This is a genomic window from Enterococcus sp. DIV1059_2 (assembly GCF_051713685.1).
Taxonomy (GTDB): Bacteria; Bacillota; Bacilli; order Lactobacillales; family Enterococcaceae; genus Enterococcus_D; species Enterococcus_D casseliflavus.
The window spans coordinates 632965-690635 of record NZ_JBIOQK010000001.1 but is presented as its reverse complement, the minus strand read 5'-3'; the positions used below and the strand labels follow the sequence as shown (position 1 = coordinate 690635).

At 43.7% G+C, this 57671-nt stretch carries 47 protein-coding genes, 1 rRNA gene and 1 other RNA gene (1 of these 49 running past the window's edge); 14 read left to right on the top strand and 35 right to left on the bottom strand.

Annotation, left to right across the window (positions count from 1 at the left end; all coding sequences use genetic code 11):
• From IGI72_RS03255 to IGI72_RS03245, 3 genes are all read right to left on the bottom strand, one after another.
• Positions 1–439, bottom strand: a 16S ribosomal RNA gene (locus IGI72_RS03255); it reaches 1121 nt to the left of the window's first position.
• A 565-nt stretch (positions 440–1004) separates the two neighbouring features.
• A complete protein-coding gene (locus IGI72_RS03250) occupies positions 1005–1367 on the bottom strand; it encodes a hypothetical protein (RefSeq protein WP_005227664.1) in 363 nt (120 codons plus the stop codon).
• Between the two features lie 67 nt (positions 1368–1434).
• The gene (locus tag IGI72_RS03245) at positions 1435–1815 is read right to left on the bottom strand and encodes a CvfD/Ygs/GSP13 family RNA-binding post-transcriptional regulator (RefSeq protein WP_005227662.1); all 381 of its coding nucleotides are present in this window, start codon (positions 1813–1815) and stop codon (positions 1435–1437) included.
• Positions 1816–1908: 93 nt separating this feature from the next.
• Here IGI72_RS03245 and IGI72_RS03240 point away from each other — a divergent pair, with 93 nt between their 5' ends.
• A complete protein-coding gene (locus tag IGI72_RS03240; protein ID WP_167822736.1) occupies positions 1909–3090 on the top strand; it encodes a MalY/PatB family protein in 1182 nt (393 codons plus the stop codon).
• 90 nt (positions 3091–3180) lie between these two features.
• On the opposite strand, the gene IGI72_RS03235 is transcribed toward IGI72_RS03240, so the two are convergent.
• On the bottom strand, positions 3181–3768 hold the full coding sequence (locus IGI72_RS03235; protein WP_005227659.1) for a peptidylprolyl isomerase: 588 nt from the start codon (positions 3766–3768) through the stop codon (positions 3181–3183).
• A gap of 140 nt (positions 3769–3908) precedes the next feature.
• Here IGI72_RS03235 and IGI72_RS03230 point away from each other — a divergent pair, with 140 nt between their 5' ends.
• The 5 genes from IGI72_RS03230 to IGI72_RS03210 all read left to right on the top strand — a co-directional run bounded on the left by IGI72_RS03230 (position 3909) and on the right by IGI72_RS03210 (position 7833).
• Complete coding sequence (locus tag IGI72_RS03230) at positions 3909–4886, top strand: NAD(P)/FAD-dependent oxidoreductase (RefSeq protein ID WP_010748839.1); 978 nt, start codon at positions 3909–3911, stop codon at positions 4884–4886.
• Positions 4887–4891: 5 nt separating this feature from the next.
• Positions 4892–5533 carry a bis(5'-nucleosyl)-tetraphosphatase (symmetrical) YqeK gene (gene yqeK, locus IGI72_RS03225; protein WP_271771015.1) on the top strand — a complete coding sequence of 214 codons (642 nt, stop codon included), beginning with the start codon at positions 4892–4894 and terminating at the stop codon, positions 5531–5533.
• Between the two features lie 108 nt (positions 5534–5641).
• Positions 5642–6151, top strand: a complete 510-nt coding sequence (locus IGI72_RS03220) for a phosphatidylglycerophosphatase A family protein (protein WP_005227653.1) — start codon at positions 5642–5644, stop codon at positions 6149–6151.
• Between the two features lie 96 nt (positions 6152–6247).
• Positions 6248–6940 carry a transposase gene (locus IGI72_RS03215; RefSeq protein ID WP_438753124.1) on the top strand — a complete coding sequence of 231 codons (693 nt, stop codon included), beginning with the start codon at positions 6248–6250 and terminating at the stop codon, positions 6938–6940.
• Between the two features lie 26 nt (positions 6941–6966).
• On the top strand, positions 6967–7833 hold the full coding sequence (locus IGI72_RS03210) for an IS3 family transposase (protein WP_311776546.1): 867 nt from the start codon (positions 6967–6969) through the stop codon (positions 7831–7833).
• A gap of 203 nt (positions 7834–8036) precedes the next feature.
• Here IGI72_RS03210 and IGI72_RS03205 read toward each other — a convergent pair whose 3' ends face one another.
• The 4 genes from IGI72_RS03205 to IGI72_RS03190 all read right to left on the bottom strand — a co-directional run bounded on the left by IGI72_RS03205 (position 8037) and on the right by IGI72_RS03190 (position 11537).
• Positions 8037–8675 (bottom strand): TIGR01906 family membrane protein, encoded by a 639-nt coding sequence (locus tag IGI72_RS03205; RefSeq protein WP_074934539.1) that lies wholly within the window; start codon positions 8673–8675, stop codon positions 8037–8039.
• Positions 8672–9442: a TIGR01457 family HAD-type hydrolase gene (locus IGI72_RS03200; protein ID WP_010748835.1), complete on the bottom strand. Its 771-nt coding sequence runs from the start codon at positions 9440–9442 to the stop codon at positions 8672–8674. The genes IGI72_RS03205 and IGI72_RS03200 overlap by 4 nt, the downstream gene beginning before the upstream one ends.
• Position 9443: 1 nt before the next feature.
• Positions 9444–10064 (bottom strand): YutD family protein, encoded by a 621-nt coding sequence (locus IGI72_RS03195; protein WP_005227649.1) that lies wholly within the window; start codon positions 10062–10064, stop codon positions 9444–9446.
• Between the two features lie 90 nt (positions 10065–10154).
• Positions 10155–11537 carry a bifunctional metallophosphatase/5'-nucleotidase gene (locus tag IGI72_RS03190; RefSeq protein WP_438753120.1) on the bottom strand — a complete coding sequence of 461 codons (1383 nt, stop codon included), beginning with the start codon at positions 11535–11537 and terminating at the stop codon, positions 10155–10157.
• Positions 11538–11863: 326 nt separating this feature from the next.
• On the opposite strand from IGI72_RS03190, the gene IGI72_RS03185 reads away from it, so the two are divergent.
• Positions 11864–12106, top strand: a complete 243-nt coding sequence (locus IGI72_RS03185; RefSeq protein ID WP_005227642.1) for an addiction module antitoxin — start codon at positions 11864–11866, stop codon at positions 12104–12106.
• Entirely contained in the window at positions 12103–12510 is a 408-nt protein-coding gene (locus tag IGI72_RS03180; protein WP_005227640.1) for a type II toxin-antitoxin system death-on-curing family toxin, read from the top strand. Before IGI72_RS03185 ends, IGI72_RS03180 begins: the two co-directional genes overlap by 4 nt.
• Before the next feature lie 213 nt (positions 12511–12723).
• Here the strand turns inward: IGI72_RS03180 and ffs are convergent.
• The 6 genes from ffs to IGI72_RS03150 form a co-directional block, all read right to left on the bottom strand.
• Positions 12724–12810, bottom strand: an RNA gene (ffs, locus tag IGI72_RS03175) — signal recognition particle sRNA small type.
• A gap of 29 nt (positions 12811–12839) precedes the next feature.
• Positions 12840–13346, bottom strand: coding sequence for a tRNA adenosine(34) deaminase TadA (gene tadA, locus IGI72_RS03170; protein ID WP_438753116.1), 507 nt, complete (start codon positions 13344–13346; stop codon positions 12840–12842).
• Positions 13347–13477: 131 nt separating this feature from the next.
• Positions 13478–13813: a hypothetical protein gene (locus IGI72_RS03165; RefSeq protein ID WP_005227636.1), complete on the bottom strand. Its 336-nt coding sequence runs from the start codon at positions 13811–13813 to the stop codon at positions 13478–13480.
• Positions 13814–13881: 68 nt separating this feature from the next.
• Entirely contained in the window at positions 13882–15249 is a 1368-nt protein-coding gene (locus IGI72_RS03160) for an RsmB/NOP family class I SAM-dependent RNA methyltransferase (protein WP_438753113.1), read from the bottom strand.
• A 139-nt stretch (positions 15250–15388) separates the two neighbouring features.
• Positions 15389–16138: a YczE/YyaS/YitT family protein gene (locus IGI72_RS03155; RefSeq protein ID WP_438753110.1), complete on the bottom strand. Its 750-nt coding sequence runs from the start codon at positions 16136–16138 to the stop codon at positions 15389–15391.
• 99 nt (positions 16139–16237) lie between these two features.
• Positions 16238–17041: a MerR family transcriptional regulator gene (locus tag IGI72_RS03150; protein ID WP_081357400.1), complete on the bottom strand. Its 804-nt coding sequence runs from the start codon at positions 17039–17041 to the stop codon at positions 16238–16240.
• 106 nt (positions 17042–17147) lie between these two features.
• Between IGI72_RS03150 and IGI72_RS03145 the strand changes: the two genes are divergently transcribed.
• The 3 genes from IGI72_RS03145 to IGI72_RS03135 all read left to right on the top strand — a co-directional run bounded on the left by IGI72_RS03145 (position 17148) and on the right by IGI72_RS03135 (position 22364).
• Positions 17148–18881: an ABC transporter ATP-binding protein gene (locus IGI72_RS03145; RefSeq protein WP_438753107.1), complete on the top strand. Its 1734-nt coding sequence runs from the start codon at positions 17148–17150 to the stop codon at positions 18879–18881.
• Positions 18874–20658, top strand: coding sequence for an ABC transporter ATP-binding protein (locus IGI72_RS03140; RefSeq protein WP_438753104.1), 1785 nt, complete (start codon positions 18874–18876; stop codon positions 20656–20658). Before IGI72_RS03145 ends, IGI72_RS03140 begins: the two co-directional genes overlap by 8 nt.
• Before the next feature lie 206 nt (positions 20659–20864).
• Positions 20865–22364, top strand: a complete 1500-nt coding sequence (locus IGI72_RS03135) for a helix-turn-helix domain-containing protein (RefSeq protein WP_438753101.1) — start codon at positions 20865–20867, stop codon at positions 22362–22364.
• A 73-nt stretch (positions 22365–22437) separates the two neighbouring features.
• Here IGI72_RS03135 and IGI72_RS03130 read toward each other — a convergent pair whose 3' ends face one another.
• From IGI72_RS03130 to IGI72_RS03105, 6 genes are all read right to left on the bottom strand, one after another.
• Entirely contained in the window at positions 22438–26661 is a 4224-nt protein-coding gene (locus IGI72_RS03130; protein ID WP_438753099.1) for a WxL domain-containing protein, read from the bottom strand.
• A 20-nt stretch (positions 26662–26681) separates the two neighbouring features.
• Complete coding sequence (locus IGI72_RS03125; RefSeq protein ID WP_438753096.1) at positions 26682–27731, bottom strand: WxL protein host-binding domain-containing protein; 1050 nt, start codon at positions 27729–27731, stop codon at positions 26682–26684.
• Positions 27732–27956: 225 nt separating this feature from the next.
• On the bottom strand, positions 27957–28736 hold the full coding sequence (locus IGI72_RS03120) for a WxL domain-containing protein (RefSeq protein WP_438753093.1): 780 nt from the start codon (positions 28734–28736) through the stop codon (positions 27957–27959).
• Positions 28737–28909: 173 nt separating this feature from the next.
• The gene (locus tag IGI72_RS03115; RefSeq protein ID WP_034858588.1) at positions 28910–29320 is read right to left on the bottom strand and encodes a hypothetical protein; all 411 of its coding nucleotides are present in this window, start codon (positions 29318–29320) and stop codon (positions 28910–28912) included.
• The gene (locus IGI72_RS03110) at positions 29313–30767 is read right to left on the bottom strand and encodes a helix-turn-helix domain-containing protein (protein WP_438753090.1); all 1455 of its coding nucleotides are present in this window, start codon (positions 30765–30767) and stop codon (positions 29313–29315) included. The genes IGI72_RS03115 and IGI72_RS03110 overlap by 8 nt, the downstream gene beginning before the upstream one ends.
• 397 nt (positions 30768–31164) lie before the next feature.
• Positions 31165–33714, bottom strand: a complete 2550-nt coding sequence (locus tag IGI72_RS03105; RefSeq protein ID WP_438753087.1) for a VWA domain-containing protein — start codon at positions 33712–33714, stop codon at positions 31165–31167.
• A 209-nt stretch (positions 33715–33923) separates the two neighbouring features.
• Between IGI72_RS03105 and IGI72_RS03100 the strand changes: the two genes are divergently transcribed.
• On the top strand, positions 33924–35417 hold the full coding sequence (locus IGI72_RS03100) for a helix-turn-helix domain-containing protein (protein ID WP_438753084.1): 1494 nt from the start codon (positions 33924–33926) through the stop codon (positions 35415–35417).
• 100 nt (positions 35418–35517) lie between these two features.
• Here IGI72_RS03100 and IGI72_RS03095 read toward each other — a convergent pair whose 3' ends face one another.
• Entirely contained in the window at positions 35518–36996 is a 1479-nt protein-coding gene (locus IGI72_RS03095) for a helix-turn-helix domain-containing protein (RefSeq protein ID WP_128488272.1), read from the bottom strand.
• Positions 36997–37424: 428 nt separating this feature from the next.
• Complete coding sequence (locus IGI72_RS03090; RefSeq protein WP_438753081.1) at positions 37425–38474, bottom strand: zinc-dependent alcohol dehydrogenase; 1050 nt, start codon at positions 38472–38474, stop codon at positions 37425–37427.
• A gap of 89 nt (positions 38475–38563) precedes the next feature.
• Between IGI72_RS03090 and IGI72_RS03085 the strand changes: the two genes are divergently transcribed.
• On the top strand, positions 38564–39013 hold the full coding sequence (locus IGI72_RS03085) for a MerR family transcriptional regulator (protein WP_015509014.1): 450 nt from the start codon (positions 38564–38566) through the stop codon (positions 39011–39013).
• A gap of 54 nt (positions 39014–39067) precedes the next feature.
• Here IGI72_RS03085 and IGI72_RS03080 read toward each other — a convergent pair whose 3' ends face one another.
• From IGI72_RS03080 to IGI72_RS03020, 13 genes are all read right to left on the bottom strand, one after another.
• Positions 39068–40231: a hypothetical protein gene (locus IGI72_RS03080; RefSeq protein ID WP_438753078.1), complete on the bottom strand. Its 1164-nt coding sequence runs from the start codon at positions 40229–40231 to the stop codon at positions 39068–39070.
• 47 nt (positions 40232–40278) lie between these two features.
• Positions 40279–41043 (bottom strand): hypothetical protein, encoded by a 765-nt coding sequence (locus IGI72_RS03075; protein WP_325836492.1) that lies wholly within the window; start codon positions 41041–41043, stop codon positions 40279–40281.
• Between the two features lie 74 nt (positions 41044–41117).
• Positions 41118–41597, bottom strand: coding sequence for a signal peptidase I (lepB, locus tag IGI72_RS03070; protein ID WP_015509011.1), 480 nt, complete (start codon positions 41595–41597; stop codon positions 41118–41120).
• Positions 41598–41673: 76 nt separating this feature from the next.
• A complete protein-coding gene (locus IGI72_RS03065; RefSeq protein WP_438753073.1) occupies positions 41674–43092 on the bottom strand; it encodes an HTH domain-containing protein in 1419 nt (472 codons plus the stop codon).
• Positions 43093–43211: 119 nt separating this feature from the next.
• Positions 43212–47948 carry a pectate lyase-like adhesive domain-containing protein gene (locus IGI72_RS03060; protein ID WP_438753070.1) on the bottom strand — a complete coding sequence of 1579 codons (4737 nt, stop codon included), beginning with the start codon at positions 47946–47948 and terminating at the stop codon, positions 43212–43214.
• A gap of 470 nt (positions 47949–48418) precedes the next feature.
• Positions 48419–49483: a DUF916 and DUF3324 domain-containing protein gene (locus IGI72_RS03055; RefSeq protein ID WP_218212299.1), complete on the bottom strand. Its 1065-nt coding sequence runs from the start codon at positions 49481–49483 to the stop codon at positions 48419–48421.
• Between the two features lie 93 nt (positions 49484–49576).
• Positions 49577–50500, bottom strand: coding sequence for a WxL domain-containing protein (locus IGI72_RS03050; RefSeq protein ID WP_438753067.1), 924 nt, complete (start codon positions 50498–50500; stop codon positions 49577–49579).
• A gap of 23 nt (positions 50501–50523) precedes the next feature.
• Positions 50524–51348 carry a WxL domain-containing protein gene (locus tag IGI72_RS03045; protein ID WP_438753064.1) on the bottom strand — a complete coding sequence of 275 codons (825 nt, stop codon included), beginning with the start codon at positions 51346–51348 and terminating at the stop codon, positions 50524–50526.
• 12 nt (positions 51349–51360) lie between these two features.
• The gene (locus tag IGI72_RS03040) at positions 51361–51729 is read right to left on the bottom strand and encodes an LPXTG cell wall anchor domain-containing protein (protein WP_438753061.1); all 369 of its coding nucleotides are present in this window, start codon (positions 51727–51729) and stop codon (positions 51361–51363) included.
• Positions 51730–52161: 432 nt separating this feature from the next.
• A complete protein-coding gene (locus IGI72_RS03035) occupies positions 52162–52485 on the bottom strand; it encodes an LPXTG cell wall anchor domain-containing protein (protein ID WP_438753058.1) in 324 nt (107 codons plus the stop codon).
• Positions 52486–52506: 21 nt separating this feature from the next.
• Positions 52507–53115, bottom strand: a complete 609-nt coding sequence (locus IGI72_RS03030; RefSeq protein WP_438753055.1) for a hypothetical protein — start codon at positions 53113–53115, stop codon at positions 52507–52509.
• A 22-nt stretch (positions 53116–53137) separates the two neighbouring features.
• Positions 53138–53647, bottom strand: a complete 510-nt coding sequence (locus IGI72_RS03025) for a hypothetical protein (protein ID WP_438753052.1) — start codon at positions 53645–53647, stop codon at positions 53138–53140.
• Between the two features lie 1636 nt (positions 53648–55283).
• The gene (locus tag IGI72_RS03020; RefSeq protein ID WP_142968079.1) at positions 55284–55679 is read right to left on the bottom strand and encodes a DUF7006 family protein; all 396 of its coding nucleotides are present in this window, start codon (positions 55677–55679) and stop codon (positions 55284–55286) included.
• Positions 55680–56161: 482 nt separating this feature from the next.
• Here IGI72_RS03020 and IGI72_RS03015 point away from each other — a divergent pair, with 482 nt between their 5' ends.
• On the top strand, positions 56162–57649 hold the full coding sequence (locus tag IGI72_RS03015; protein WP_438753049.1) for a helix-turn-helix domain-containing protein: 1488 nt from the start codon (positions 56162–56164) through the stop codon (positions 57647–57649).
• The last annotated feature ends 22 nt before the right edge of the window (positions 57650–57671 follow it).

The window sequence follows — 57671 nt, the reverse complement described above, 5'->3', positions numbered from 1 at the left end:
CGAAAACCTTCTTCACTCACGCGGCGTTGCTCGGTCAGACTTTCGTCCATTGCCGAAGATTCCCTACTGCTGCCTCCCGTAGGAGTCTGGGCCGTGTCTCAGTCCCAGTGTGGCCGATCACCCTCTCAGGTCGGCTATGCATCGTTGCCTTGGTGAGCCGTTACCTCACCAACTAGCTAATGCACCGCGGGTCCATCCATCAGTGACGCAAAAGCGCCTTTCAACTTTCTTCCATGCGGAAAATAGTGTTATACGGTATTAGCACCTGTTTCCAAGTGTTATCCCCTTCTGATGGGCAGGTTACCCACGTGTTACTCACCCGTTCGCCACTCTTTTTCTTTCGGTGGAGCAAGCTCCGATGAAAGAAAAAGCGTTCGACTTGCATGTATTAGGCACGCCGCCAGCGTTCGTCCTGAGCCAGGATCAAACTCTCATAATGATTTGTTTGAATGACCATACGGTCATTAAGCTCATAAAAATTAACTTTGCTAGCTATTGCTTGCATGTATTTGTTTCAATAAATTGAAACGTCCTACACATTGGTTCGTTTGCTTGCTTTGTTCAGTTTTCAAAGGTCTACCGTGCTGTGTTAGCAACTTTTATATCATATCAGAGCGACGTTTAATTGTCAACTCTTTTTTAAAAGTTTTTTTCGCTCGTTGTTTTTCAACTTCGTAGCGGCTGCCTCAGCGACTTAATCAGAATAACAAATTATTTGTTATTTGTCAACAACTTTTTTCAATTAATTTTGTTGATTTATCAACATTGATTAACTGTTTTATTATTGCGACTTCGTTATAATATCATCTGTTGCATTTTTGGTCAAGTCTTTTTTTGAAGTTTTTTCAACTGTTGTTTTGACCCGCTGGCTCAATTGCCAACGTTGACTAATTTACCATTCTTCTTGACTCAGGTCAAGGAAATATTTCATTTTATTTACAAAAAGTTTTCAATAAAAAAAGACCGTCGTAACGGTCTTCAGTCTTTTCGCTAATATTCAGGTGCTAAAAGAACGGAACGCCTTCAATCTCGTAGTCTTCAATGATCTTACGAAAGATATTGGGCTCTTCCCACGCATACCCTTCTGGCAGCTGTTGCGTTTGTCCTGCTTCTTGTGTTTCAAAAACAAATAAAGGAATGTTTTGCGTATCAATATTGCCATTTGTGAGTTCAACGAGTTCGATCGCTGTCACATCAAGGTGGATACGGTCTTTAAACAATTGTAAGATCGTAGCCAAGCCGGTTTTATCTTCAGAAAAATCCGTTGACGCTAATTCCGCAGTGCCTTCGTGTATTTGCATCAAAAATCGTTTCGAACCATTTGCTAAGTGCATCATAACTGTACCCGCTACTTTTTTGGATCCCAAAATACCCACCTCAGTTATTCATCTGTTTGTAAACTAATTTTAGCACATTTTCAGAAAATATGCACGATTATCTGCTGCTGTTTTCTTTTTCTAACATTTCTTTGGCCTCTTTCACCCACACTGGTAAAGCTTCTCCAATCGTACGAAAACCGATCCGCTTATTCTTATTTGTAAAGTAGCGTTTACGCTTAAAGGGTGGCTGAACAAAACTCGTTTCCAATGTACGGCGGGACAAACTGATCTTTTGGCTGTATTCGTCAATATCAATGATTTGTACACGGATCTTTTGCCCGATCTGTAAGACTTCATGGATATTTTTGGTAAACCCAGATTGGATCTCTGAAACATGGATCAATCCTTGTGTTTCCTTATCTAACGAAACAAATGCACCATAGGGTTGAATCCCAGTGACTGTTCCTTCTATAATGTTCCCGATTTGATAATTCATAGTCTTTCCTCTCTTTTCCACTTTCATTATACTTGAACTAGTGGTAGATTTGAAGCATCAGAAACAACGTTGCACAATATAGGAGGGAAACGCATGATCAATTTTGACAAAGTTCATCCGCGCTTAAATACCAATAGCGTCAAATGGGATACCATTGCAAAAACCTATAAGGAAGAAAACTTGTTGCCGCTTTGGGTAGCCGACATGGATTTTCTGGCACCAGAACCTGTGAAAAAAGCGTTAGAAAAAGCAGTTGCCCAAGGGATCTATGGGTACTCCACCATCCCTGATTCGCTGCTTGAATCCATCATCGATTGGCAGCAAAGACGTCATGGTTATACCATCAATAAAGAAGCGATCCTTTTTAATAGCGGTGTGGTCCCTAGTATTGCACTGGCGATCCAAAGTTATACGCAAGAAGGAGATGCCGTATTGATCCACGATCCGGTCTACCATCCCTTTGCCCATGTTGTCAAAAACAATCAGCGGACCTTAATTCAAGAACCATTATTGGAAAAAGATGGCCACTTCGTCATCGATTTTGAGGCGATGGAACAAACCATCATCGAAAAGAAGGTAAAATTGTTTCTTCTATGTAATCCTCATAATCCTGGCGGTCGCGTGTGGTCAAAAGAAGAACTGCTGACGATCGGCCGTATTTGTCAAAAGCACCAGGTGGTCGTTGTCAGTGATGAGATCCATCAAGACATCGTTTTTGCGCCAAATCACTTTGTCTCTTTCCAAACAGTCGAGCCAAGCTTTGCCGATTTTTCGATCATCTTGACCTCAGCAACCAAGACCTTTAATTTAGCTGGGATCAAAAATTCGATGGTATTCATCAAAGACAAAACCTTGCGCAGCCAATTTGCAAAAACACAAGAACGCAACGTTCAAGGGGAAATCAATACGTTTGGGTTGGTCGCTACTGAAGCAGCGTATCGTGAATCTGAAGCATGGTTAGAAGAACTTTTGTCCTATTTAGAAGCAAATCGCACCTTTGTCTGCGACTTTTTGACTGAACAACTCCCAGCAGTGACCTTTCAAAAACCCGAAGGTACTTACTTGATCTGGCTGGATTTTTCTGCCTATGGCCTAACGGACAATCAGCTGCAGCGCAAACTGATCAAAGAAGCCAATGTCGTATTGAATCAAGGAAGTATCTTTGGTCCTCGCGGCAGTCACCATATGCGGCTGAACTTTGCCTGTCCTAAAGAGCTATTAGAAAAAGCACTCAATCAAATCGCCGCCGCGTTTAAAGACCAACCGATCGGTTAACTCTTTCTTATGAAAAAAAGAACCCTAAAGCTGCCATTTCAACGACCTCCTTGAGGATGACCGTTGAAACTGCTTTTGGGTTCTTTTGTTTTATTCGCTGATTTCGATCGTTTCGATCACTACATCATGCACTGGACGATCTTGTGGTCCTCGTTGCACGCCAGCGATTTCATCAACGACTGACATTCCTTCGATCACATGACCGAAGACTGTGTGACGGAAATCTAACCAAGGAGTACCACCTGCTTGATACGCTTCGATGATTTCAGCTGGATAACCAGCACCTTCTAATTGACCTAACATGTTGCTAGGAACATTTTGATTGTTTACGATGAAAAACTGGCTGCCGTTAGTATTCGGACCAGCGTTTGCCATGGATAAAGCGCCACGAAGATTGAACAATTCTTTTGAAAATTCATCTTCAAAGCTGCCGCCATAGATGCTTTCGCCGCCCATCCCTGTACCAGTTGGATCGCCGCCTTGAATCATAAAATCAGGAATGACACGGTGGAAGATGATCCCATCGTAATACCCTTTTTTCGCTAATTCAACGAAGTTTTTCACTGTTTTTGGTGCCAATTCTGGGAACAATTGTACAACTACATCCCCACGATTGGTTTTGATGACTGCTTTATGGCCAGTTTGTTTTTCTAATGCTAACTGTGGAAATTCAGACACATTAACTCCTCCTTCTCTCTCATAAATCCATGATAGCAGAAAATTGAAAAAATGCTAGTTTGGATAATTTTTGCTATAATGAAGCTATTCGTACAATACGAACACGCTTCACCCCAACGTGGTTAGAAAAGAGGAATAACATGGATATTTTTGATATAACGATTATCGGCGCGGGACCTAGCGGGATGTTTTCTGCTTTCTATGCCGGTATGCGTAACGCCAAAACCAAGATCATCGACAGCTTGCCGCAATTAGGCGGTCAGCTTGCTACTTTATACCCAGAAAAATACATCTACGATATCCCAGGTTATCCGAAAATCAAAGCGGGCGATCTTGTCCAAAACCTGGAAAAACAGTTGACGACCTTCAATCACCAATATTGTTTAGAAGAGACCGTCTTGTCGGTCGAAAAACAAGAAGACTATATCGAAGTCACCACCGACAAAGGAATCCATTACTCGAAAGCCGTGATTTTGGCTTTAGGAAACGGCTCCTTCCAGCCACGCAAACTGACTTTGCCAGAAAGCGAGCGGTTTGAAGGATACGGCTTAGACTATTTTGTCACCGATTTGATGAAGTATGCTGGACGCAAAGTAGCGATTGCCGGTGGCGGCGATTCTGCCATCGATTGGGCATTGATGCTAGAGCCGATCGCTAGTGAAGTCTACTTGATCCATCGCCGTCCTGAATTTCGTGCCCATGAACATAGCGTCAGCAAATTACAGGCTTCTGCCGTCAACATTTTGACTCCTTATGTGATCCAAGAAATCCAAGGAGAGCAACGTTTGACTGGTGTCTCGTTGCAGCAAGTCAAGGGTGATGAAACGGTCAGCCTTTCATTGGATGCTTTGATCGTCAATTACGGTTTTTCTTCCACATTGAACATCAAGGATTGGGGCATGAAAAGCAGTCGCCAAGGAGTCTTCGTCTCTTCAGATATGAGCACGTCTGTTCCTGGAATCTATGGCTGTGGGGATGTCGTTTTATACGATGGAAAAGTCGACCTGATCGCTACTGGTTTCGGGGAAGCCCCAACTGCGGTGAACAATGCGCTCCACTACATTGATCCCAAAACGCGGACACAACCTGCCCATAGTACAAGTCTTTTCAAGGAGTAGCTGAGATGAAACAAGCTGGTCAACACCAACTTGCCTCCTATATCCTCCCTTTACAGGGGGAGACCCTCACTGAGCAAATGGTTCAGTATCTGGAAGCCTTCGATCATGCCGAAACGGCAGTCCACAATCTAACCGTTGCCCAAGAAGCCAAACGATTGGCAGAACGGTTTCAAGTCAATGCGGAGAAAGCTTACTTGGCAGGACTACTGCACGATGTCAGCGTCGTCATCCCTCATGACCAGCGAATCGCCTTGCAGATAGCAATAGGCGAACCGATCTTAGACGCGGAGCGGCAAGCACCTTTTTTGCTGCATCAGCAGCAATCCGCTTTGTTGGCAAAAACGGTTTTTCAGGTGTCTGATCCAGAAATTCTGTCCGCCATCAGCTGCCATACCACCTTAAAGGCCCATTATCGTCGTCTCGATCTACTCGTTTTTTTAGCCGACAAAATCAAATGGGATCGTAAAGATCAAGCGCCTTTCTTAATCGGCTTATTAGACCGCCTCGATGATTCCTTGGAAGCCGCCGCTGGGTATTATATGGACTGGCTTTTTGCTGGTGACTTGGTGGTCCCCCATCCTTGGGCAGTGGCAGCCAAAGCAGAACTAGCCAACACCTGTGCTTCAATGGATGTCAGAAGGGACTAAAACCCAAATGGTATGGCCTGCAACTGGAATAGGGCACTACTTATGATCGCAATCCATCAGTCGCATGTTGACTTTTGAATAAACTATTTTTACATGGAGGGGAACTATATGGTATTAGAAAGCAAAACACTTGAAGACAAAGCAAGAGAATTGTTGGCCGACCGCGGTGTCTCGCTGCAAGACATCGGTGAACTGGTGATGTTCTTGCAAAAAGACTACATTGAAGGCATCACCTTGGAGATGTGTATCGAAAGCGTCAACGCTGTCTTAAGCAAGCGGGAAGTCCACAACACGATTTTAACGGGGGTCCAATTGGATATTTTGGCAGAAGAAAATCAACTGCTGCATCCACTGCAAGAAATCGTTAAAGAAGACGAAGGGCTTTATGGGATCGATGAGATCCTCGCTCTATCCATCGTCAACGTGTACGGCTCGATCGGCTTTACTAACTATGGATACATTGATAAAGTCAAACCGGGTATTCTGAAAGAACTGAACAAGCACGACGGTCCCCGCGTTCACACCTTTTTAGATGATATCGTAGGTGCCATCGCAGCTTCTGCCGCAAGTCGCTTAGCCCATCAACACCCAAGTAAATCTCATTACATTACGCAATAAAAAAAGACCGACGATTCGCCTCCCTCAAAGGAAGGTGATATGCTCCCCCTATATAGGACACTGAAATATAAAGTGGCTTATATAGGGGGAGTTTGTATGTCTAGAGGAAAAATGAAATTAAGTTCAGAAGAACGGCTAGCTTTTGTAGAAAGAGCTTTAAAAAATGAAGCTAGCATAAACAGCCTGGCCAAAGAAGCACAAGTAAGTTTCAGTACGATAGAAAGGTGGATCACTCTTTATGAGAATGAAGGACCCACAGGTTTACTCCCTACAAAAAGGAATCAATCATACTCAACAGAGTTGAAACTGAATGCGGTCCATGATTATTTAGCTGGAACACATGGTAGCTTAAGAGCTGTCGCCAAGAAATACGGGCTTCGTAACAAAAAACAATTAGAAGACTGGTTAAAGATATATAATACTCATAGAAACTTCAAATCAGAAAGTGGTGGAAGTAGAATGAGTAAATCCAGAAAAACAACATTGAATGAACGAATTAAAATTGTGCATGACTGTATTATCAACGGTCGAGACTATGGGAAAACCGCAATTCAGTACCAAGTCTCTTACCAAAAAGTTCGGAACTGGGTGTTGAAATACGACGAGATGGGAGAAAAAGGCTTAGAAGACCGTCGAGGGCAACGAGCGGGAAGTAAACCTGCCAGAACACCCGAAGAAGAAATGCGCGATAAACTGGCTCAACAAGAACGACGGATCAAGTTGCTTGAAATGGAAAATGACCTGTTAAAAAAAGTCAGCGAGTTAGAAAGGAGGCGGGATTTGAATTAGTTCGTCATACGTTTGAATACCAATCGATCAAAGAGCTGCACGAGACAAAAAGCTATCCAATTAACACCATGTGTACCCTGCTCCATGTCACAAGATCGGCCTATTATCGTTGGTTAAAAAATCCCAAACTGCCTGAAGTGGTATTGAATGAACAGTTGGCAGACCTTGTTCGTTATATTTATGAAGCAGACAACGATAAAGGATATCGCAGAATCTGTGAAGATCTCGTGAATGATTATGGCTTTCAAGTGAATGACAAGCGTATTCTTCGAATCTGTCGCAAACTTCAAATCCAATCAACCATCAAGCATTCAGGCAATAGTATCACTAAGGCATCCAAGACTCCGTATCATATTGCGAAAAATTATTTGAATCGAAAGTTCTATGCGGATCAACCGAATCAAAAATGGCTAACAGATGTGAGTGAATTCAAGTATTATGAAGGGGCCGAAGTGAAGAAAATCTATTTGAGCGCTATTCTCGATCTCGCCGATCGTCGCATTGTTTCATTTGTCATCAGCGACAAAAATGACAATAAATTAGTCTTTGATACCTTCGATCAAGCAGTCGCCGCCGAGCCAACCGCTCATCCGCTATTTCATAGCGATCGCGGATTTCAATATACAAGTAAAGTTTTTTGCACAAAGCTAAAGAAAGCGAAAATGAAGCAGAGTATGTCTCGTGTCGCCCGTTGTACCGATAATGGTCCAATGGAAGGCTTCTGGGGAATGCTTAAGCGAGAAAAATATTATCGGCGAAAGTTTATCAGTAGAGAAAGTCTCGTTGAAATGATCGAGAAATACATGAACTATTACAACAATGGTCGCTATCAACGATGTTTGAAGAGCAAAACACCGATCCAAGTTCATCAAGAATTATTAATGGCAGCTTAATCACTCCCCCTCTTGGACAAGCGAATAGAATAAATCCGCTTAACCAAGAAGGAGGCCAGTCGAGCAAAGTTGAGGTTAAACAAAGTAAAAAACATAAAAACTGCCTACCGAATTTCGGTAGACAGTCGTCAAAATAATTTTATTCTATTTCATTGTCCACTTGACGGGGAGCCCAGCAAAGGGGATCGTTGGTCTTTTTTTCATTACGCTGTTTTTTTCAAGCCTCGTTTGCCCCACCAATAGAAGGCAAAAAAGAAGACTTCAATCAAGACGAAAAAGAGAATAAAGCAATGCATGAAAAACGTTTCTGGCAGCACGTTGATGATCGGATCGGTGGCTGGATTAAACAGCCAATCGTCGTTACTGAAGAAAATCTCATGGAACGTAACGAAAAAGCGGTCAAAGCCGACAGCCATCAAAAACCCGAAAATCAGCGGCAAAATCATCCCCCATTGAAAGGGACGAATCAAGCGCCATTGCTGTTGTTTTTGCCGTAACCGATTGACGAACCAGATACTGGGCAGCAAAGTGACGATCATCACGGCATAATTTAATAGAAACAACTGTTTCACATCGTAAAAATGCCCAGCGCCAGCTTCAGACATTGGAAAATCTGGCAAGGCGAGCGTACTTGCAAAGGGATTGTTTAGAAAATCTAACAATAAGCCATAGTTCTTCAACAACTCTTCTCTTGTTAGCGAGGTATAATCCAGCAGATTCAAGTGATCGACATCAAACCAATATAACGGTCGAAAATTGATCGTTAGGGTGATCGCTAGACTGACCAAAAACAAAAACAAGCAGACAAATCCTAAGCGTTCAAGCCACACTTGTTTTTTCATTGTTCAAAATCCCACTCATCTAAAGAATCCACCACATAGGTTGGTGCTACTGGTAATGTCGGAACTGCCGCTTTCGGGGTAAAGCCAGATAATACGAGCAAAGAATCGATCCCGTTTTGGATCCCCGAGCGAATATCGGTTTCGTAATTGTCCCCCACCATCAAGACCTCTTCTTTTGATAAGCCGATGTGTGCCACCGCTTTTTCCATAATGATGGCTTCTGGTTTGCCAATAAAGATCGGTTGCGTTTGGGTGGCAGTCTCCACCATTGCGATCAGTGAACCTGCACCAGGTAATAAACCTCTTTCCGTCGGGATATTTTTGTCTGGATTGGTCCCGATAAAGGTTGCTCCTTTTTGGATCGCTAACGTTGCTAAAACAAATTTTTCATAGGTCACGTGGTTGTCTAAGCCAACCACGACATAATCTGGGTTGGTTTCCTCCCACTCAAACCCAGCAGCTAAAATCAAATCAATCAACCCCGCTTCGCCGATCACAAATACTTTGCGGCCTTTGCCATGGTCTTTCATAAAATCGATTGTCGCCAAGCTTGCGGTATAGATCGTTTCTGGTGCCACATGGATTGAAAATTCATCCGCTAATCGCTGCGCCACGACTTCAGGACTGCGGGTCGTATTATTGGTCACAAATAAATAGGGCAGTCCTTTTTCTTGTAAGGATTCTACGAAGCGTTTCCCAGCAGGGATCGGCGCTTTTCCTAAATAAATCGTGCCGTCTAAATCAATCAAATAGCCTTTATATTTCATCTTATTCTTCCCTTTGTCGAATCGTAAACTCTTTTTTGCCTTTTTTCACCGTGGTTGTCTCGGTTTTTTTGACGTTCTTTTCTTTTGGTTTACGATTTTTGATCGTTGGTTTGCTTTTTTTCTGCGGTACGGTGTCACGCTTTTCTTCTATATGGGCGTTTTGTTGTGCGTTTTGATTTTGATTGTTTTGGGTTGGCTTTTTCTTGCGTCGGCGGGAGGTACTTTTTTCTTTTTTGCCGCCAACTCGTTGGATCACGAAATAGGCACAACCGAAGTTGCAATACTCATACAAATAGTCTTCCAACATGTCGATGCGCTGATCGGGTAATGCTTTGCGGTTATCTTTTTCAAAAAAACCTTTCAAACGCAGCTGCTCATAACCCCAATCGCCTACGATATAATCATAACGTGCCAACACTTCACTGTAACGCTCGCCAAGCTTTTCTGGATTGAAGCCTTCACGATAATCCATGACCAATTTGTATTGTCGATTGCCAATCATTAATTCTTCATCATTTAACAAAGTCACCAACTCGCCTTTTTGCGGTTGTTTCGCTGGTTCTTCAATAATTTCTTCTAGTACAGATGTCATTTCATCTGTGATCGTTTGTTTTTCGGTCATTTTTTCACCACCTGTTGTTTATTATACCTTGTTTTATTCCCCAATGATAGTCGCGGTTTTCTCGCAAAATCCAGCTGGAGGAGTGACGAACTACTGGATGGGGTATTTCTGACTCAGGTAATCACCGACCACTGTGCGAATAAAGTCTGGAAAAAGAAACTCAACGGTTCCAGCAATCTCGATCGTCGGGAAAAACGGAATAAACAAGTAGTGATCCACAAGGGTCAACGTGTAGCTTTGAGCAGGATCGACGGGCTCTTGTTTCCACAATACTTGGTGGTTTTTTTCATCAAAGCGGATGCCTTCATAAACCAGTTCACCAAAAATCTTCCCTCGAAAGCCCATTCCCATAATTGGGAAATTGCGCAAAAAGTTGCGATTTTTTTCCATTTCTAAGACCAATCGAATGACATCTGCGCCTTGCAGCGTCACCCGAATCAAATGCATCGGATGGGGTAAAATCGTGTGCAGCTGATCTTGATCGACCCGCCCTTGTGGCAAATCATCTAAGAATAGCCCCGTATTTAAGATGGCGGCATCCGTCTGTCCTTTGGCACATAATGCCAAAAGCGCCTCCCGAACCAAGGAATGTTCACTTTGCCAATCCCTCGTAAACGCTGCTGGAATTTCTGCCACCTGATTTGCCCGCAGCAAGCGATGGCCGATCGATAGATATTCGGCGATCTCTTCCTCATCTTGCGGAAAAGCCACCAACGAATCCGTCGGAATCACACGGGCGCGATGCTTGATTGGGCGGTGGTGATCATCTAAGACCACTTCGACTTCGCCAATGTTAAAACCAAACTTGCCAGCTGCCCCAATTTGAACCCCATTGATGACTTCGCCCTTTTCAAACAAATGGTGCGTGTGGGAACCTAATATAACATCTAGTTCTGGAAAGTCCCTCGCAATCTGGCGATCAGCATTGATACCTAGATGGCTCATCAAGACCAGCAGATCGACTTCGGTGCGCAAATGCTGCACCAATGAAGGCAAAATCTCCAAGGGTTCGCGAATGTCCCAGCCGTTTGGGGCATATGTCAGCGGAAACGGTGCTGTAAAAGCAATCAGGCCGATTTTGGCGCCTTGATTGCTTTCCATGATTTTGTATTCTTGTGCCCACTTCGGCGGACGTAAATCCTGTTTATCAAATAAATTGCCTAAAATGACAGGAAATTCTGCTTGGTCATATAAATGCTGCAAGACCTCTTTGGGATTGCCGACCCCTTCATTGTTCCCAATCGTCACCGCATCGTAATGTCCTTGATTCATCAAATCGACATTCGCCTTGCCGTCAGTTGCTTCTGTCAAAGGATGCCAGCGATCGACAAAGTCGCCTAAGTCGAGTGCGATCACTGTCTCTTCGGTGGTATCCGCTTCTCGTTTTCTTTGATCCAAATAACGCCGCATTTTCGGCCAATGTTCTAGGTGGGAATGCAGATCGTTCGTATGGATAATCGTAATTTTTTCCATTGTGCGCCTCTTTTCAAATACGTCGCCTGAAATCACTATCCATTTCTCTTGGCATCAAGGGTTGCCAGTAGAAAGGCGACGGAAGTCTCTACAAAATAAGCATAGCATAAAATCTCTGGGAAACCATTGGAATGCTTGGAAAAGAATGGAATAAATAGGCAGTCATTTGTCAAAAAGTACCGCCATGTTTTGCTCAATTGTTGGAATGATTTTTTCCCAAGCAAATACGATCCAAAATATATAGCACTAACATACGATCATACAATTATTGAGTAATTCTCGTTTATCGTATATACTGTATATACGATATAAGGAGGAGATGTAAAGTGAGTATTCAAGAACGAAAAATTAGAAAGAGCGGAAATTCAGTTGTTTTAACATTATCGAAAGAATTATTAGAAAAAATAGGAATTCAAGAAAATGATTACGTATTTGTTGATGAAGACAAATTAGCTGCTGCAATCACGAAAAAGTCATTACCTTCTGAGCAGGAACTCGAAATCAATCGTTTAATCGATCAATCTTTTTCTCAATATGAAGAGATGTATAAGGAGCTCGCAAATCATTGACAATCTACTTATCAGAAAAACAAATCATAAAAATGAATGTCGTGCTTATCAAAAGTCAAACACCAAATGAAGAGATCGGCTTGCGTGATCCATCTGGATTAGCCATGGCTGTAAAACAACCGCAACAAATCGTTTTTTCAAAAGAATTATATCCCTCAATGGAGGAAAAAGCTGCAATCCTTCTAATCAACTTAATCAAAAAACATCCCTTTCATAATGCCAATAAACGAACGGCTTTCATGGCAACGGATGTTTTTTTCAAGCTTAACCACTATGAAACTTTTTTCGAACAAAATCAAACGATTGCATTTCTGGTGCACATTGCGAAATATGACGAAAATAAATTTGATACTTTAAAACGATCAACCTCTGACTACCTTCGAAAATACACAAGAAAGTCGTAAAAAAGTAACTAGCTAATCAGCAATTCTTCACCTACAATCAAACAATCGTGATTCACTTTTTACTAGATTGGCTAAAAATTGATCATGAAAATTTATCAAAGAGAAGACTCAACTAAAGACTTTCAGACAATAAAAAACCCTAAGACAGTCTGTCTCAGGGTTGAATGATCATCGATTCAATTAGTACTACTGCTTTCTTCAAAAGCAGGCAGTTTTTCAATCAGACACATGGAGAATCCTGCTTAGTGCTGCTTCCTTCCGGATCTGACACGCTTCACAAGACCTCCATTGTCCTAGCCTTTCGGCAAAACTTAGTATAACGTATTTCGTTAAAGATTGCCAGCCTTTTTTTGTTTTTTCTTTTCTCGTAATGCTCGGAAAAAATCTGTTAGCAGCTGGCCGCATGCTTCTTCTAAAATGCCGCCTTCCACATAGGACCAATGGTTGAAGCGCTCATCTTCCAATAAATTCATCAATGTACCAGCAGTGCCGCCTTTGGGATCGTAGGCACCAAAATACACTTCTTCTACCCGTGCCAATAACATCGCCCCACTACACATCGGGCATGGTTCCAAGGTCACAAACAGCTGCGCTTGTTCTAAGCGCCAACTTCCGACAGTGCGACAGGCTTCTTCGATCGCAAACATCTCCGCATGCGCTGCGGCTTGCTGCTGCGTTTCTCGTAGATTGTGCCCACAACCAATGATTTTACCATCCAAGACGACGACAGCACCGATCGGTACTTCTGCCAACCCTTCTGCTTTTCGGGCTTCTTTGATTGCTTCTTCCATAAAGAAGGCTTTTTCCTCGGCAGTCAAGGTACTTGTTTTTTCCACGACTTCACTTTCACTCCTCTACCTCGCACCATTTCGTGCATTTCCTTGTTAGTATAACGAAAAACGCTTAGAAAGACGAGAAAAACTCGCAAAGACCGATGTCCCTGCGAGTTTCAAATGGAATGATTGACTTAAAAGACGGAATCAACAAAGCTCGTCAACTTGTCTTTGACATGTTCTGTCGAATCTTTGATATTGTCTCCGTAAACAGAGATTTTGTTGCGGCCTTCATTGACTTTTTTCATCACACCTAACAACGAATCCAATTCATTGTCAGACAAGCCGTCTACGACATCCAGCAATTTTTCATTGCCGTTGAATTTGTCATCGACAAATTTCTTTACTTTGTGTCGGTTGCAAGCGAAGCGTACTTTATTGAATACTTTGTCTGATACAACGACGGCAGTAGTGATCCCAGCGATCGCTGCAATGCTTAATCCAATCGTTACTTTTGATGATGTTTTCATATCGATCAGCTCCCTTATTTTGCTACTTCCATCATAGCACGAGGACTGAAATAAAAACACTATTTCGTTTAAATCGCTTTGAATCTTAATCCTTTAGGAAAGAAGTTTTTTACGGTTCCTTGGACTTGTTTTCCAAAACCGACTGGGATCTCATCGACTGTCAAAATCACCCATCCAGCATTTCCTGGCACGCTCAAGGTTTCACCTGCCACATACTGCTGCCATTGCGGCAAAGTGATCGGCACTGTCGGTGCCCCTTCTTCTGCATGGATCGCCAATGCCAACGCATAACTTGGCTCGATCCGATTCTTCTTAACGACGCCGACGTGCAAACCTGGGCGCATAAACTTGATCCCTTTTAAAGAAGACATTTCTTCAGGAACGAGCCAGAGGTTTTCTCCTAGCAGCTGTGGCGTCGCATTCAGTGCCTGTAAAAAAGGAAACTCCTTGCGAAAGGCTTGCCACAACTTTTGAGTCGCTGCATCTAATGGGCTCTTGGCTGTCGCTCCTTTGCCTTTTTTCTTCTTTTTCACTGGCGCTGCTTCTGCTTGGGAGGTCAATTTCGCAGCGAAATGACCTTCTCCTTGGTTTAAATGCGGCCATAAGCGGATGGTTTTCTCAATCCCAGGTGCAGCTCCCCACTCCCTGCGCCCATGAGATACATTGTCCAAGTCGATCGCTTCGATCGTGAAGGGATACTCCTCCATTAACCAAGCCATCATCGCTTCGTTTTCTTCTGGGGCAAAGGTGCAGGTGGAATAGATCAGCTGGCCCCCCGGTTTTAGCATCGTAACGGCTTGTGCCAAAATGTCTTTTTGTCGGATCGCACACTGATCAGGTGTTTCTGCTTGCCATTCTTCTAAGGCGACGGGATCTTTACGAAACATCCCTTCACCAGAACATGGGGCGTCCACTACGATCTTGTCAAAAAACTGAGGAAAATGGCGGCTCAATTCTTGTGGAGCCTGATTGGTGACGACTACATTCGGAAAGCCCCAACGCTCCACATTTTCTGATAGGATTTTGGCACGCTTCGGGAAAATCTCATTTGCTACAAGCAGCCCTTTTCCTTGTAATTGGCTTGCCAGCTGCGTTGTTTTGCCCCCTGGTGCCGCACATAAATCTAAGACCCGCTCCCCTGGTTGAGCGGCTGCGATCGTTGCTACGATCATCGCACTAGGTTCTTGGCTGTAGACATAGCCAGCTTGATGGAGCAGCGAACGGCCTTTGACTTCGCCAATATAAGCAGCTTCTGCATAGGGGGCGGGTACAGCGGCTGGTCCATATTTTGCCAGCATCGCTTGTGCGTGCGGCTTAGCAACATTCAAGCGAAAGCCTTTGACTGGCTGATTATCGGTCAAAGCGGTAAAAAAAGCTGGTGCTTCTTCTCCTAGCAACCGTTGGTATTTTTCAATAAATGGTGTTGGTAATTGCATACTTACCCCTCCTCGGCTTTTTTATTCTAGCGACTGAGAAGCAATTATGCAAGAATTCCTTGATCAAATGGCAAAAAAACTGCAGCTGAGTGAAGTGGGCGACTAAATCGCTTCGACTTCTCTTTGCTGCAGACCTTTTTTATTTAAAAATCGCTTTTTTGACACTGCTTTCGATGAATGGCTGAGAGACACGGTTGTCCCAGAATTTGATCAGTGGGCCCACTAAAAAGGCACTGATGAAGGTTCCGATTCCAATAGGTCCGCCTGTGAAGAGCCCAATCAAGGCAAAGGCAACGTCTTGAATCACCCGCACCACTCGATAGTTGGCTTTCGTCTGATCGACGATGGTTGGGGCGATCGCGTCATAGGGGGCGCTGCCCAAATTCGCTGACATATAAAACGACGCACCGAAGGTAAAGAAGATAATCCCGATCAACAAGAACAAGCCTTGCTGCCACCAGTTATTGGGACCGACGGATAACCAATCAAAAACGTTGGTATAAAAGTCGATGAAAAATCCTGTCAGCACCATATTGATGACCGTCCCGATACCGATATGGCGACGGCCAAAGATAAAAATCAATACTAGGACAGCGATATTGATCATCAATTGATAGACCCCAAGAGATAACCCTAGCAGCTCACCGACACCGATATTGGCAGCTGTGTATGGGTCTAGCCCTACTCCGCCGACCCGCAGCAATGCCGCCCCGAATCCTAAAATGGCGACACCAATCAACGCATAAAGCGAGCGTAATCCTGTTTCTTTTTTCATTAAAATTTCCCCTTTTTTCTCATCTGTTCTTTCAAGTATAACGAGAAAAAAGGAAAATGGGAATTTCAACGCTTCACAGGGCTCTTTGTAGGGATACCATCTGGCTTCGTCCATCTCCTTTGCTTCTATTTTGCTTCCATTGAAAAGCCCGCAACAACCATTGCGATTGCGTATCTTGATTTTCGGTTCCTACAGATACGCGTGCCTCGTCCATTACTCGGGCTTCACTGGAACCATCACTTCAAATATCTGCAATTCTTTTTGGGCGGTAAAGACTTCATCTTGCCATAACAATTCCCAAACATCGCCATCGATCTTTAAATGATTCTCTTTTAGAAAGGCTTGGATGCGATGGGTAAAAGCAGCAATTTGCTCCTCTCCCTCACTGACAAACCCAGACACATACGTGCCAGTAGGACGCGTGATGATCAGCTTTTCAGGATAGAGATGCAGCCGATCTTGGGGAATCAAGATCAGTGCCCGATAAGGCGATGCGTGAAAGGTCTGATCCTCTAATGTCGTTCCAGCACTTAAAAAGCCGATGGGGTAGCCACTGAAGGCATCTTTATAATCCACTAGCGGATAAAAACGGGCGTACACTTGATAAGCAGATTCTGGATCATCGCCAGCGATCTCTTCGGAAACGATAAACGCCTCTGCTTCGTGGTGCGCTATCGTAAAGGTCTCAAAATCGGCTTTCTGTACTTTTTCATAGCGCTGGATGTAGCGATCGAAGGTTCGTTCCAATTCTTGCAGCGCAGCGATTTTGGCACGAACTTCTCCTCGCCGTTCCACAAGTTCCTTTTGCGTGTATTCAGGATTGCGGTTTTTCAAAAATTGTCGAATATCTTGCAAGGGCATGTCTAAAGAACGCAAGAGCAAAATCACGTCTAACTCAAGGCATTGTTCAAAGCCGTAGTAGCGATAGCCGTTTTCACCAATCGAATGCGGTTTGAATAAATCGATCTGATCGTAATAAATCAATGTGCGCCGACTCACGCCAGCATAAGCGGACATCTCACTGATGGTCAATTGTTTTTTCAAAAAAATTTCACTCCTCGCTTGACTGTAACGTAACGTTACAGTTTATTCTACCATAGAACGACATTTTTGGAGGGAAATCATGAAACAATTACAGTTATTTTATAAAGAAGAACGACGCTTCTTTTTCAGTTTATTTCTTTTGATGCTGGTCCAATCCTTCGGCACACTCTTGTTGCCGTATTTTTTGGCAAAAATCATTGATGAAGGGATCTTGAAAGTCGACACGACAGCCATTTGGCACAATGGCTGGTGGATGTTTGCCATTGCCATCGGCACCGTGATCGTCTCTGTAGGCGGTAGTTATTTATCTGCCCACCTTTCAGGAAAATTCGGGCATTTTTTGCGGATGCGCCTTTTCAAAAAAACACAAGAGCTCTCTGTATCCGCCGTTGATGGCTATGGTACGCCCACTTTGCTGGCACGTACCACCAGCGACATCAACAACATCCAACAAATTTTGATGATGGCGCTGCAAATGATTTTGCCAGCCCCAATGATCGTCGCTGCTTCAATTTTTCTAACCGGCACCGTCTCTTTACGGATGATTTGGGTCCCAATCGTAGCGATCCTATGTTTTTCAATGATCGCTTATGGAGTGATTCGCAAAGCGATCCCATTATCACAAATCACGCAAAAACTAGTCGATAAAATGATGCGGATCTTACGAGAAACCTTTACTGGCGCTCGGGTGATTCGAGCATTCAACAAAGCTGCTTACGAAAAAGAACGGACAGATCAAACACTGACGGAATATGCGAAAACCATGATCCAAGTCAATCGCCTCTTTGCTGTCTTGAATCCGACCGTCAATTTAGTAATGGGACTCTCGATTTCGACTATCCTTGTCTACGGCGGCTATCAAAGTCTGCAGGGCCACCTTGCTATTGGTAGTATTACTGCCATCATCGAATACACGATCCTGAGTCTTTGGTTTTTGACTATGGCAGCGATGGTGATCGTGATGGTGCCTAAAGGCTTGACTTCCTTGCAACGGATCACAGAAGTTTTGGAAGAACCAATTGATTTGATCGACGGTGACCAAACCTTAAACAAGACTGCCGTGTCAGAAACGATCGCAGCTTTCAATCACGTGCAGTTTACGTATGAAGGCGCCGAAGAACCTGTCTTAGAAGATATCAGCTTTGAGATCCACCGAGGCAAAACGACAGCGATCGTTGGCGGAACTGGCTCTGGCAAAAGCACCATCGCCAAAGCGCTGTTGCGTTTCAAAGATGTGACTGCTGGTTCGATCACGCTTTTTGGCCGCAACATCAAAGAGATCTCACAAGCCGAATTACGGGACCAAATTAGTTATGTCCCGCAAAAAGCGCTCTTGCTTAGCGGCACGATTCAAGAAACCTTGCGTTTCGGCAATCGTCCAGCAACCCATGAGGCGATGGCAAAAGCCGCTGAAGTTGCTCAAGCCAAGTCATTTATTGAAGGCTTACATGAAGGTTATGAAAGTCCGGTTGCTCAAAAAGGCAGCAATTTCTCTGGCGGTCAAAAGCAACGACTGAGTATTGCCCGAGCGCTGACAAAGCCAGCAGAAATCTACTTCTTTGACGACAGTTTTTCTGCTTTGGATTATCAAACAGACGCCAACTTGCGGCGTGCATTGAAAGAATACACGAAAGATGCCGCCGTCATTATCGTGGCTCAGCGGGTATCGACCGTCAAAAATGCCGATCAAATCATTGTCTTGGATGACGGCAAAATGGTCGGTAAAGGAACCCACGAAGAATTATTACGCAATTGCCAAACTTATCAAGAGTTTGCCTCATCTCAAGGAATGGGAGGAATGAAGGATGAGTAAACAACCAATGGATACCCCAAAAAACATGAAACATACAAGCCGACGTTTGCTGCGTTTGCTGATGGAACAAAAAGCCCGCTTTCTACTGATTATCGCTTCCGCCTTGTTCTTTTCCTTACTAATGTCCATCGCCCCTTTGATCTTGGGGCGTGGACTGGATAATCTGATTGCCTTGTTTCAACAAAAAGGCTGGCAGATCAATGATTTTTGGCAAAGTATTTTAGGTCCAGTCGTCCTTTTAGCGGGAACGTGGCTTTTGATCAGTCTCTTTTCCTTGCTGCAAGAGTATACGATGGCCAGTGTCAGTGAAACCCTGACCTTGACTTTACGCAAACAAATCAGTGACAAATTCAATCGCCTGCCTATCAGTTTTTACGACAAACATCATACTGGCGATATTTTAAGCCGAGTGATTCTCGATTTAGATAAAGTATCTGAAGTCTTGCAAGTCGGTTTGATGCAGCTGATCACCGCAACCATCAGCATTACCTTCGGCTTGATCGCCATGCTTTATCTCAGCCCATTACTGACGATCGGCGTGGTCCTGATTTTGCTTTTGAGTGCTTTTGTGACCACCGTTCTCGCACGAAAAAACTTGAGCTACTTTACCAAAAACCAAGAAACATTAGGTGCTGTCAGCAGTCGTGCGGAAGAGTTTTATACCGCAAATCCGCTGATCAAATCCTACAACCAACAAGTTGCCGTTGAAGCGGAAATGGCGGAATTGAGCGAAGCCCAATTTAAAGCCTTTCGAAAAGCACAGTTCGTCAGTGCAGCTATCAATCCTTTCGTGCGCTTTATCAATCAAATCGGCTTTATCTTAAGCGCCGTCGTTGGTGGTCTGATGGTGTTGCAAGGGCAATTATCCATTGGTCTCGTACAAGCCTATCTGCAATACATCAACCAAGTGTCTGAACCGATCACGCAAGCCTCTTATATTATGAACACCTTGCAAAGTGCCTTAGCATCTCTCGAACGAATTTTTGAGATCCTTGATTATCCTGAAGAAGAAACTGCGACCCAACAACTGCCAGTTCCACAAACCATCAAAGGAAAAATCGATTTTCAACACGTCTCCTTTGGCTACAGCAAGGAAAAACTCTTGATGGAAAACGTCGAATTTTCCGTCAAACCAAAACAAACGGTCGCGATCGTTGGACCAACAGGTGCTGGAAAAACCACCATGATCAATCTTTTGATGCGCTTTTATCCATTGAATGGTGGGAAGATCTTGCTGGACGATCAAGACATGATGTCCTTTTCGGCACCAGCAGTACGAAAAAAATTCGGTATGGTGCTGCAAGATACGTGGCTATTCCAAGGAACCATCGCTGAAAATATCGCTTATGGCAATCCCGATGCCACTCGAGAAGACATCTTGGCTGCCGCCAAAGCCGCCCAATGCGACCACTTCGTGCGGACCCTGCCCAACGGTTACGATACCGTCATTGGTTCCGAAAGCGAACTGTCACAAGGACAACAACAATTATTGACGATCGCTCGGGCGATTTTAGCAGACCCAACGATTCTGATCCTTGATGAAGCCACCTCCAGTGTCGACACGCGGACGGAACAAATGATCCAAACGGCGATGGATCGTTTGACCCAAGGACGAACCAGCTTTATCATCGCCCATCGTCTTTCTACCATCAAAAACGCTGACTTGATCTTAGTGATGAAAGACGGCTCCGTCGTCGAAAAAGGCTCCCATATAGAATTATTGGCACAAGATTCCCTTTACGCCCAACTATATAACAGCCAGTTTGCAACAGCTTGATAAAAAAGCCGAAAGGGCCAACGATGTTTAAGACGAATCGTTGGCCCTTTCGGTTATTTGCTTTTCATCCCCAAGTAGCGTATGTGTTCCTATACAAGAAACACTTATTAGGTACCAAAAACCTTTCCCTTGCCTTGCCCGTATCCATATTCCATAATCAGACGTGAGCGATGATCCATCAAACAGACCGTATGGGAGTGTTACGAATGAAAAATTTTCAGATGACGTTTATTACTTCTACGACCACCAATCGTTGGTTGAAACTATTGAATCTTTTGGAACGGCATAAGACCCTTTCGAATCGTGAGTTGTCAAAAGCTGTCCAGAGTTCGCGGCGCACGATTATTTATGATATGGAGGGGCTACGGAGCTACTTTGGAAGTACGCTCATGATCGAATCCACGTCGAATGGCTATTCTCTTCACGAATTACTACCGAAAGAATATCTGGAACGAAAACGAGCGCTCCTTCAAAATGAACCGTTATTCGTTATTCTTGAGCATCTGTTTAAGGGAGAATATCGGACAGTCTCCGAATGGGCAGACTATTTTTATCTTTCTGAGAGTTCCCTTTTACGCTATTTGACACTTTTTGAAAAAGCCCTGAAGCCCTTTCAGTTATCTGTTGATCATAAGAATTTCCGTCTGATCGGATCAGAAGCGGATATTCGCAAATTTTTCCATGCCTTTTATTATGAGTCGGACGCTACGCCTCATACGGTACGTCCAACCATTGCTGTGCAAAACATCGTCTTAGATTTTTTTCGCAATATACGCGGCAAAACCAATAATACAGCTTCATTTTGGTATATCAGTTATTGGTTGTATATTATCCTTGAGCGTCATCAAGCGGGAGAAACTGTCGTTGTCTCCGAACAATTAAAAAAGATCGTCTTGGCAGATGAACTCTTCCAAGAAATCCAGCCCCTCAATCAACGACTCCAAACCGCTTTTTCCTTGTCTTTACCATCAGAGGAGCTGGTCTATCTTTTCGCTCTACTAGCAAGTAACCGTGGGATAAACAACTATCTCAGGGAAATATCATTTGTTAGCCGCTTTGACCATTGGCCTGAGCTAAAAGAACTGACTGCCAATTTTTGCCAGCTCCAGCAGATTTCCGATCATGATCAGTCCCGAGAGTTTGTTTTTCTCCATTCTTTCTTTATTACGGAAAAAATAAAGCAGCTGATATCCCCTACCTACAATCAAAGCATGGAAGAAATTTCCAATTACGCACAAACACAATACCCTAAAGAGTATGAGGAAAATACACGGTTTCTTCTTAGAGAGCCTCTCTTTGAAGCAACTGCTCTGCCAGCAATCAGTGCCCGCTTCACTTTGTACTTTGAAGGATTAAAAGAAAAATACTGGGGCAACCCACGCCGGATCGCCTTTCTTTTAGAAGGGGATTCGCATATTTGCCTTCACATCAATGCTTTTGCTGTAAAATATTTTGGTCGATATCATGTTTTACAATTCCCTGATTCCAGTGAGTTTTCTTTAGATTATGTGGAACGAAACAAGATTGATCTAGTCGTGACGAATTACGCAGAGTATTTGGAAGAGTATATTCTGGATGTTGAATGCCTCCTAATAAAATCGATCCCAGATGCAGATGATTGGAACAATTTCTTGAAAATCATCAACCCAAAAATCATCCATAATTTTGCGTTGCAAAACACCGAAAAAAGCTCCTTCTATAACTGAAAAGACGTGTGCGGCACTTGAACGCCGCACACGTCTTTTCCATTCGTTTCTATGGACGAGTAGTATTTGTTCTTCACTCTGGCACACTACTTAACGACCATTCAATCGTTGCACGGTACCGTCCCAACTTGGGATTTGCACCAGCAGGTACTTCTAAGGTGACACTGGTGGCTGCCGTCTCTTGATCACCAAAACGATAGACCCATGTTCCCGTACTCTGACTATCGCCAGTTAGTAGAGGCTGCGCTTCGCCTGGCGCCAAAGTTACCCTATCCTTCATCGTTGAAAGCTCTGGCATACTAGCATTGGAATTTTCTGAAGTCGTCATAAGCCGTTGATTGGCTAAGCTGATTTGAGCACCGATCAAGGACTCATTGTCTTCATTTCGAAAGCCCTGCGAATTAAGAGTCGCAGATAGACGCCAACTCGTCTCTTCTGTATCCTGACGCTGATCCGTGATCTGTACATAATTTGGACGTTCCTTAGTTTCGCTTGCCCCTTCAGCAGCAATCATTTGCTGGGGCAATGCGTGATAAGTTCCTTTGGTACTGCGGATCGGCGCTTGACCAAATCGGAACTGAGAAACAAAATCAAGACTAAGTAATCCTTGGTCTTCAGAAATGATCGGTGGATTTTCTGGGTTCACCTCTACATCCGGTTCCAATGGATCAACCGGCGGCAGTGGGCCAGTCTGGGCGATTCGCAGGGTAGTTGCAGCGGGAAACACAGCATCCCGAAAAACGAGTTCTGAAGCTGGATTCTGATTGCCCTGTTCGTCATTCGTTGACGGCGGATTGATCACTCCAGCTTCTTTTGCCGAACCAGCAGAATCTTTCAGAAAGACTTGGATCTCATCCCCTGCTTTTAACTGCCGATCACTTACATCAATCGTAAACGTTCCCTCTTCATCGATAACCACCGCCTCTATATCAAACCAGATACCATTATGGGTAGCACTTAGCTCAACCTTTGTGTCTTCCGTGTGGCCATGGATCTCGTTTGTTTCTTCAAGAAGAACGTAGGAAGCAAAAGCTGCGGGCGTTGGCGGCAAAATGGGGAAAACCTGCACAGACTCGGTCCGTATTTGATGCTGGGCACCTTCTGTCAGTTCGCCGCTGGTTAATTCGACGGCGATGACTCGGACGATGGTTCCTGCTTCCAAGGGAGCCTCAAGAGGAATCTCAAAAATTCCTCCTTGCGCCTCTTCTCCGTAGATACTGATCCCTGGTGTTTCTTCTGTATGTCCGACGGTTTTTGCAGTGACTTCTTCCTTCTGACCATCTGCTGTTTCAATTTCAACGGTCACTTTCGCTTCATCGTCCCAAGCTGGTCGAGTCCCGTCAAACCCAACAGGCAAGCTGACTCGCCCATGAATTTTTTTGTCCGCATTCGTCGGCACTCGCAACTCATCAACGATCGCCCAACGCGCATTGTTTGAACTCACGCGAGAATATGCCGTCAGTCCCTGATTGCCAAAGGTCTCCGTATTCAATATCTCGGGCTTATTCGTCAAACCCAACAGGCCAAAATCAGCTCCTGAAAAAGCAAAATCAAGGGTTGGGAAATTTAGATCGGGATCTCCTAAAAGATTTGACCCATTTTTCCAGACAGCTAAGTCACTATTCGTCGCCGTTAATGTTGAAAGATTAGAAACACTAAAGATGTTTCCTCCATCAAGCCGATCGTTACGAAAATCAAAAAAGACTGGATCATTCAAGAAGACAGATAGTTTGCCTGAACGAAACACCCCACCATCCGGGGTACTTGTCCGCCCTTCCACTTGGAAATATCCTTGTTCAACGTAAATCGTTGAATTGAAGTAGGTGTGCATGTCGATCCCCGGACCACTATCTGCTACACACATAAATTTACTATCGACACCTACGATTGAAAAATTATTCTCTGTCCCGTTATCATGGATACCTCTGGCATAAAAAATCCCTTGGTTTCCTCCAGCAACATTCCCATCATGCGCGTTGCCATTTCCTGGATTATAAAGATCAACGATGCCACCTTCAGTGATCTCAAAAGAATTTCCTCCACTAGGAATTCGGATCAAGGGTGCGCTGCCCCCTTTTTTATGAACATTTACTATTCCACCATCCGTCACATGAAACGTCACCATACCGAAGTATAAAAAGCGAATCACAGCATGGTCACCGTCAGCCTCATGACTGCTAGCTATTAGTTGTCCATTGCTTTGCACTTCAAAGGTAAAGTTGAGACTGGTGATATTGATCGCACTAGCAGTGATGCTTTCAACCTCTAAAATTGCTGATTGACTCAAAGTAAGAACGCCAGCTTCTGCCGCATTCGACGGTGTCGTTAAAACAAAAGCTGCTGCTCCTTCTGCCGCTGCAATCTCACTAAAAATCCGTACATGTGTGTCTTCGCCACTAATGGTGACGTCGGCATTTTTTCCGTTGACTCGTAAAGCATTTGCATTTTCGGCTGTCAAGCGTACTTTTGAACCGTTCTGGACCGTCAACTCAGGATTCTCTCCAGTCAGATATATGCCACGCCTTTTTTGTGTCGTTTCAATTTGCAATAAGGCAGCTTCCCCCACTATCATTCTTGGATCAGCGCCCTTCATGAGTAGTGCAATATTTTGTTCTTCAGAAGTGTCCGTCGCTACTCCTTGACTTTCTACAATGAGCGTACCTCCATCAATCAGATAAAAATTGCTGTCATCTCCTAATAGTTCGATCGCATTGGCATCTGTTGCCGTCTCATTGTTTACCCGCACTTGCGTTTCATCTCCTGCGATCGTAGCAGAAGGAAAGAAGCCATTTAAGAGGATGGCGCTCGCATTCATTGTGTTTATCGTTACGTTTGCACCCGATTGGATCGTCAATTCTGGCTGCTCTCCAGTCAGAACAAGCCCGCGTTTTCTTAACGCAACATCGATAGAAAAAACTGAATTCTCTGCTACAATAAATCGGGGATTTTTCCCAGATAGGATCACGGCATTGTTATTCAAAATAGTCGCATCAGCAGCTGTTCCAGGGCTTTGAATGATTAAAGAGGCACCATGGTTAATTGTCATTTGACCATTATCCCCACGCAGGTCGATCGTATTCGCATCCCCTTGTCGCGTAGTGATAGTCATTTGGGTCTCTTCGCCAAGCAAAAATCGTGGCTCTTGAATATCTGGTGCTGTATAAAAAATCCACATATTCGGCTTATCGATAATCACCTGTGCTTGATTGCTCGCTTCTACTTCCTTCAGATTGAACAGAGTATCGGAATCCATCGTCATTGCTTCAAAGCGATTGATACCGCCTGTAAAATGAACCGTCGCTTCTCGTGCTAAAATAAAAGGCGACCGATTCTCCGCGGCTTCTTCCACTCCCTCTAGTTCAACGACCCAGTTTTGACTCAACGCATTGGTGGTCTGGATCAAAGCGGTGTTGCCTGTTTTTTGGTACGTGAGATTTTCGATACGAAAAATCGTTTCTTCATTAACAGCTAATAATCGAAAATAGGCACTATTGTTAGTGAAGGTCAATGTATGGCCATTTCCTTGAATCATTATCGGACGATCGATGGTCATTATGCTGGGAGTAGATTGGACAAGGTCGGCTTGTAAGGAAAGAATTGATACGGCTGGATCTTGTAAAGCACTAATAAACTCCGACATGTTCGCTACAAAAGCTGTGCCACCATCAAAGGAGCTTGGTACGATCGCACTAGCCCCCTGCTCTTCTGACGCTTGCTGCAAACTTTCGTCGTCTGCTGCTTGTTCAGCAGGATCATTGTCCTTTTCTGGCGATTTTTGAGACTCGTTTTCCATGTCTTTTGGTGTTTCCTCATTTTCTGTCTCTGCGGTAGCGATTTCAACGATCGCTTCACTCCCTACACTGGCTACAACAAAACTTCCAGGACGTTCAGCAACGACCAAAACAGAAAATGTCTGCTGTGCTTGACTTGCTTTGATCTGCCAGCCTTGATCGCTTTGTTTTACTGCTGTTTGTCCGGGAGCCAATGCATCAGTCATCAGCTTGACTTCTGCTGGTAATTCTAGGAAGATTTCTGCCACTGCTCGGTCGCTGACCAAATCGATCGTAAGCGGTTGACCTACCGTACCAGCAAATTTAGACTCTTTGAACTGCACCGTCCCTTCAGGCTCAGATGTTTCTGCGGCAAACTCCTCAAGAACGCCCTCATCCGTTAGCGTTTGTACAAGGTAAGGCGGCTCGGTTTCAGCAAAAACAACGATGAGAGGGACACTCATCAAGCGTAATCCCATAAAAACAAGCAGCAAGCGAATCCAATACTTCAAGTTTTGCTTTTTCATTCCATGCTCTCCTTTACTTCTTACGTATCCATGGTCGGCTTTTTGTTCTTCCATAACAGCCAAATGATTATGCCAAGAAGGAAAATTACTAGTCCTAATGCGCTGATCAACCACCAGTTTTGCTCCTCTTCAATGGTGACATCTTCACGATTCAACTGTCGTGCTGTGTCTGCTTCCACAGTAAACGGAAATTCCCAGGTCCACTCCTCGCCTTCAGCTCGAGCGGTTAGGCTCATTACATATTCTCCGCTGTAAAAACGATCCCCCTGCAATGAAACGGGAAAATGAAAGTGTGAATTTGGCGCCATTTGCATCCCTTCACGCTGCGCCTCATATAAAACGTCTTCCTGATCCGCTCGTCGAACAGCTGCCTCTACCTCTAGGCGATTGACAAAACGCGGCAAAGGATTTTGCAGCGTTGCCCGAAACGCATTGCGATAATTGACTTGACCGGCAAACACATCCAATAACGCAAGCTCTGGTTCAATAATAGATGCTTCATTGCGGACAACGACGCCTAGAATATAAGCAAACCGATTTTGGATCGCAACACCTTCTTCCTCTGATCCAGTCGTTTCTGCGATGACCTCTCGAATACGTAAACCGCCGACTAGACTACCAACAAAGGCTTCTTCAGGCATATGTATGGGTAACTCGATCGTCTTTTTTTCCTTGGCTGACAAAATGACCTCTCCAGGTGATTCGATTAGATCAGCTATCGAATAAGGCAAAGTCGGATCAGGTTCTGCGGCATCTTTGCCATATTCCACGACGCCATTTCCATTAGTGAACGCCGTATGTGCGGATATTTCGATCGTGATTTCCTTTTCCGCGCGATTTTGAATCGTCACTCCTAGAACATCATCGGTCCCTGGCGCTAGTTCTAGATCAAAATAGCCACTATTCCCATCTGGCAATTGGCTTTCCGGTAAATTAGGAACCACATGAAATGGCAATTCTGATTGTGTTTCTGCCCAACCTGTCATCGGCAATCCAACGAGTACCATCACCAGTAAAACAAACCCAGCTACTAGCCTATTTTTGATTGATCTCTTGCTTTGTGTCTTCATAATGAATCATTCCTTTCAAAATAGGCAGGAACGACTCGTCTCCTGCCTATTCCCTCTATCCCTTGCTCACTTTCCCGATTCGTTTTTCCCTAATCGCAACACGCGGATCATTCGCTCTCGCGCTTACTGGTAAAATGATCCGTTAAATCCATGTGCCCTTATTCGTGCTTTTGAGCCAAGCTAAAAGACTGGCTTCTTTGCTGTGTTCTTCCAAAAAACTATTCCTTAATTACCAGGAGTGGCACTTAAATGCCAAGTCAGAGTAGCCGTATAAGCAGTTGCTTGCGGATTCGCTCCTGTCGGTATATGGAGCCAAATCGCTTCATTGAGAATATCCTCTTCCCCCGCTGCATGCTGTTGATTTAGCAGGGTTTGATTACCCCATTGAACCGTTGAAAGACCCGCCCCTTGGCCAGGAGCTGCAGACATCAAGGTGTTGCCTTCCGTTCCAACGTCGATGGTTTGATGGTTAAATTGATCGCTAGGTGCCGTTGGAAAAGTAGTCGGATCTAATGCATTCGAACGAATCTGTGGATTTTGAAATTCGATATAAGCCCCACGTAATTTATGATTCAAAGTGGCATCGGTACTTGTAAATTGATCCAAATCGACATTTAACGTCCAACCGTTATGTCCACCACGGGTATCCAATACTTGAGCAAAAGAGACATATGGCGCGGTTCCTGACCCATCAGACAGTCGTTCTAGCTCCGCAAGCATGGCGGATTTTCCAGGGCCTGTGCTGATCACTTGGGTCCCAAAATCGAAGCGCTTTGGCACATGCACCAAAGTGAATGGACCGGTTATATCTGGATCGATCGGATCAATTTCTACCTCTGGCTCTTTTTCAGGTAATTCAACATCGATCTCCTCCTCATTCCCAGGGATGAAGTCTACTTCATTTTCGGTATTTCCTTGCAGGATGGGTGTTGCTGCTGCGGTCACTCCCCCAGATAACACAGCGATACTCATGATACTGATTGTTGCTATATAAATACGTTTCATAAAAAATTACTCCTTTTCCTATTATTATTTGTAGAAAGAATCTACAATTATTACTATTGATTGATGCATAAACCTTTTTTCGCTAGAATTGGTTGCCAGATGACTTACTAATCTTTCCTTTTCTTCAAAATCCACAACTGCCTTATCCTAAAACAAGCGCGCGACCGTATTGCCTAAAGGCCATTTTTCTCGTTAGCGGATCGTCCTGCGCATCGTTTCAAGTAAACAACCACACTCAAGATGACGAGCAGCAGACCTATCCAGCAAATAAGTAGTCGTTGGTGACTGTTCGTTTGCGGAAAACGATCATTTTTTGCGCTATCAGACGAATCTTCTTCAGGTGCTCGCCATTCCCCTGTTGGCGGTTTGGGCTCTGGCTTTTCAGGTTCCTGGCCACCAACAAAACGGATGACCCCTTCTGTTCTAGCGGTGGACACTTCTTTGGCTTCTACGAAATCAGCGACTAGCAGACAACTTAACAGCAACATTGGTACAATAAAATACCTCAATTTACGAAGCGCCATGTATTCCTCCTCATTTTCCTCTCGCTCCTTTTTCTCTTCCAAAAAACATACTTCAGACACAAACGAAGTCCTCCAATCCTTCATTTAGGATGGAGACAACCATTTTAATCGCTTCTTTATACCCAATGTATTTAGGCAAAAAAAAGACCTGCGGTTGCTTTTCTATGGAGTAATCAAATGGGATGATATTTGTGATCAAAATATCACAGTCAAGTTGGTTGATCTGTTCCGATGTTAATTGCTCTTCATAGAGCACAGCCATTCGACCACTAAAATGATGTTCAAAAATACTATAGACCCATTCATCGATCACATAATTATTGGCAAGCAACACCACGATTTTTTGCGAAACCCGAATCAATTGATTGCCAAAAAGATAAAGAACGAAGGAACAACAAAAGTCCGTCAAAAATTGATTTTTGAAACATTGCGGAATCTCATTCACTTCCATAAACCTAATCAAAGGCTCATACAGATCAAAAGGCAAAGAAAACACAAATTGATTCGTACTATCCGGATTTTTTAGGTAGATAGGTGCTAAACCAACTTTTGCATATTGTCGTACTAAAAAATCTTCAACGACCTGTTGAATTGCACAAGGTTCGTCAAGGTAAGAATTGTGCTGTTCAAAAAAAGCAACAAAAAGTTCAACGAATCGCTTACTCGTTTTTGAAAAGGTATTGAGGGGAATCCTCGTTTTCCCCCGAAGCGCCCACTGCGCATAGAGCATTAGGTAAATAAAACACGCTTCCTGAAGGAGCCGTTTTTTTGCGATGGGTTGAAGACTGCTGCTTTCTTGAAGTGTTTCCTTGATCGTCAGAAAAAGCGGATCTTGCTGGATCACTGCGAGAACCTCAGGATCAACGGTCAAGGTTCCAAAAGTGGCACGCTGAAAAGACAAACGAATAATATTGAGAAGCTTTTTTCTTGAAACGATCCCCACGTTTTGCTCAATTCTTTTTAAAAGCGTTTCTTGGAGCTGATGATCAATAACTGGCAACTCAAAATAGTGCGTTTCGCAATAAAAATCCCAGAAGAACTTTCGCTGATTGATTTCTTCTCCCATCAGCCCAATCGGTGCTTTGGTTACCACCAAACCGTATTCATCAAGAATCAGCTGTAATTTTTTTAAGAGTCGATTTGCCGTTGATTCTGAAATATGCATGGCTCGTATCCAAGCTAGAAAAGGAAACGTTTGTCCCGCATAAAAAGCTTGTACTAATAAAATCAGTGGTTCTCGCTCATAGAAAGAGCGTCGTTTTTTATAGTACTCACCATGATCCTTGATCACTAACTTCATCCCGTGATGGGTCCCTTCAAGAGAGATCGTATCACCAAAAAATGTGCGTAGTGCTTTTAAGTCCGTTAAGATCGTCCGCCGAGAAATACTCGCTTTTTCTGAGAGCTGCTTGACACTCAAAATCTGTTCGTTTTCCATGTACGCCAATAGTATCAGGCTTCTTCGATTCACTGAGTTCGTTACCAATTGGAATGTAAGACTGTTCACGGGCTTAATCTCCTTTAGCAAATTTCCTATAAATTATTTATCAAATCGTAGGTCCCTCCTTTAGCGCTGCCTTCGAGTCGTTGCAATGTTTCTTGTTTGATTCTAACAAAATTACCACCTATTTTTTATCCAGCATTTGCACACGAGGGTGCAAAAATATTGACTTTCTATCAATATTCATCTATTTTTCAGGCTCTCAAAGGTAAATATTCAGTGTTATTTTAAATAGTTGCGCTACGTTTTTGTTTATTGTTTCTCCTTCATCAATTTCTAGCTATACTCACAAATAAGCCATAGCTTTTTTAGTAACAGCGCCGATTTCAACTGATTGAAGCACAAAAAAGCAGCTAGACACTTGTCTAGCTGACTATATAGAATTATAAGTTAGAACAATCTCCTATTTCTTTTTCAGTACGCTTATAAACACACCGCCTACCATGATTGCGCCTAGAATCACCAGCCATGCAGCCCGTTGCTCATTCGTTTGAGGAAGAGCCTTTACTTTTTCTTGACTGGAAGCTTTCGTGACTTCGCTACCAGCACTCGTGTCAGTGGATTGGCTCTCATGGGAATTTCCTAGCGTGGCACCGTCACTGTTTGTGGTCCTCGTACTTGGCTCCGTTGTACTTGGTTCTGTGGTACTTGGTTCTGTGGTACTTGGCTCCGTTGTACTTGGTTCCGTCGTGCTTGGCTCCGTTGTACTTGGCTCCGTGGTACTTGGTTCCGTCGTGCTTGGTTCCGTCGTGCTTGGTTCTGTTGTACTTGGCTCCGTCGTACTTGGTTCCGTGGTACTTGGTTCCGTCGTACTTGGTTCGGTTGTGCTTGGTTCGGTTGTGCTTGGTTCCGTGGTACTTGGTTCCGACGTACTTGGTTCCGACGTACTTGGCTCCGTCGTACTTGATTCTGTTGTACTTGATTCCGACGTACTTGGCTCTGTGGTGCTTGGTTCTGTGGTACTTGGCTCCGTCGTGCTTGATTCTGTTGTACTTGGTTCCGTCGTGCTTGGTTCTGTGGTGCTTGGTTCCGTCGTGCTTGGTTCTGTGGTGCTTGGTTCCGTCGTGCTTGGTTCTGTGGTGCTTGGTTCCGTCGTGCTTGATTCGGTCGTGCTTGGTTCCGTCGTGCTTGGCTCCGTCGTGCTTGGCTCCGTCGTGCTTGATTCTGTGGTACTTGATTCCGATGTACTTGGTTCCGTTGTGCTTGGTTCGGTTTCTTTTTTTGTATTGGTGATTACAAGGGTATCTCCCTCAGTCGTCACACTGCTTTCGAAGCCGTCGGGGACATTGACTTCCTCAACCCAATACACGAAGTCTTCCCCTTGATTGTTGTATTTTGGTAAATCTGCCATTTGACCAGCAACGGGTACCTTTGTAAATGATGCTTGAAAATCATTGGCTTTTTCAAGGGACAAACGGTCTGACTGCTGCCAACTGTCTGCTGCCGTAGTAGTGGTTCTTTTGACTTGATAATCGATTTGATCGGGAATCTCAGCTGCTGAAACATTGACCCACTTTTTAAGAACCGCAAGGGAAACACTGGGTGCTTTGATGGAAGGAATTGGGAAATCTAATGCTTCATCACCGCTTGCTGGGGTTAAGGTCGTACGGCCATTGCACAACACCCACGTCTCTCCTTTAAAATCTGGGGCTTCCGTATTCAGACGAACTTGGTAGGTCAAGGTCAGTTTTTCATTTTCACCTAAAGCTACCCCACTGACCGTAATGGTCTGATTCTTTTCAGAAACGGTTACTCCAGTTGCAACTTCCTGCGCCTCGACCCACTCTCCTTGCGCATTTTTGCGCCACCCGACTAACTGATACTGATCGGCATCAAACTTGCCAGATCCTTGCAAAAGAATGCCCTCGCCCATCGGATCTGTAATCGTCCCATCAGGGATCGTTTTATCGATATGATTCGCGATTTCCGTCAATGCTGAACCCAATCCACTCAGGTTTTCATCCGTCGTTAAGTAATTGCTTGGTGCAGACGCCAGATTACGCCCAATGTATTCCCCGCGTGCGGAAGGCGCCGTTGCTACCGAATAATAGGTAAACCCAGATTTTTTAAGCGCGACGATCGTGCCAAGGGTTTCGTCTGTCACCACCGTACTGCTAACAGGAATGGCTTGCGAATCTGACGGATTTTTACTTGTCGTATGGTAAGCAGTAGCCGATGTTTGAAATGACTCGACATAGCTTTCCGTGTGATAGCCATTGTAATCGCGGATTGCGCCAGTATTTTGATAAACTGTTGCATCATCTGCTGGCAAATAACTACGATTGGCACTGTCATCACCAATATGGATAAACAGCTTTTCCGCTTCTGGTCGACTTTCTTCCAGTAATAGCTGTTGCCCTGCCAGCAAGCCCTTTTGCATGAAGGTTCCAGAATGGGTTTCGGCCGTCTCCCGCAGAAATTGTTCTAAGTAGGCGATATCGGTAGAAAAACCATTGGTGGTGTAGATTTCCCGATTGTAGGCAACGATCCCGATCCGAATGGAACCATTCGCCAGCGAATCAGCCAATTCATTTCCAAACTGCTGCAGCCCCAACAAGGCGTTGGTCAATTTTTCTCCCGTCATAGAGGAAGAATAATCGATCACCATGACCAGATCAACAGGGGTACTGGTCTGGTTGCCTTTGACAGCTAACGTTACATCAAATAGTCCTTGACCCGCTGCTTCTTTGACACTCTTTTTCAGATACGCTTCATCTGCATAATTGACATAGTTCTCTTCATCAAAAGCAACCCCCGGCGCCTGTCCATACTTGTAATTGTACGTATCTCCTTGCGCCGTTCCATTTGTCAAATACTGCCCGGTCGCATCGGTTTGATAGTCAAAATCATACGTGGTGGTTTCACTGTTTACAGTCAGACTGCCTATAAGAAACCCCATCAACAACAGGAAAAAAATCCCTGCATGCTTTTGCCAACCTCTTTTGTGTTTCATCGCTTTCGCTCCTTTATTTCCGCACTGCTTTCCTCACAAAAATCCTTGAGTAATGAGGAAAGCGAGCCTTTATCAGAAAACAGTATAGAAGGTTTTGCTGCGAAAAGGAGACAAAAAAATGCCGATTTCATTTGCAAAAAAATCACGTTTTTTGTGCTATCATAAAAGAATCGAGTACATAGAGAAACCTTTAGAACGGAGCTTGGATTATGGAACGCTTTTATCCATTTTTTGGACACACCCTCAAGAGAGATATCGACTTGCTGCGGTTTTTGTATCTTCAAAAACGTTTTGTTCCCATTGAAGAGATCAGTCAAGCGTTGGCTTTGGATCGCCGCTCCATCCAAAAAAGCTTCGACACTTTAAGCAAACGCTCGCTTTCCTTGCAAGACGATCCCTCACCGCTTTTGGTTGCCAAACACGGCTTGGGGTTATCATTTATTGGAACCAAGCGAGACTACAAGCGATTGAGTCGGCAGTTGCTGGAAGCGAATCCCTTTTTTTATTTGCTGGAAACTCTTTTGCTGCAAAATGAGATCAATTTGATCCAATTCGCCGCTGATCATTACTTCTCCGAATCAACCGTTCGCAAACGAATCTATGCGTTGCAAAAACTGCTTGCTCCATTGGGATTTCAGCTGCAAAAGCAAAAAGGGACGGTTCGACTCGTAGGCAGTGAAGCCCGTATCCGCTACTTTATGATGGTCTTCTTTTGGCGAACATTTGCTGGTCTGCATTGGCCCTTTACTGGTCTTTCCCAGAAAAAATGTGAAACCATCGCTCAAGACTTTTATCAAAACAACCAGATTCCCTTTAACCCGATCGAATTGAAAATGACCACGTACATTCTGGCCGTCACTATTTTGCGGTTTCGCAAAGGACAACGGATTTCGCCAGAAGCAGTGGCGATCAAACCGCCCTTGATTGGGTCAGATCTTTCCCTTTTTCACCCTCTGATTGATGAAGAGACCGCTATTTACAGCCATTTATCGTCAGAACTAGCGGAACACTTCTTTCTTGATGCAAATGAATGCCGCTTTTGTTTTCTATGGCTGGCATCCAATCTCGATCGAACGTTTGCCGCTGCGCAACTGGACGCTGCGTTTTCCCAAAAAAAACCAACGACCAGCATCCAAAAACTGCTCTTGTCGATGACCGCTTTCGCACCAAAATCCAAGTTGACCCGTCCTTGCAAAAGTAGGATCGTGAATACCCTCTTGAATGGGCTTTTAACGATCGAATTGTTTGGGCCAGTCGACCATACATTAGCTGGCTATAATACTGCACAGTTTTTAACCGAACATTTTCCTGATTTACAAAAGCAAGCCGAAAAGCTAGTGACGAAAACTTCGTTCTACCAAGCAGATCCGCTGAAACGCAGTGGCTTTTCTCTTTATGTCGCTACGGCGTGGACGTTGATTTTGCCGCCAGCTGATTTTCAGCAAAAAATCAAGATCAAACTGGAAACAGACTTGCCGCTGGCGATTTCACTGACCATCAGAGAACTGATCAAAGCGCCATTTCAAGGGTTCTACAACCTTGATATTCGTGATCAGTTTGTCGACGACGACTACGATCTCTGTCTAAGCACCACTCCATTGTCTGAAACCTTTGAAAAAGGACCCGTCCTGTTGATCAATGCGCAAATCACCGTCCCTGATTTGCTAGCGATTCATCAGGCGATTGAAACGTTAGATAAATAAAGGATAAAAAACCCGCACTTGGCTGAATGACAAGAGCGGCCAATCTATTCTTAAAAATACTCTCTAACTTCCCATTCCCTATTGCTTCACTTGGATCACTTCACAGAGGGCACTTTTTAGTTTGAGGATGTAATCGATAAATCACTCGCTCCCAGTCTTTCTTCGTTGGTATGCTACTTAACAAGATATAATCATCCGTCAAACCATAATCCAGGACATAGGGGCGATAATTTGTGACGATCAAAACCTTCTGGTCCGCTTTTAATCGTTCTTCTGTTAATTCGTGCAATGAAAGAAAAATGACTTGATACTTGTTTGCAAAGAGCCGAATTGCTTGTAGTCGAATCATTTGAACGACCATTGAGTCTCCTTCTATAAGAAATAAAATATTTTTTTTTGGTTGATAATAGTCGAGCAGTAAGTCACTTACCGTTGTAAAACTGATAGCAATATCTTCCATAAATTCTGTTGCAAAAGCTAACTCTTCTTTGTACTTTTCCAAAAATGCTTTATTTTTGTAGTAGGACTCTTGATGGTATGTTTTTATTGAGGTGACTTCTTCAGCTTGTCGCTTGTTCAAAGATGGACAAATCACTTCATTGAGTTTTCTAGACACCAGAAAGGAGGTTAAATAATCTTCTAGCAGTGACTGATCCCAGCCCTTAAATTCCGCACCAGCAAAATATGCTTTTGCGATTGGCTTTACTTCTGGCCAGAAATTAAATCGAGCTAGAAAAGTTTTTTCTCGATCGTATTGATTGATTGTTCGCGTACATATAATCATGTAGTGAAGCCAAGCAAGTTCTTCTTTGGGTAAAGATACCCCATACTCTTTGAAAATAACTTCTTTTAGAATCTCAAGCAATTTAAAATCATTTTCTTGATAGACAAGCTCTTTTGCCCATTCAGGAATCGAAACATAGTGCTCTTTTTGCGCCCGTACAATCGTTATATACAGCAACGAATAAAAAGCTGAGATCGTCAAACCAGTCCCTACTTCATATTTTCCCAATTTATCAGAAAGTCCCTTGAGAATCATATGATGCAGACCTTCTGGTGGTCTGATCGTATAAGGGGTAGGCTCACCTACATAGTAAAAATCAAAAAAGAATTTACGAATACTTGCTTCATCGCCTACCAAAGTAACCGGTGTGAAACTTAGAGAAAGTCCATACTCTTTTAAGGCTGGTTGCACACGTGCAATAAACCGCCGTAAAGTTGTTTCCGCATAATTGTATCGATAGGCCAATTCATTCAGATCAACTACTTCTCCATAAAAAATATTCCCAATGATCTCAAATAAAATTTCCTGATTTAATAGCTGCTCTTTTTTTTCTTTAAAAAGAACACGATTTCGTTCTTCGAAATGAAATCCGCTATTGCTTGATACCAATTCAATGCATTCGCCAAAATGCTCTTTGATCAAGCGTATGTCTTTCACCAATGTCCGCTGAGAAATAGCCAATCGCTCAGAAAGAACCCCAACTTTAAAAACTTGTTCTCGTTCAATAATCGTTAATATTTGCATCCAACGCTTTGTACTCGGGCTTGTAATAAAAGACATCTGAAGTTCCCTCATGCCATCTCTTCACTCATTTCCTTTTCTGACTTGGCTCTATTCATTCTACCATACAACAGAAACCCCTTTCTTCGCTACGTCAAATGAACTTCTTTCTGAAAACATAAGATGTGGCACGAAACATCCATTGTTAGAAAAGTTCGCTTTCGCTTTTTTGAACTTGCTGCGGGCTTTCTTTCAATCCGTAGCAAGACAAGCACCATTCTTTTCCTGGATCAAATGATGGCACTGCGACACGCGACAAATAAGAAAAGTGCTGACCTCCATGTACACCTACAACCTTTTGCCTGTGCGCAGCAGATTTTCTATTACAGATTCAAATAAAAAAGCTTAACACCTCGTAGATGTTAAGCAGAATCAGCTATCATTCTATGTTTGTTCAATACTCGGTGCCCGATTTTCATTTGATATTCTTCTCTGGCTCCAAGTTAAAACGTCACAACCGCTTTGACCAATGGATCATCTTCTAACATTTGGCGTTCTAGCACCTCTTGCAGTTTTTCCAATGGGTATTCTTCCGTGATATATTTTGTGGGATCGATCATGCCACTAGCAATCAAGTCGATCGTTTCTTCAAACTCTTGGCGGGTGCATGAAACACTGACGATGAGCTTGATTTCTTGCAAGACCAACCGATTTAATGAAAAAGGAATTTCGGGAGCAACGGAATTTCCGATCGCCACGATCGTTGCACCAGGACGAGCAGCCTCAATGCACGTCGCTAAGGAACTGCTGGAACCGACTGCTTCAAAAATCAAATCGAACCCACCAGCAGACGCGTCTTTCAATACTTCCCCACGGTTTGGATCCTTGGCGTCAAAGTAATCGTCAAAGATTCCCACTTCCTTGGCTTTCTCTATTTTTGTATCGTTGATTTTGGACATGGCCACATAAGAAGCCCCAGCTTTTTTGGCCAATTCGCCAATCAATTGCCCAATGATCCCACTTCCAGAAACCAAGACTTTGTCATTTAACTTGATGTTGGATTTGCGGACGGCATGATAGGCAACCATCAAAGGATCAATCAAGCTAGCCGCTGTATCTGAAACTGTATCTGGCAATTTATAAGCATTGGACGCTTTTCCGACAAACCGTTCGGCATAGGCGCCATTGCAGACAAAGCCGATATAATTGGTGCCATTTACTTCCCGACACAAATGCTCTTGCCCTTTTTGGCACATATCACATTTCCCACAATAAAGATTTGCCCAAAAAGCGACGCGATCGCCGATTTTAAAGGAACTATCGCCTGCATCCGTCACGACACCGCAAAATTCGTGACCCATGATAAAATCGGACTCCCCTGTTTTGCCCCAACCTTTCCCTGCTTGCCACATATGCACGTCACTGCCGCAGACGCCGCACGCTGAAACTTGGATCTCGATCAGTCCTTCTTCCACTTTCGGCACAGGGACTTCTTTGACCTCGATCGTTTCTGGTCCTTTTAATACAGCAGCTTTCATGGTTTTTTCTGTCATTTCTGTTTCCTCCTCATTGCTTTTTCCTTTGCTTACTGTCATACTAACATTAAAGTTAACTTCAAAGTCAATGTTAAGGAGTGAAAAAAATGACCTATACAATATCCCAAGTTGCGAAAGCCTTAAATATCCCTACGTCAACCATCCGCTATTATGACAAAGAAGGCCTTTTGCCGACGTTGGCGCGCAAAGAATCTGGCTACCGTTTGTTTTCAGATACCGAAATTGAGATGCTCGAATTGATCGAATGTCTGAAGGAAACAGGCATGACCATTAAAGAGATCAAAGATTATGCACAATTGACACGCCTTGGTGATGACTCGCTGCAAGAACGCCATAAAATGTTTCTTGAACAAAAAAAAGCGCTGCAAGCGCAGATAGACGCTTTGCAGCAATCGATGGCGTTGATCGACCATAAGTGCTGGTATTATGAATCAGCGATCGCAGCCGGTACAGAACAAATCCATTTCCCAATCAAAATGTCATTGAGAAACAAAGAGAAGTTTCAAGCGCTCACCGCCCAAAGCGAAGATCGCTAACGTTATGTATCGTTCACAGGACTATCTGCCTGCTTCTAGTGACCCGAAGCAAACCTACTCTTGGTACTTTTCAAATACTTGCTTGTCTGCTAGTGAATAGACTTGTTCATACAAATAATCAAAGAGGGTATTCATGTTTTCTTTCGTATCGCTCACTTCATCAAGGATCTCTTTTGCCGTACGATGAGCGATATTCAAGCGCATTTCAGCGTTGTAGATCATCCGTTCTGCTTCAACCTGCGCTTCTTCAAGCGTTCGATCTGCTTTCTTTCTAGCAAATAGCAAAATATCCCGCATTTCCGCTTGAAACTGCTGATTTTCTTTTTGTAACTCTTGGTTTTCTTTTTGCAGCTCATTGACTGTTTTGCGAAGCGCAGCGGCTTCTTCTTCCTGAACGCCTCGAGCCTGCTCCTCCAGCTGTGCTTCTTTTTCAGCGAGTTGGTTCGCCAGATTTGTGATGACTTCTTCTTTTTGGAGCAGCAGCTGTTTTTGTTCTTGGGCTTTGCTTTCATACCATTGTTTTTCTCTCGCCCAATCCAAGCGTTCAAAAATCGCTTTTTCTTTCACTTGCTGGATATCCGATTGTGAGCGATGCAAGGCTTCTGCATGGAGCCGTTTTTCAAGTTCGGTGATTCTCGTACGTGCCAATGCTAACTCTTGATGGGTTTGTTCAAAGCTCATATCTGCTGGTAGTTCAGGCGCCAGCTCCAACTGCTCCTTGTTGGCTTCTGCGCTAAACTCTTCAAAGGAGCGTTTTTCTTGATAGCCATGTAAGGGCGCATTGACGGTGTCATTGCGCTTTTTGGTGCTTTTGCGCTTTTTCTTCCCTTTACTGCTTGTCGGATGTGGCATGCCCGTTTCTGACGACCAGGATTGCGCAGAGTGCTTAGGCGATCCTTCTGGCGCCGATCGTTCCTCTAGCCCTGCTTGTGCGGAGGGAGACGGTGCCAGCGCCTGCCCGCTTCGTTGCCCCAGCTTTTTGCCTTTTTGGGGTTTACTACTGGTATCCGTTAGCCCTTGATCGTTACTCGTAGCCTTCTTTTTTGAGGAATCGGCGATCGTTTCTTTGGCTGGTCCACTGGCAACAGCTGCCTCAGCAGATCCGTTTTCTTTCTCATACGTTTCTTCAAATCCTTTTAATTCTTTCAATGATACTTGGTTCATTTCATCGAATAGCGTCTGAGCAGAAAACCACCCACGCCCCTTCTTCTTACTCATCCCATGAATCCCTCCCTTTCATCAATAACTCTTTTGATTGTTTCTTTCTAAGCGCCCGTGTCTGAAGCTTGAGCAAGCTCTTTTCGGTTGAGTACTTGCCACTGTCCCTGGGCATCGCGGACGATCGTTTGTTCAAATGACGTATCGGGCGTATCTGCTACTTGTAAAACGAAATGGCACCGTTGCACGCCTTGTGCCTGTGATAGATCATCGATGATTCGTTCCAAGTTGGCCTCCCAAGTGGAAAAATCGGCAACCGAGTGCAAATGACTGGCACTCGTTAAGGTGATTTCTTGCAGCGGTTGATCAATATGGATCAGCACGACTGTCGGTCCTAAAAAGGGCGTCACTTGCGCCCCAAATTCTTCTTCTAGCTGAAAACGTGCTTCTCGATCATCCGCCATCAGCAGCGTCTGCCAAGCAAGGCTTTCAAAAGGGAGCCCCGCAGACGGGTACACCGATAACGATTGTTGCATCCCTTCCATCTGTTCTTTTTGTAAATGTAAGATTTCCTGTTTCAGCTGCTGGCTTTCCTTTTCAATCCTACGAACTTGCGTCTGTAAGGAAAAATGGGGAAAGGTAAAAAGCAGCAGACTTAAAAGAAACAGACCACTGACCATCAGCAACGCTAACGGATGTTCATTACGAATCTTATGCTTAAAAAAAGCCAGTTTTCTTTTTTCCAACTCCGTCATGTTTGTTTGCCGCTCAAGCCTTCGAACAAAGATTTCGAGGTATCCCCGTTGAGCAAGTACCCCGATCGCCACAAAACAAAGCAACAGTATACTGCCATAAACCATCTTCACGGACATCCCCCTTTCCAGCTTTCGGTCTCTAAATAAGCCTCGATTTTCAGTCCGACACGCTGACTGACCTCGTTGAACCCTTAAAATAAATTCAAGACGATCCCGCGAAGCGCCTCGCTCGTCACCATCCCAAATTCACGACTATCGATCGAGTGCATGATCGCATCCCCGACGACGAAATACTCACCTGGTTGCAAGATGCCTCCGATTGGCAGTTCCCTCGCCGTTTCTTGCGTCAGCGTAAAGGTATAGGAAAAATCATAATAGGAACCCGAGGCACCCAATAGCAAGCGATTGCCACTGCGAGCATAAGAATCGCCAGGAACACCGATCACTCGTTTTACGATCAGCCGCCCTTCATGTTCAAAAGCCACGAGATCATAGCGATGGGGCAGCTGATTCTTTTGAATAAGGACTAACTCGTTGTTTTGAATGATGGGGACCATCGACTCACCGCTGACCCGAGCAATTTTGTAGTTTGAAAAGAAAAAGAACAGCAGCAGTAGCAGACAACCTATTCCCAACACACGAAGTGCCCATTGCTTTTGGAATCGACCCATGATACCTGTTGCTCCTCTACCATAATTTTACGTCGTACGTAGCCTTTGACTGATTACACCGTTGACTCTACCGCTTTTAGCGAACAGCAGACGCTGCTGGAAGCTCTTCACTAGGAACAGCGCCTTCACAAGAACCAAGAAAATCGGCTAAAATTGCCTTGCCGAGGCGTTCGATGGAATTTGGCTCAATCGGTCGTTCCAATCGATAGATGGGCTGTTCCAATTCCAGTAAAAAGAGCGGTTGATCGGTGACCAACACCTGGCGGGCGGTGAAAATCGACAGCTCACTCGTAGCCTCGACGACGACATCTACTCCTTGTGCAACCAGCCAATCCCTCAGACGTTGCTTGATCCAGCCTTTGATTTTCTCATTTCCACTCAAGTGATAGGTGATCATCAGCTGTTTGTTTTTTAACTGCTGCTTGTTTAAATACGTCTCCCCCAATGTCACCAAATAGTGAGAAGCAGCGCTAGAAAGTGTCGTAGACTTTCCAATACCAGACACTGCTGGCTTTTGACGATCCCGCTGTAAAGGAGGTGGCACATGGAAGAGTCGATCCAATAACATGACTGCTAACGTCACTTGCACGAACACGCGATCTTCTCTCAATGTCTCTGCTTGCTTAGGAAACGTCTCTCGCAAGCTATCGATTGGATCAAACGGCACCGTTTCTTCGACCCACGGATGTTTCAATAAAAACGAAAGTACCCCTTCATCTGCCATCATCAAAAACAATAGGACACACCGTTCTTGCTGCGACAAGGACCTGCAGACCTTTAAGCCTTCGATGACAAAGCCCGTTTTTTCTAGAAACAACCGACAAAAGTCAGCCATTTCCCAATTTTCCTCCAAGCGCCCACCTTGTTGCGCCCGCAAAAGAAAGACCTTCATCCACTGTAGCGAAACCACTGGATCGATCGGCAAGGACGGACGATACCGCAGTGTCAACGTCTCAGCCAGCTGCTCAAAGAGTTGGTGGGGCTGTTCCTCTTCCTCAAAATAAAAGGCTTTATAAAAATACCGTATATTTCCTTCTGCCCCTTCTAGGCACCACTGCTTTTTATTCAAAGTCAGCTCATAAGCAGCGAACAAGGTCTGAAGCTGGCGGCATTGTTTCAAAAAGGTTTGATTGCCTAACCCGGTGATGGCAGCCAGTTTTTCAGGTATCGCCGTTTCTTGCTGACACAAGAAATGCAGAAACAACAGATTTGGGTCATCCGCCAACAATGCTCGCTTTTTTTCCTGATACTCTGCCAATTCTTGGATCACCAATTCATAGCCATTGCTGGCAGATGCGAGGATCGTCGAAGCCCCAAACCGTTGACGTAGTTCCTCAATGTCTGAAATAATCGTCCGCCGTGAAGCACCGCACGCTTGTGCCAGCTGCTGCCCACTTAAATGACCGTAACATTCCAACTGCCGTAAAATCGTCAGCTGCCGTTTGCGCGTCATTGAAAATAAACTGTTCATCAATAAAGACGGCTTGTTTCTCATCGTTTCACCTCCTCATACATCTGAAAGAAGAGAAGCTGCAGACGATTTTCAGCAGCTTCTGCTTGATTTTTATTGAACATACTCCTGTTTTTGCTTTGACAAGCTAATATCTATTCTATTTACGGGACAACACTTAGTTCCCAGTGGATCTTTGCTTGATAATTCATTGCTTGCGGTGTCGCACCTATCGGAATATGTAAATAGACACTTTCCGCTTTGGTCTCACTATTTCCATATCGTTGAATCCAAGTACCATCTCCACTACCTTTAGCGGCTGTTGCCAAAAGTACTGTCTGACCCGCAGGTAATTCTATGAATGACTCATATTCAGGATAATTTTCTTCTGCGAGGTTTTGAGCTGTCACCATTTCAATATTTTCCAAATGTACGCTAGCACCTCTTAAACGATGAGTATCATCCTCGCTCACAAATCCGGAATCTCCCAATCTTGCCGTCAAGCGCCATCCAGTGAACGTATTACGACGATCGGAAATCTGAACATAATTTGGTCGTAATCCTTCCAAAGAATCTTCTGACGCATTGAGTAAACGTTGAGGATTCGCTGGGTATCGAGTCTCACTCGAACGAATAGGAACTTGTCCAAAATCGAATTGTGAAATAAAATCGATACTAAAAAAGCCTTGATTTTCAGGAAGTTGAGGCGGATTTTCTGGATCGACTTCTTGATCAGGAGCAAGTGGATCTTTCGGGGAAACAGCTCCACCAGATAAAACCAGAGTCGCATCACTCGCTCGACTACCGTTCAAGAAAGCATAAGCAGCTACGATTTCATTGCGAATAAAGCGATCACTTTCAGGTAATTCGTAACGGTACCAACCACTTTCATCCGTTTGGACGTGAAAATACTCTTGTTCATTTGTTCCTGTTACAACTTCGATATCAGGAGCTGGCAGATGTCCCATATCCCGATCAAAGCGGATATAACTAAGAGGAGATGCCTCTCCGGTAATCACCCTAGAATTCTCTTGGGTGGGGTCATCCGATAGTTGATGGATACGCACTTCCACTTCATAATCATTCAATGTACCGAAAAGCAAACGTTGCGTATTCGAGCTAAAATTACTCGAAAAGTGCGTGTTGGTCGCTTGATCCATAGAAACAACATTATGAACGTTATGGATTAAACTCGTATAATTCACCTGCGCTTGATAAATTGGTGTCCAATAAAAATCAGGCGCGTCTTCACTCGTGTTTTGATAGCGCCATTGGCGGACAGATTGGGAAGTGACAATCAATGCACTCGGAGCGTGCATATTCAACAAGCTCCCAGATGAGACCGGACTTGTTTTTTCTAAATTAACTCGTTTCGCTTGGTCAATGTTAAACCGTACATTTGTTCCACTCCCGGTCCATCCAATTAAGCGATGATCTGCCGAAGTGCTATCAGATTGAATGTCTAAAACGGCATCTTTTCGAACATTGATTTCCGCCTCCATAATTACCGTTTGCGAGTTAAAATGAATAATGTCGGTATCTGCATTTCCTTGATCAATAGCTTCAATCTTTAACGTACTCCGCTCATTAAGATTTATCTGACTATTGCCAGGGAAAAACATCGTGTTGCGCGCCTGTCCATTTCCTCCAGACACGCGTCCTGCACTCGTAATAGTCACCGTGCTATCTTTCTCAAGGTTAAGCTGATACCCTTGAAGATGTGTAATCGATGCTGACATGGCAGGATTGCTTTGCTGCGTCTCTATGTTAAGAGTCGCATGTTCTCCTATATTTATGTTCCCGTTATCAGCAGAGAAGTAAATATTCGACCCATAGGCTTTTCCATCAGCTCCATTGGCATTAAGTGTCAACGTTGATTTTTCACCAAGAACGATTTGTGAATTTAACACATGGGAGTATAGATTTCCTGCATTAATACTCGAGAGTTCAACTTCTGCCTCTTCTAAGAGTTCAAATCGACGGGTTTCAAAATTAGTTTGATCGTTCAGACCAATCGTTTGTACTTTAAAGTCAGATCGATAAGTTGGAATTTGATAATTAGAAACATGACCGGATAGAATGGCGGTGGCATGAATCGAATACAATAATGTAGCACCGACACTTTCCACATTATGGTAACGCATCGTTGATTGTTGTTGATTTTCTGTATCTGATACTGAATTAACTGATATAGGCCCGTACCAATGTCCATGATAGGTCTCAATATTCTGAAGTGTAATGTCCCAGGGACTATTGGGATCTACAGTAGGATCCATAAATCCAATATTTACAGCTCGAAAATCAACTTGATGCCAATTTCCCTCGATAATTAACGTTCTAGAGATTCTTGGCGCATTGATTTTGATGTACGATACTACACCAGCGCTATTGGGATTCGTCGTTGGCGACCAATTAGGATCAAGACCCTCAATCCCTGCTGAAGGATTATCAGAAGATTCAAAGTCAGCTATAATATTTATAAAATTAATCTCTGGATTAACGATAGCATTTACAAACTCCTGCCAATTGGAAACATCTTGTTTCCTAACATCACCTTCTAACAAATCAATATTCCCTAGGTCTCGATCCGCTTCGTCACCTTCTACCGTTGTTTTGGCTCGATTCGATTTCCCATTCAAAAACGCATAAGCAGAAACTCGCCTGTGTGGCGTAAAATGCTCCCCTTCCGGCAACTCATAGGAATACTTTCCATCCTTATCTGCTTGCACATGAAACTTCTCGTTTCGAACATAAAAATCCGATTCACCGCTTGTAGGCGGGGCATCAATATTGCCTTCTGGAATCACAGGATCGCCTGAAAAACGAATCAAACTATACGGACTTGCCGTTCCCGTAATCCGATAGGAATTTTCTTTCGTGGGATCACTAGTAAGGGCGTTGATCGTTAAGTCAACATCTGAAATTGCTTCAAAGAGTATTCGCTGAGATCGAGTAGTGAAATTGCTTCTGAAATGATTCCTTATCTCCTCAGAGATAGAAGAGACACTGGTAATCGTTGGGGTCGTAAAATAATAGGTGATACCCAAATCGAAAATCGACTGCCAATTGTGAGTAGCCTGCTCTTCTAGATTGCTATGATTCCACTGCTGAATCGATTGAGCGTCAGTAGTCAATCGAATGCTATTGAGAAACGGGGCATTGATAAGCCCAGTCGTTGGCAAGATACTTGTAAGTGATCTCGTTCGTTGCAAATTGACTTTTTTGGCATCTGAAAAATGAATATTAAGCGGATCAGTCGCCAAGGCATTTGTCGAACCAATCAAGTATTGTGTCGGAGAAGTACTATCGGAGCGAATATCTAATGTAGCGTCTTTCCCTACATTAATTGTTCCACCTCGCCAAAAGTGAATCACATCACTATCGGAAATCCCTTGATTGGTTGCGTCAATTTTAAGGGTACTGCGTGCGCCTAAGTCGATGGTTCCCCCACCCCAAGGCATCATAATAATATTCTGACCATCTCCTGCACCGAAAGTCGTACGACCATCGTTCTTAATAGAAACTGTACTGTCCTCTAACAAAGTGATGTTGGTTTCATTGATAATTCCCAGAATCGTCGAAATTGCGGGCGAATTTCTTTGCGTATTTAAATGAAGTTCAGCTTTTTTGCCAACCGTTAGATCCCCTGCTGATCGAAACAAAATATTGGCACCTTGCGCTTCCCCATCAGTGCCATTCGCTGTCAAGGTCAACTTCGCCCCATCTCCTATTACTAGCCGCTGATTTGACCCATGAAAATCAATATTACCGGAGCTGATCGTCGACAGTTCCACTGTTGCACCAGCAGCAATCTCTAACTGATTGATTTCAAAATTTGCATGTATTGTGCCGGCTGAAATCGTTTGGACTCGATTCCCGAGGTCATAGGAAGGAGTTTGAATTGACGTCACATTACCAGATAAAATCAATGTTGATGACAGCCCATACAACAGTTGATTTCCCACATTGTTCATATTGTGGTAACGCAACCTTGCTTGTGATTGATTTGTGGGATTCAGATTAGTATAGGTAACCGGCCCCAGTTCACTCCCATGGTAAATATCCACATTTTGAAACGTGATGTTCCATGGCGATGCAGCGTTAACCGATACATCATCAAATCCTAATGCGACAGAACGAAAATCAATGTGGTGGCCATTTCCATCGACAATTAGTGTTCGAGAGGAGTCTTGTGCATTTATCCACAAATAAGAAATGGATGCGGATGGATTCGTAGTAGACGATCCGGGTCTTAGTCCACTTATACCTTGTGAGGGATTATCACTAGATTCAAAGCTTTCTGTTAGATATATGTGATTGATCGTTCGATCGGTCATTGCTTGAATGAATTCCTGCCAGTTCGCAACCTCTGCGGTCTCGCTTGAGTGCATTAGATCAAGAGCATCTATATTCGCCACATCAGCTTGACCATCAACCATTTCTTCAATGACTACAGATAATCCCTCAGATGTATCGTGAAGTTCATAAGTTCCCGCCTTTTCAAACAGAAGTATCAGGGTAAAGTTGTTTTGTTCCTTATCTGTGACAATTTGCCAGTAGTTTTCTTCTTTCTCAAATACATTGGTTCCTTCTGAAAGATCATCCGTTGAGATACTAGCTTCAGAAGGTAGCACAATCATGATTTCTTGGACAGATTCATCTGTTACCAAATCGATTATGATTTCTTCCCCAACAATCCCGTTGATCATTGTTTCTGAAAATTGAAAGTTGGGCTCAGTTTCAGAAGAACGCCTCTCAATTTCATCTGCTAACGTGTCTTCTCCCCCTTGCCACGCATGAAGTGGTTCAAAAAAGAACGCTTTAAGAGACGGAAAAAGCAATTGAATACTGAACAGTCCAATCATGATTGAAAGCACTAATTTAAGTGTTTTCTTTTTCATTTACATATTCTCTACTTTCTTAAATACAAATATTATGGACAAATCAATAGAAAAAAGGTTCGAAAAAAGCAACTAACCACATGAATCAATTGTCCCTATATGGCTCCTGACATACGCTGCGTCTTGTAGTCGAAGAATCAAGTCAAAAGGAAAGAAGGTCAATAGTTGACCTATCTCTCCTCTCTTTCCGCCTTCTTACCGGTTCTGTTTACAGATGATAACCGTGCGTTCATTGGCTCATTTTCAACAATAGTAGTAAAATGTATAGCTTTTCCACTTGCATGTTTTATTTTGCAAGGAATAAACACCGACAGCGCTATTTCTTCTCGACAGACACTAGAAAGAAGAACAGCCGAACATCGGGGGCTGTCACGTGGTCTGTAATCATGAAGTAAAACAAGTTCGATTAAGCAAGTCCAGAAATTAAATAGCATGCTCTTATGACAGCTAGTTTTTCTGTGTCTTTTCTTCTATTGCTCACTATTTTCCTTAGCCTTTTTTTTCTTGTTAATGATTAAAACAACAACGATGATCAGCAACAAAACAAGTGCGGCGATTCCGCCAATCAACCACCAATTTGTTTCTGGTTCCAATGTCACGTCTTCCTCATTCAAACGACGGGCATCAGCAGCCGCGATCGTGAAGGGTTCTTCCCAATGCCATTCCTCCCCTTGTGAACGGGCCGTCATAGTCAGGACATAGTCTCCTGGACGGAAACGCTCGCCATTTAGAGGGATCGGAAAATCCATATGGGAATTTGGTGCCATCTGCATACTTGTGCGCTGCGTTTCATACAAGACGGTGTCGCTGCCGCTGGCACGAACCTCGGCATCAATTTCTATGTGGTTGACGAAAGTCGGGGTGTAATTTTGAATTTTGGCACTGATCACGTTCCGATAATTGACTTGACTGGCAAAAACTTCCAGCAATTCAAGTCCCGGATCCGTTGACGAGCGGTTATTGCTTACGACGACTCCTAAAATAAAGGCAAACTCATTACGAATCCCGATTCCTTCTGTCTCCGCCTCCGCTGCCGCTGCATCGCGGACCTCTTCTACTCGGATCGATCCTGCCAGTACCCCTTCAAATTCTTCCTCAGGCATCGTCAGAGGAAGGGTAAGGATCTGTTCTTCTTGGGCTTCTAAAGTGATGACCCCAGGTGCTTCAATCAATTCGGCAATTGAGGCAGGCAATGTCGGGTCAGGATATTCGGCATCACGACCGTATTCTACTACCCCGTTGACGTTGGTGAAGGCAGTATGAGCCGATACTTCGACGTCGATGGTTTCTTCCGATGTATTTTGGATGCGTAACTGCAATTCCTCTTGTTCCCCTGCGCCTAAATTCAGATCAAAGTAGCCGCTGGCACCGCCTTCTATCTGGCTGTCAGGGAAAATCGGGGTGACAAAAAAATTCAACTCTGATTCTATGTCATCATTTGCTCGTACTGGTGTCGGCAAAGTAATCAATGAGCAAAGCATGATCATTGCAGTCAAAAGCCGCAGCCAGCGTTGGTTTGTTGGTTGTTCGATCACTGTTGGTTCTCCTTCCAAAAAAAGGCAGGAATAACGGTCTACTCCTGCCAGTTGTTTCACATTATTGTTGCGTTGCTTTAAAGATTAGTCGTCTTAATCTGGCACTGTTTCGCCATTGGCATCCATCGTACTTGTTAAATGCCAAGTTAGTGTTGCCGTATATTCAGTAGCTTGTGGTGTAGCCGTTCCCGGGATATGCAAGCGAATGGCCTGATTCAAAACTGGATCTGTTCCTGCCTCATGAGCAGCAGTCAACTCCTCTTGATCCCCCCAATAAATTGACGATACACCTTGCCCTTGCCCATCGGTAGCAGCCATCACTGTAACGTTGGTCGAGTTTGCAGGGACAATCAAACTCTGGTTTCCTAATTCGTCTGGTGTGGTAAATGCATTCGGAAGTAACTGAAGTAAATAATCCCTATCCTCATGGTCATCAGGCAGTGCCTTCAGCTCTTCCTCAGTAGCCCCATTATGAACAATGGTTGGATTAAGGAATTCTAAATAAGCACCTCTCAAATTACTCCCGCTTGATGTAGTAAACTCTGTTAAATCAAGATGCAGTCCCCACTGTGGATCATCCAATCCGCGAGTATCTACGATTTGCGCAAAGGATACATATGGTACTCTTACATCCTCGTCATTATCCCTTGAGATTTCCTCCGCATCATCATCAATGACAAGCTTTTCTTGTTCGGCGATTATTGGATAAAATTCATTAGCAGTTGAAATTCTTTGTATGCCAAAATCAAATTTTTTCGGCACATGGGCAATCGTTAACGGTCCGGTTGGTGGATCTGGATCAACAATTGTTACTGGCGGATACGGTACAGGAGGAACGATCACTACGCCCTCCCCATCACCAGCGCGGAACTCAATATTATTTTCGGTATTCTGACGTCGTCTTTCTCCACTCGGCTCTGGGTTCGGTGTTGTTTCATCATCTGCTACTGCTTGTACGCCGCCTGCGAAGATCGTAGAGGTCAGTACAGCGACTGTTGTTAAGCGAATCCATTTCATTTTTATTCCTTCTTTCTTTTAAATTAGTTTGTTTCATCGGCTTGTGCCGTTGGAACTGTTTCTCCTGATTGGGGGGTGGTGGTGCTCAATTGCCATGTCAATGTCGCCACATACAGGGCTGCATCTTTGGCGGTGGCTCCCGGGACGAACAACTGGATCGCCTCATTGCGAACCACCGACGCTTGGTCTTGGTATTGTGCATTCAGCTCTTCTTGATCGCCCCAAACGACGGATGAAGTACCTGCTCCTTTGCCCGCATCGGCGGTTAGAACAGCCTGTGCTGCCCCGTTGGCATCCAAACGCAAGCCCGCTTCATGGGCACTCGGTGCATTCTCTTGGTTAAAGCTGATGTACTCGACTTCGCGTGAGGCAAAGATGATTTGCGCCCCTCGCAGTTCATTGTGCTGCGTCCCAGATTCAAACGCACTCAATGCTACCGTCAAACGCCAGCCAGCATTTGACCCGCGGGTATCTTGTACTTGGGCGAAAGAAACATAGGGCACTTTGTTTTCTTCCCCTTGGGTATCGGCTAGTTGTTGTTCTTCTGCCACCATCGAATAGACGGCATCTCGGTTGGAGATTTCTTGGGTACCAAAATCCAAAGTCGGCGCATAAGCGATCGTCAATGGTCCTGTTTGTCCCTCTGGTCCGATCGGCGGGATCACCACATCTGGTCCGTCTGGTCCTGGATCAGGGGGGATGACTTCCGTCGGGTCTCGGTCATTGGGCACAAAGCTGACTTGACCATCGGTTTCAGCGACTCTTAATTCAGCGGCGGTCCCTTGGAACCCGCCAATCAAAAGGGTTGCGGCAAGTACGGTACTCGTTGCAAATCGCAAAAATCTCATAAGATCATTCCCTTATTCTCTATTACGCAATTTTTCTGGTGTTCGTGAGGTTGCTTGTTCTTGTTGGTACCTGCGTGTCTTCTTCACTGTTGCATAGCCAGCGATCAATAGCAGGATGGATCCGAGTGCCGTGGCACTGGAACTTTTTCGGGTATTCGTCTGGGGCAAACGTCCCCCATCGCCGCCAGGCTGTGTCGGTCCGGTCGGTGGTGAAGGTTCTGGTTTGTCTGGTTCATAGACACCCGTGAACTGGACTGAGCCTTCTGTATCGACGGAACGCTGCTCTTGTGCCGAAACCAAAATCGTCGAAGCATTGATCACTTGAAAAAAAGCTGCGAAGACTATCAAGTGGACCCAAACATTCCCCCTCGCTTTTTTCATTCTCCCTCCCCCTTTTTGACATCATCAAGCCTAAAAACCACCATTTTTTAGACACCCTCACTTAGACGGTATCCTTGTACAACGCCGATCGGTCTATGCTTCAGTTAGCTTTCAAAAACGCTGGTTTTTACCCTCGATATACTTCATTATAGCTATCTTTGCGATGCGGGAAAAATCAATAAATTCACTGGCTGATGAAATCGATGCCTAGATAAAAAAACAAACCCTCGTTTTAAATGAATCGCTTGACGCAGGATCACACTGAAATGAGAAATCCTTTGCATAACTTAAAACGTCTGTTATCAAAGAAAAAGCGAATAGCACGTGCAAAGCTATGTGCTGTCTTTTTTGAAAAAACTAGGTTTAAAATAACAAAAAAAGAGGGACATTCTCCTAAACAAGAATGTCCCTCTTTTGATGAAAACCCCTATACTACATTTTTGAGGCGTTATTTTTTTTGTGCCGCTTTCTTAGAGTTGCTAAACTGATTACAACGAGAACCATGCCTAGCAATGGCAGCCTTCTGCTCGTTTCGCTATTTGTCTGGGGCAAACGAGCGGGTGGTTCCTTCTCGGGTGGTTCCTCAACGATTCGCTCCTCAATGATCGATTCTTCTACTTTCGGCTCGCCAATTTGACCCTGCACCTTCATTTGCCCTTCATTTTGCTGAACAGCCATCGTTGCCAATGCAGGTGATGCAGTCAAAACAAAGAGTGAGCCGATGGCTAGTGCAGCTCTAAAGAATTTTGGCTTCATCTGTTTGTCCTCATAGATTTCTTAGCGAAGTGGCACTCCATGATTATCTGTTGGAATGAATTTTAAGTGCAGCTCGAATTCCGGGTACATGGTATATTCTTTTTCAACCGGCGTCGCATTCCCTGTGAAAAAGAGAGTATTTACAGAATCTATATCCGTATGATCCGTTAGTACGAATAATTCCTTCGGCGGGTCAAACTCCGATTCCGGAACGAGTTTTCCATCGATAATCACAGGAAACAATTTATTGACCTCCAAATAATCAACTTCTTCCATATCTCTTGCCTCACTCACCTTTGTAACTAAGACTTGCACGCCTCGTCCGGAGTGGTTCACAAACTCGTGTTCAGGGGACATGATTTCTCGATGGTCAGACCATCGGGTCGTATAAAAGAGCGTTCTTGCTGGGAATGTTATATTGATCCATTGATTGATATCTGGTGGATTAGGCTGGGAAACATCTGTATTATCAAATTCACCGATAATTCCGTCCACTTGGAGTGAGCTTTCATTCCCTTGACCATCATTTCCATTAATATGCCAGTAATCATCTGCAAGAACTTGCACGACACCGCCAAGTAGTGCCATCGACGTAAAACACGCAGCAGCGGCTTTCTTCATTTTTTTCATTTCCTTTTCCTCCTAAAATAACTTAATTGTTAACAAAAACTTTCACCTGTGCATGGGTAGTTCTTAGCCTTTCCAGGGTATCTGGATCAAAAATATGCACGTCTGCTCTGGTCAGGTATTCTCCCGCTTCTAAAGGAATCAGCAAACGAGCAGAAGTCACTTCTTGATTGGGTAAAATACCACCTGATTCATAGATTAGTTCCCCCGTCTCTTCTAAAAACAACTCCAACGCAATAGGGTACACATTTGTCCCGGGATTGATGATCTGAATACTGCCTTCGCTTTCTCCGTCTTCAAAATAGGCTTCTGGATTAAGGTTCAATGTAAAATAATCGGCATCTGCGATCTCCTGCGCCCGTTCTGCCAATTCACGATCGGTGGCGTCAATGATATCTGGCATCAAATCGCGACTGGCTAGCGGAGTAGGCGTACTTTGATTGTTTAAGTAATACCAAACACCTCCTAGACCCAACAACAATAAAAGCAATAACCATACCAACCACTTTTTCTTCTTTTGCTCTTTTTCTTCCATCCTTTTTCACCTCTATGTTCTCCTTGGGCAATCCTTAGCGCTCGTGTTTCACCAAATGAAATCACTCCTAAATAGATCGCCTTTTCAACGCTTTCGTCCTTCATTCTTTCGTTATTTATTTCTTATTGTCAACGATCGATTGTTTTTGTTCGCTAGTACCCTGTCCTATTTCTTCCTATTTATTAGCAGCTTCACTTACTTCCTTAAAAGGATTGCTTTTTCTCAAACAAAAGTGTCGGTTTGTGAACCAGCCGAATCTTCCCTGAGAAGAGTTCCTTGGATCGATAAAATGACAACGGTCGATTCCATTTTTCCTTTCCTGTTTCCTTCTCGTCGAGTGAAGCGCAGCGAAGCAATTGCTTCCTCACCATACATCCTCTTCTAGCAAACATGTGAAAATATGAGCGAAAAATAGCCTTTCGTTCAAGAAAAAAGAACTAGATTGCCTAATCCTTGCCTCTTTTTTCCCATCAAACCTAGGCAGAGCAAAGCAGCACTTTGATCGAATCAAGCGAATCCTTGTTGACGCTATCATTATAACGAGCTTTTTCTCAAAACTGAAATCAAGGATTTCACTGCCCAGTGAATTATGTGCATGAACTAAATTTAAACGAAAAAATAACCAATGATGTAGCTGCTAAGACGGTTGCTGTAAAGAGGTTTTTCACAATCTCTCTCTTTTTCTCCCATGTCTCTTTTTTCGCTCCGCGACATGCTGAGAAGCTCGCTTGATGCGACAGAAACCTTAAGAATTTCTCAATTTCCTGTAAAAAACACGCTGCTGATAGTTTGAAAAAAGCCTCATTTGTTTGCACTAAAAAAGCAGCAAACGTCACTCCTTGATTTTCACCAAAAGGAGAAGCATTTGCTGCCGATTCTCTTATGTTAAGTAGCCCCTACGAAAAGGATCGTCTGGGTCGTTTCATTTATGTATGCTGTTTCTTACAAACAAGCTATTTCTTCCTATTAAAAAAAACGCTTCTTTGCAGATCCTTGTGCTTTACCTATTGATCATTCTCTTAAAGATTGTTTCCCTTTCCTCGTGCTGCCGTGCTGCACCCAAAAATACATAACCAGCAGAAAGAAATAACCCAGCAAAAGAATGATTTGTCCCAATTGAAACCAGCTGCGAAGGATCACAGATATGCTGGGAAAGAAATAATATATGCCATATTGTGCCACCGATATGCCTACCGATAAGCAGGCAAAAATGATAAAAAGTTTCATTCCATTGATGTCCTACCTTCATACGCTTTTTGTATTCTTTGTGACTTGCCTTACTATAACTTGTCTTACAAGGTACCTCGTTTCGCCGAAAAGGTCAACCAGCGTTCGTCATTGTCACGATCCTGACCAGTCAGTCTAACGTTTCTAAAAAAGCTCTTACTCAAGCAAGGAAGACCAACCAATTGCCTTCCCCACTGCGTTGTTTGAGTAGCCCTTTTGCTCTTGGTTATTCTCAAGGGTTCTTACCACCTGAAAATCGTCCGTTTCGCCCCACTACTACTCTTCATTTCTATCCCCAAAAACGCTCTATCTATAAAACTTCCCCAATAGTCTATTGCTCGTCATCGTTTTCCATTTCTTGCACGCTTTTCTCCCAAACCTCACAACTCGGCGCACCAAGAATGAATGTTCAGGACTCTGCTAAATGTTCGCTCAAATAAATCAAGCCCATTTTAGGTTTTTGCGTTAGCTTTGCCCCCGTGATCTCACGATAAAAATACTTATGGTCATTCTCAATCATTTCAATGACTTCTTCCTCACTCATCCCAAGGTCATCTAGCAATCCTTCTTTGCGATTGTTGCTGATTTCCATCAATATTTGCAATTGTGCATCAATCGCCAATAGACGGCCCCATTGAACAAACAGGTTTTCTTCCTTGCTATGAAAAATCATTAAAAACTCTTTTGCTAACCGATGATAAAAGGCATTTATTTTTGGAAAAAAGCGTAACACCCCTTGTTTTTCTAGCTCTGTTTGAAAATGCGCCAAATATTCTTCTGCTCCCGCTATCTTTTCTGCCAGCATATTAGCCTCCTCGTAATCTATCTGTACGATCGTTCCCAGTTTCCCTCTTCTAGTAACCGTAGATTTTCTTCAACCAATCAATGTCTTTTCCTTCTATCTCATTCGTGGATAGCCTTCAACTACACTGCATTTTTAGGTATTGATGGCACATTCACGCACTTGCTAGTTCCATTTATTTTCCATCTTCTCTCTTTTGATCCAACCAACAATTCACAGGTTTCCTCTTGAGAAAAAACAAATACTCCTAAGCATCGGACTATGGTCTCACTATAGCGTCAAATCTCTTTAAAAAAAAATAGCAATTTTCACCTGTCGGTGAAAAAACCTACATTGTTCCAAATAGTTTCAAACGTTTACATCCATTAGAATAATAAAAACTTTGAATTTAGTCAAATAAATTAAAAATAAACATAAAAATTGAAGTATTTTAACCAATTGTTTATAATATGATTAATTCTTTTTTAAATTCAACGGGGGCATCTATGAAAAATTTTCAGTTAAAATTTATCAAAAATCGTTCTTTAATTCGACGATTGCAATTATTAAATGAATTTGAGAAGAATCCGTCTTCAACATTGGGCGATTTATCAGAAGTAACAAAAAGCAGTACTCGCACGATCATTGCGGACATTGCTATGATTCGTGAACATTTCAATGATGCAATCGAAATCTACTCCTCGAAGTTTGGTTATTTATTTGAAGAACTGGATCCCGAGGCATATATCAAACAAAAACAAAATCTAGTCAAAGATGAACCTTTTTTTATGATTTTAGAAAGTATTTTTTTCGATGAATTACAATCGGTGCTAGATTGGAGCCTGACCCTTAATCTTTCTGAACAAGCATTGCTTGGCTACTTAAAAAAAATGAATGGTTTATTAAAGCCCTTCAACCTTCGTTTGTTAACGAATCCAGTCACAATGGTGGGTTCTGAGATCGATATTCGCCGCTTTTTTTGTCTGTTTTATTACGAGTCCGATATCAATGTCAATACGATCTTCCCGTCATTGGATGTCCAAGATGCCGTGATTGAGATCACGAATCTTTTGCATTCAAAAAAACAGCCAGCTTCTACCTTTTCTTACTTTTCCTATATTCTCTACATTACGCTGGAACGCAGCAAGAAAGGGTTGCAGGTCGAACTTTCTCCTGAGCTTAAGGAGATTTTTTATGCGTACGATTCATTGATTTCACCCGATACGTTGACGGAGATCCTTTATTCTTATTTTCATTATCGCCTACCTGAAGATGAAATCATTTATTTGCTTCTTTGCCTTATCTGTCGCCGAAAAATCAATCATCCTTCGATCGAAGAATTTTGCCAAACCTACAATCGCTGGCCTGAGATCAAACAAGTGGCAAAAGATTTCTATGCCATCAATCGTGGCAATTCCTACGATGAACAAAAAGACTTGTACTGGTTAGAGTCGTTTTTTACGATCGTGAAAATACGCGACATGCTCTCTCCCATCATGAACGTCAATATTGACGATCTTACCCAATTCGTCAAAGACAAGTTTTCCCACGAATATAAGAGAAACTATGCGTTTTTGGCAAAGCATAAGCTAGTCAAAAAGCTGTATTCGCCCTCCTATCTCGAAGACTTTTGTGCCAGTCTAACGATTCACATGGAAGCGATCAAAGAAGAAAATTGGGGGACACAACGGACGATCGCCGTGATTTTTGAAGGAAATGAATATGTCTGCGAATATGCCGAAAGTATCGTACGGAAATATCTAGGACGCTTCCACACGTTGTATTATCCTGATGCCAGCGAACTCTCCCCAGCCTATTTAAAGGAAAAGCAAATTGATCTGCTAGTAACCAACTATTCGGAATATACGATGGAATATTTGCTTGAAGTCGAGTGTATCTTACTAAAATCTTTTCCAGATGCCACGGATTGGAATCGATTACTTAATCAAATCAATCCACGAATCTTGCGTCTGGTCGTTTTGAACAACGCGTAGGTCATTTTCTTAGGCACTATTT

Bases quoted from the DNA above. Each gene is read 5' to 3' on its own strand.
- IGI72_RS03205 (WP_074934539.1), bottom strand. From the start codon at position 8,675: ATGAAAAAACAAGTGTGGCTTGAACGCTTAGGATTTGTCTGCTTGTTT.
- IGI72_RS03155 (WP_438753110.1), bottom strand. From the start codon at position 16,138: ATGGACGAAGCCAGATGGTATCCCTACAAAGAGCCCTGTGAAGCGTTG.
- IGI72_RS03215 (WP_438753124.1), top strand. From the start codon at position 6,248: ATGTCTAGAGGAAAAATGAAATTAAGTTCAGAAGAACGGCTAGCTTTT.
- IGI72_RS03230 (WP_010748839.1), top strand. From the start codon at position 3,909: ATGGATATTTTTGATATAACGATTATCGGCGCGGGACCTAGCGGGATG.
- IGI72_RS03035 (WP_438753058.1), bottom strand. From the start codon at position 52,485: ATGAAGCCAAAATTCTTTAGAGCTGCACTAGCCATCGGCTCACTCTTT.
- IGI72_RS03105 (WP_438753087.1), bottom strand. From the start codon at position 33,714: ATGAAACACAAAAGAGGTTGGCAAAAGCATGCAGGGATTTTTTTCCTG.
- IGI72_RS03025 (WP_438753052.1), bottom strand. From the start codon at position 53,647: ATGGAAGAAAAAGAGCAAAAGAAGAAAAAGTGGTTGGTATGGTTATTG.
- IGI72_RS03015 (WP_438753049.1), top strand. From the start codon at position 56,162: ATGAAAAATTTTCAGTTAAAATTTATCAAAAATCGTTCTTTAATTCGA.
- IGI72_RS03075 (WP_325836492.1), bottom strand. From the start codon at position 41,043: ATGTCCGTGAAGATGGTTTATGGCAGTATACTGTTGCTTTGTTTTGTG.
- IGI72_RS03090 (WP_438753081.1), bottom strand. From the start codon at position 38,474: ATGACAGAAAAAACCATGAAAGCTGCTGTATTAAAAGGACCAGAAACG.
- IGI72_RS03145 (WP_438753107.1), top strand. From the start codon at position 17,148: ATGAAACAATTACAGTTATTTTATAAAGAAGAACGACGCTTCTTTTTC.
- IGI72_RS03200 (WP_010748835.1), bottom strand. From the start codon at position 9,442: ATGAAATATAAAGGCTATTTGATTGATTTAGACGGCACGATTTATTTA.
- IGI72_RS03085 (WP_015509014.1), top strand. From the start codon at position 38,564: ATGACCTATACAATATCCCAAGTTGCGAAAGCCTTAAATATCCCTACG.
- IGI72_RS03050 (WP_438753067.1), bottom strand. From the start codon at position 50,500: ATGAAATGGATTCGCTTAACAACAGTCGCTGTACTGACCTCTACGATC.
- IGI72_RS03135 (WP_438753101.1), top strand. From the start codon at position 20,865: ATGAAAAATTTTCAGATGACGTTTATTACTTCTACGACCACCAATCGT.
- IGI72_RS03045 (WP_438753064.1), bottom strand. From the start codon at position 51,348: ATGAGATTTTTGCGATTTGCAACGAGTACCGTACTTGCCGCAACCCTT.
- IGI72_RS03040 (WP_438753061.1), bottom strand. From the start codon at position 51,729: ATGAAAAAAGCGAGGGGGAATGTTTGGGTCCACTTGATAGTCTTCGCA.
- IGI72_RS03060 (WP_438753070.1), bottom strand. From the start codon at position 47,948: ATGAAAAAGAAAACACTTAAATTAGTGCTTTCAATCATGATTGGACTG.
- IGI72_RS03095 (WP_128488272.1), bottom strand. From the start codon at position 36,996: ATGAGGGAACTTCAGATGTCTTTTATTACAAGCCCGAGTACAAAGCGT.
- IGI72_RS03020 (WP_142968079.1), bottom strand. From the start codon at position 55,679: ATGCTGGCAGAAAAGATAGCGGGAGCAGAAGAATATTTGGCGCATTTT.
- IGI72_RS03125 (WP_438753096.1), bottom strand. From the start codon at position 27,731: ATGAAGACACAAAGCAAGAGATCAATCAAAAATAGGCTAGTAGCTGGG.
- lepB (WP_015509011.1), bottom strand. From the start codon at position 41,597: ATGGGTCGATTCCAAAAGCAATGGGCACTTCGTGTGTTGGGAATAGGT.
- IGI72_RS03220 (WP_005227653.1), top strand. From the start codon at position 5,642: ATGGTATTAGAAAGCAAAACACTTGAAGACAAAGCAAGAGAATTGTTG.
- IGI72_RS03240 (WP_167822736.1), top strand. From the start codon at position 1,909: ATGATCAATTTTGACAAAGTTCATCCGCGCTTAAATACCAATAGCGTC.
- IGI72_RS03165 (WP_005227636.1), bottom strand. From the start codon at position 13,813: ATGAAAACATCATCAAAAGTAACGATTGGATTAAGCATTGCAGCGATC.
- IGI72_RS03160 (WP_438753113.1), bottom strand. From the start codon at position 15,249: ATGCAATTACCAACACCATTTATTGAAAAATACCAACGGTTGCTAGGA.
- IGI72_RS03030 (WP_438753055.1), bottom strand. From the start codon at position 53,115: ATGAAAAAAATGAAGAAAGCCGCTGCTGCGTGTTTTACGTCGATGGCA.
- IGI72_RS03140 (WP_438753104.1), top strand. From the start codon at position 18,874: ATGAGTAAACAACCAATGGATACCCCAAAAAACATGAAACATACAAGC.
- IGI72_RS03130 (WP_438753099.1), bottom strand. From the start codon at position 26,661: ATGAAAAAGCAAAACTTGAAGTATTGGATTCGCTTGCTGCTTGTTTTT.
- IGI72_RS03195 (WP_005227649.1), bottom strand. From the start codon at position 10,064: ATGACCGAAAAACAAACGATCACAGATGAAATGACATCTGTACTAGAA.
- IGI72_RS03100 (WP_438753084.1), top strand. From the start codon at position 33,924: ATGGAACGCTTTTATCCATTTTTTGGACACACCCTCAAGAGAGATATC.
- IGI72_RS03150 (WP_081357400.1), bottom strand. From the start codon at position 17,041: ATGTCCGCTTATGCTGGCGTGAGTCGGCGCACATTGATTTATTACGAT.
- IGI72_RS03120 (WP_438753093.1), bottom strand. From the start codon at position 28,736: ATGAAACGTATTTATATAGCAACAATCAGTATCATGAGTATCGCTGTG.
- yqeK (WP_271771015.1), top strand. From the start codon at position 4,892: ATGAAACAAGCTGGTCAACACCAACTTGCCTCCTATATCCTCCCTTTA.
- IGI72_RS03190 (WP_438753120.1), bottom strand. From the start codon at position 11,537: ATGGAAAAAATTACGATTATCCATACGAACGATCTGCATTCCCACCTA.
- IGI72_RS03065 (WP_438753073.1), bottom strand. From the start codon at position 43,092: ATGAGAAACAAGCCGTCTTTATTGATGAACAGTTTATTTTCAATGACG.
- IGI72_RS03245 (WP_005227662.1), bottom strand. From the start codon at position 1,815: ATGAATTATCAAATCGGGAACATTATAGAAGGAACAGTCACTGGGATT.
- IGI72_RS03080 (WP_438753078.1), bottom strand. From the start codon at position 40,231: ATGAGTAAGAAGAAGGGGCGTGGGTGGTTTTCTGCTCAGACGCTATTC.